Here is a 55,792-nt window from a genome sequence, read left to right as displayed (position 1 = left end):
ATGGGACAAAAGAAGAATATGATTTCCTCGCTGAAATGGAAAAACCTTATCTTTCTCTTACCGTAGACAGAGTATTAACAGAGTTAAAAAATCAGGGTGAAGATTCGTTAAGTGGATACAAAATAACACGCTTAGAACATGGTTTACAGTCTGCGACCCGAGCCTACAGAGATGGCGCTGATATAGATTGGGTTGTTGGCACTTTGTTACACGATGTCGGGGACGGTTTGGCCCCGCAAAATCATGATCGCTTTTCTGCAGAAGTTATCCGCCCCTTCGTCAGGCAAGAGGTGGCATGGGTAGTTGAGCATCATGGCATTTTTCAAATGTATTTTTATGGCCACCACTATGGTTGGGATAAAAATGCGCGTGAAGAATTCAAAGATCATCCTTGTTATCAATCATGCGCTGATTTCTGTGAACGTTGGGACCAAAGCTCTTTTGATCCTGAATATGACTTCGAAACACTGGACTTCTTTACACCAATGGTTAGGGATGTTTTCTCTCGAAAAGCTTATGATCCGAAAGTCATAAAGGAAAACCAAGTGTTCGGACTCCCCGAGCCTATATTCCACAAGTTATCGTAAAGACATAATATTTTTTGGTCTGGTAGGAGTAAATGACTTGAATATCGATGATTGAGGTCAAAGTATACTAAAAGAACACCATGCCATAGGAGGTGATATATGTCAGATACTTCTCAGACCGAAGAGAATTCATCAACGAAAAACACTCCCCGCATACATATTCCAAGTAAAAGTACTCTGTCACATTTATCAAAGACTTGGCGCGAAATTTCTCAAAATGCTGCCCGCAGCTTGGGGCTCAATCGTATAGAAAAATCAGTTACCCCTAAAAATTTAAAACGTATGATGCGGGACTGCCTAAGTGGTCGAGGCGGAGATGTTTCCGCAAGGATGAGGACCGCGGAATTAGGGCGTACATATCTTGAACTTGATGATGATGGTAAATTTGATTTTTTAACTCTACTTGCAAAAGATTTTTGCGCGAATGAAGATAAAATCCGCCTAGCTATAAATGAATTTATGTCCGCCAAAGACGTATCTGAAAGAGTGATTGCCGCTTATCATTTACGACAGTCTTCGTCTCCTGAAAGGCTACAACTGCTAACACAATTCAACGCCTTACCAAACGGCGTAAAATTTTTAGTAGATATTCGAGCGGATCTCTTAAAAATTAAAGGTAAAGACCCTTACTTTAATGCCTTAGATCGCGATTTTGAACAACTCTTGACCTCTTGGTTCGATGCAGGTTTTCTCGACTTAGTAGAAATGAATTGGAATACCTCTGCTGCATTACTCGAAAAATTAATTGACTATGAAGCAGTTCACCAGATTACATCTTGGGGAGACTTGAGAAATCGCCTTGATTCAGATCGACGATGTTACGCACTTTTTCATCCCCGAATGCCCGATGAGCCCTTAGCATTTGTCGAAGTGGCTTTGGTCAAGGGAATGGCAAGTAATGTTCAGAAAATTTTAGATGAAGAGGCTCCACTTGGCGTATTGAATAATGCCGATACGGCAATTTTTTATTCTATTACCAACACTCAAAAAGGATTGAGGGGCATAAGTTTTGGGGAACACCTCATTAAGCAGGTGGTGCAGCACCTTTCCCAAGAAATGCCATGGGTTAAAGGTTTTGCTACGCTTTCTCCTGTACCCGGTTTCAGGTCTTGGCTTGCAGACCTTGATGCTACCTTATTTCAAGACGGTGTAACCAAGGAAGAGATGGAACATTTAAAAGCTAAAACAGGGGCAAGTGAAGCCAAAACGGCTATTTTTCTTTGTTTTCAAGATAAAGAATGGTTTCAAAACAAAGAACTTGCCGAGCTACTCCGCGGGCCTCTTTGCCGACTTTGTGTAGCATACTTTTTAGAAAAAGATGCTAAAGGTCGTGCACTTGACCCTGTTGCCAGATTTCATTTAAAAAATGGCGCACAGCTTAACCGGATTAACTGGTTAGGAGATATATCGGCAAAAGGAATTTCTCAAGCCTCTGGTATAATGGTGAATTATCGTTATGACCTTTCAGAAATTGAAAAAAATCATGAAGGTTTTATGAATGACGGAAAGATTGCCATGAGTTCACAAGTAAAGGCGTACCTAAAACAACTGGGGGGAACCTTGGGAGAAGAAAGCACTTTACAACGATTACGTCGAACACTTGGCGGGGCTTGATTAAGATACTATTTTATTATGAGGCTCCGAATTATCGAGCCTTTTGAGGCGAGGTAATCGCTAACTTTAGGGCTGTAAAAGTACCGTTTCCCGATTTATGATTTCATGAGATGATTATGATCCCAAGACTTGAAACAGATAGACTTCGTTTAATCGCCCCCAATATAGAATGTTATGCTGTATATGAACGGTTTTATACCGATGGGCTTGCCTCTGCCAAATATGGTGGCCCTATAACCGCTGGCGAGGCGTGGTTCAGGCTAAAAGCAGACTTGGGTTCTTGGTATTTATCAGGCTTTGGTGTGTGGGTAATACAAGAGAAGGAAAGCGACGCATTAATTGGAACATGTGGTTTCTGGCAAGGAAAAGGGTGGCCACGCGAACTTACGTGGTGGTTGTTACCTGATTTCTGCGGAAAGGGTATAGCCAGAGAAGCTTCGTTAGCAGCTATCTCATATGCTTATAGTGTTTTTGGTTGGGATAACGTTCAAACATATATGAATGATGACAACGAACCTGCACGTGCTCTTGTGAGGCGATTGGGAGGACAAAAGGTAAGAAGGGAAAAGTTTCCAGATGGCCTTAAGAGAGATGTATTTACAATTCCACAAGTCACGTAGAATTTTGACTAGGATTTATTTTATATATTAATGAACTAGAGAGAAATTCTATTTAGACTGGGAAGCTGTTACAGCCTGCTGTGCCCAAGATAACAAACATTCTTGATCATCAAGGATATCTGCCGGGACTTCATAATAGCTTTTGACATTGACGCGACCCTTTTTTGTCAAATAGCTAAAGGGGTGACTATCATAGTTTAGGTACGAAGCCAGATTATTTTTGCTAACCCGAAAATACAGTCGGTTTTTCATTATCATACAAAATTGAATTCCATCACATCTTAGGGCTGTACCTCCAAAAAATTTACCCAACTGTATATCCCCTAATGGAGAGAGAAGTTCTTGAATATAGTTAGAAAATTCATTTCTAGAATTCATCAATCTACTTCTTTACTGGTTTGTGAGGCTGGAGAATAAGGGATAAAAGTTCACTTAGACGAACGTACCTTTAATTATGGTTTCAATTTCCTGATCCAACGTCTGTTCAATCTCCTTTATGCGTAATTCGGCACGTACAAATACCAAGATACCTTGATAAAGGAGTAGTAGACGGGTTGCCGTTTGTTGTGGTGCTGAATGTTTTGGGATTTGGCCTGTAGTCGTACATTTTTCAATTTGCCTTCTAAATCCAGATTCCAACAGCGAGAACCCTGTATCAAGATCTTGAGAGACATGACGAAGACGATTATTAAATTCAACCGCTGTATTGGTTAATAAACATCCATTACTTAACCCATCAGGTTCGTTTAAAAGCGAATGGAATAAATTTTTAATACCTTGCAAGGGATTATCTGTTTTATCGAGATAAATACTTATCCGATGCCTTACAACATTGTTATTGTAATGAGCCAACGCTGCTCGGAAGAGGGCATCTTTACCGCCATATGAATTATAGAGACTTCCGGAAGTCAAACCAGTTGCTTTAACCAGGTCCTTTATTGAAGTGCCTTCATAACCTTTTTGACGAAAGGTATTGGTTATTTTGGATAATACTTCTTTTTCATCAAAACCCAGATTTCGGCCCATAATTTTACCCACTTTATTTTAGATTAATCATTTTAAAACAATAATTCTAAAATTGTATGTATGTCAAATTTGACAAATAACGTAACTTTAACAGAGGGGTAGCAAAATGTTACAAAAGTTATCAAAAACAAATTGTGATATTTTCAATTATTCATAAAGAATTATTGTGTGCAGTTTTAGGTATAATTTACGGCTTATTCATCCCTCAATAATAGTTTTAAATAATGGAGTATTAATTTTTTGGTGAGAATTATGATTGGGTTGCTTGCAATAACGTCGATAATTTTTCTTCTTCCAACAGTGATTTATGTAACTAGCGATGAAAAAACTCTTGGTCGTTTAGCGTATTTTTTTCGTTCCGCGCTTCTCGGTTTTATATGTTCGACACTTGTATTTATTAACATCGAAAAAACATCTGATCATGACGATTATTTTAATATCTTCGAAGCCCCGATAAATGATGCTTTTTTAGGGGGGAGTTGGATTATATTCATCGTTATTGTTTTTACTGTCTGTTTTCAATCTTGTTGGATGGTACACAGACTAAATCACATCGGTTGGTCGCGATGGACTGTCTTATTTATGCTTATACCCTTGGTCGGTGGTATATTTGGTTTTCTATTAATGACGGTACCAGGCCGTAAAGTCACACAAAATTATTCTGAACTCTTCACATAGAGCTCAACAACCACAGACTTCGTCAAATAAAAAGATCCCGGTAAATAATTACCGGGATCTTTTTATTTTTAGTCGCAGGCTTGTTACTTATTTGGTTGTGGCGTTACGCGAAGGTAAGGTTTGTGCGCAACCCAACCTTTAGGGAAACGCTCTTTGGCTTCTTCATCGCTTAACGCTGGTACGATGATAACATCTTCGCCGTCTTTCCAGTTCACAGGTGTTGCCACTTTGTAGCCATCTGTGAGTTGCAAAGAATCAATCACCCGCAGGATTTCATCAAAATTACGGCCTGTACTTGCAGGATAGGTGATGATTAAGCGAACCTTTTTGTTGGGATCAATAACGAATACAGACCGCACAGTTAACGTATCACTCGCATTTGGGTGAATCATATCGTAAAGATTGGAAACACTACGATCAGCATCTGCAAGCAATGGAAAATTGAATTGATGACCTTGAGTTTCTTCTATGTCACCCACCCATTTTGTGTGATCGGATAGTGGATCAACACTCAGGCCAAGGACTTTTACGTTACGTTTTACAAATTCAGGTTTGAGCTTTCCAACGTATCCCAATTCAGTGGTGCAAACGGGCGTAAAGTCTTTTGGGTGCGAAAATAATACAGCCCAGCTGTCCCCAATAAATTCATAAAAATTGATCGGACCTTCGGTAGATTCTTGTGTAAAGTTCGGTGCAACATCACCCAGACGAATTGTCATAACGGCCTCCCAGAGGGTAAAATAAAAACGGAAACGCGATCCGTTTGTGTGGTAGGTAAAGAAATATAAATTTCTAAAATTTGTACGCGTACCTTATCGTGATTTGGTTTGATTGCTCAATAGAAAAGGACACAGAACCTTCCAAGACTTAAATGTTAAGTGCCCTTTATAATTTGAACGATATTTCTATTATGATTTAATAATTTTAGCCGCTTCAAGAGCGAAATATGTGAGAATAGCATCTGTTCCAGCCCGTTTAAAGGCCATAAGGCTTTCCATCATGACCGCATCATGGTCCAACCATCCGTTTGCGGACGCAGCTTTGATCATCGCATATTCACCGCTTACCTGATAGGCCATGGTAGGGACACCAAAGGTACTTTTTATGCGATGAATAATGTCGAGATAAGCAATACCTGGCTTAACCATCACCATATCAGCACCTTGTTGGATGTCATTTTCCACCATGCGAAGGGCTTCTTCGCTATTACCAGGATCCATCTGATAAGTTTTTTTATCGCCTTTAAGTGCGCCAGTTGCACCGACAGCATCTCTAAAGGGGCCGTAAAAAGCACTCGCATATTTGGCACTGTAAGACATAATTTTTGCGTAAGTGTGACCGGCATCATCCAAGGTATCGCGAATAGCACCAATTCTGCCATCCATCATGTCAGATGGCCCGACATAGTCACAACCTGCTTCTACTTGAACCAATGCCTGTTTGCATAATATTTCAACCGACTGATCGTTAAGAATTACACCATCCTTTACAATACCGTCGTGCCCCAAAGAATTATAAGGATCGAGCGCTACGTCACCTATCAGAGCAATGTTTTGGTAATGTTGTCGAATGGACCGAGCTGCAGTGCAGATGAGATTATCTGGATTATAAGCTTCCCGACAATCAGCTGTTTTTGTATCCGGATTGTTATACGGAAATAACGCAATCGCAGGAATGTTCAGTTCCACAGCTTGCCCAATTGCTTCAATCAGGCAATCAGGCCCGTAACGCTTGACTCCAGGCATCGATGGAACATCTGATGTACCATCATCTTCTTGTAAGAATATTGGCCAAATTAGGTCATCAACAGAAAGGCGGTTCTCGGCAACTAATCGGCGTGTCCAGGCATCCGTACGAATACGGCGCGGACGGACGGCGAGATCCTGCCTAAAGCTATTACTCAATGATCTACTCCTGATGAGATTCGTTTTTTGCTACTCTCTCTCGAAGATCAAATAATTGCAAGTACAGGACGCAGGGGTGATTGAGGCAGATCGTCGCAAATAAATACTTATAGGAAGGAAAAAGAATTCCCCCACAAGGACATACAAAGTGTATACCCTAGCCTTGATTGAGGGTCTTTCACTTATTTAAGGCTCATTATATATATTGTGAAATTAGGTAGTCCCTTAATGAAGTACCGCAACAGTCGTTGGTTTTTGGTTTTAATATCGATCGTTATCGCCTTTTTACTCTCTCCTGATTTATGGATATATATGGTTCAGGGCCATGAGGGTGATAGCTTTTATACTCTTATTGGTTTTCAACGAGCTGGACTCATTTTGATAACAATTATCTTTTCATACCTGCTGTTGTTTTTAGGTACCAGCAAGTCACACTTTTTGTACAACCTCAAAACTGAAATTATTTTTCAAAAATACACATTACCACTTATTGATCTCTTTGGTGCCTTCGGGCTTTTATATCTATTCGTTTGGTTATCACCTCAAGTTTATTATTTTTATTACTATTTCATATTTAATGATCTGCCTTTACAAATTATTATCAAAGATGGCCCAAGCATTGACGAGATTTGGGCGTTATTTGCTCTTGATGAGAGCCAGACATTATCTCAGCACGGGCAAGGATTTTGGGGGCGAACATTGGTTACTCAGATTGCCTTATATAGGTTGGTTATTTATACGACCTTTCAGGAAGTTAAATAGTTAAACTCAACTAAAAATGTCATCCAAATTTCAATAAGTTGTTACAGATATCCTCTTGGCTGGCGAGCGAACTCGTGGGTAGACTGTGTATAGTCTCGTATACACAAACAGGTTGCACATAATGAAAAAACTCTTATTCACAAGTGCCGGCATTATTGCACTCGGTTTGAGCCCGGTTTCTGCTTCGGAAGTTCAACTTCGTATTCTTGAAACAACAGACATCCACGTTAATGTCATGGATTATGATTATTACGCTGACACGCCATCTGTTGCTGTTGGCTTGGCGCGTACTGCCACCCTGATTAAACAGGCCCGAAGTGAAGTAAAAAATTCTCTTCTGATAGACAACGGTGATCTTCTACAGGGTAATCCACTTGGTGACTACATGGCCAAAGAGCGTGGATTGAAAAGTGGTGAAGTACACCCTATTTTCAAGGCAATGAACCTACTAAAATACGACGTGGGTAACTTGGGAAATCATGAGTTCAATTATGGCCTGGACTTTTTAAAAGAAAGCCTCAATGACGCTAACTTTCCCTATGTTTCATCTAATATATATTTAGATGATGGTGATACGAATTCAGCAAACGATATGCCAATGTTTGATCCTTATATTATCCTCGATCGTATCGTCGTTGATAACAAAGGACAAAAGCATCCAATTAAAATCGGTGTAATTGGTTTCGTGCCTCCACAAATAACGCAGTGGGATGAAGTTAATCTCAAGGGGAAGGCCGTCACACATGATATTGTGGAAACTGCTAAGCGCTATGTTCCTGAAATGAGAGAGCAGGGAGCTAACGTTATTATCGCTGTTCCTCACTCGGGATTAAGCACTGAAACAGCCAGAGGCCGAGACGAAAACGCAACCTATTACCTCTCTAATGTTGAAGGCCTAGATGCAATTTTATTTGGGCATGCTCATAAAGTTTTCCCCTCTGATGCTTATGCTGATCTTGATGGTGTAGATATTACTAAAGGCACTATTAATGGTGTTGCCGCAACAATGCCGGGTTTCTGGGGCAGCCATCTGGGGCTTGTTGATTTAAAACTAGACGTTGATGATAATGGTAAATGGACAGTGTTGGAGGGAACAGGATCAACCCGTGGTATCTACGAACGTGATGGTCGTAAGAAACTTCCGCTTGTTGAGGCGGATCAGAAAATTGTTGATGCCGTAAGTGAAGAACACACAGAAACAATTTCTTTTATGCGTAAAGCAGTGGGGCAAACGGGTGCACCAATCAACTCTTTCTTTGCTTTGGTTCAAGATGATCCATCTATCCAGATCGTCACCAACGCACAAAAGTGGTATGTCGAAAAGCTGATCAAAGGAACCGAGTACGACGGTATCCCTGTTCTTTCTGCTGGCGCACCTTTCAAGGCCGGTGGTCGTGGTGGAGCTGATTACTACACAAACATACCAGCAGGTGAAATTGCTCTTAAAAACGTAGCCGATCTTTATATCTATCCTAATACGCTTCGAGCGGTGCTTCTGAATGGCGCACAGGTGCGTGAGTGGCTAGAGATGTCAGCAGGCGCTTTCAATCAAATCGACAAAAACACTTCAGACGAGCAGGCTTTACTGAATATAGATTTCCCGTCCTACAACTTTGATGTCATTGATGGGGTTGTTTACACTGTCGATCTAACACAAGCGGCACGTTACAATAAACAAGGTGATATCATCAATCCAAATAGCCATCGCATTATCGATATGGCTTTTCAGGGAGAACCTTTGGACACATCAGCAAAATTCATCGTAGCCACCAATAATTATCGTGCTCATGGCGGAGGAAATTTTCCAGACCTTGATGGGTCGACCGTTATAATCCAAGCCCCTGATGAAAACAGGACTGTTTTAGCAAACTACATTTTTGACCAAAATAAGATTGATCCAAGTGCCGACAACAACTGGCACTTCGCTCCGATAGAGGGGCATCTCAACGTTACTTTTGAAACCACACCAACAGCAAAAGATATTCTGGATGAAAATGATATCATTCAATATCTTGGTGAAGGTAAAGACGGGTTTGGTAAGTATCAGATACATTTTAAGTGACCTAAAATAGCTTTGATGTGACGCCCTTAATTGAAGGAGGAAGGGAGCTAATGGACTCCCTATTTCTTTGGTTGGTCACACACATTTCACCGATCAACAAATTACGCAAAAAGTGTAGTAACGGGTTAACACCCGGTCCTGATCTTTTTGCTTTATCTTTCTCCCGTCAAAAATGGGAGACAAATAATGACCAAAAAAATTCTTATGATAACCGGGGATTATACCGAAGATTATGAAACTATGGTTCCTTTTCAGACACTTTTAGCTTGTGGTTATCAGGTAGATGCTGTGTGTCCGGATAAAAAAGAAGGTGAGAGTATTGCTACCTCCATCCATGATTTCGAAGGAGATCAAACCTATAGTGAAAAACGTGGGCATAACTTTGTTTTGAATGCTACTTTCGATCAGGTTGAACTCCACTCATATGATGCTTTAGTCGTTCCCGGAGGACGGGCACCGGAATATCTTCGTTTAAATCCGACCGTTATTGAAATGGTACAACACTTCTTTAAAACGGATAAACCTGTCGCGGCCATTTGTCATGGTGCGCAATTGCTTGCAGCTGCGAATGTTTTAAAGGGACGAAATTGCTCTGCTTATCCAGCATGTGCACCCGAAGTCACACTTGCGGGAGGCAATTTTATTGATCTGGAGGTGACAGACGCGACAACAGATGGCAATCTTGTGACAGCCCCGGCATGGCCAGCACATCCTAGTTGGCTTGCTCAGTTCATGGTTCTTTTGAACAAATAACAATAAAGGGAGTTTTCCATGTGCCAACTCTTTATCAATGCGGATAGTGATCTTTGGGGAAATCAGTCAAAATCTCTAAGGATTGATGGCGTGGTCACAAGCATACGCATGGAAAACTTTTTTTGGAGTACTCTGGCAGAAATATCTGCAAGAGATAACATGAGCGTTAACCAGCTGATCACAAAGTTATATCATGAAGCCATTGATGCTGAACATGATATGGGAAATTTTACTTCTTTTTTAAGGGTCTGTTGCGGTCGATATCTTGCGTTAGTTGCGAGCAACGATATACCAAAGGCAGACGATATAATGATTAGAAGTTTGCCAGTAAATGAAATACTGAAAAAAGAAAAATCGCGTCATTCTGTGCGACGCTTTCATTAATCAAATCTCTTAAAAGACAGGGACAGAGATTTAAAACTCTGTCCCTGTTTTACCTAGCTATTTGAAGCTTCAAGTGCCTGACTTAGATCCGCAAGAATATCGTCAATATGTTCAATGCCGATTGAGAGACGTACATAACTATCTGATATGCCGGTTAAAGCCTGCTCTTTTGCGTTAAGCTGAGAGTGTGTTGTAGACCCTGGATGAATTGCCAAGCTTCTTGCATCCCCAATATTTGCAACGTGAAAGAACATTTTCAAGCTGTCTATAAATTTGATGCCAGCCTCTTTACCACCTTTAAGTTCAAAGCCAAGTAATCCACCATATCCGCCTTTGAGGTAAGTATCAGCAATATCCCGCTCTTTACCTTGAGCCTGGCTTGGGTGAGTAACAGTATCAACTAAAGGATGTTTGCTTAAGAATTCTGCGACCGCAATGGCATTGCGACAGTGTTCACGCATGCGCAGAGGCAGAGTTTCCATGCCTTGAATGAATTGAAATGCGTTCATTGGAGACATCGCTGAGCCAAGATCACGTAACAGGACCACACGTGCGCGGATTATATAGGCAATCGGACCCAGAGGTTTAACGGCTTCAGTCCAAACTGCGCCGTGATAACTTGGGTCAGGTTGAGTGAGAAGAGGGAAGCGATCAGAATTGGTCTCCCAATCAAAATTACCCGCGTCAATAATCATACCGCCAATCGAAGTTCCGTGCCCACCAATATATTTTGTCGTTGAATAAACAACGATATGTGCGCCATGTTCGATCGGACGACATATAATAGGTGCAGCGGTATTATCCATAATTAAAGGAACACCGACCTCATTACCGATCGTCGCGACGTCCTTGATTGGAAAAACACGTAGTCGTGGATTTGGGAGAGTTTCAGCGTAATAGGCTTTTGTATTTTCATCCGTTGCTCGACGGAAATTTTCTGGATCGGAAGGGTCAACAAACCGAACTTCAATGCCCATGTTCGGCAAGGTATTCGCAAAAAGATTATAAGTTCCACCATAAAGCTCAGTAGAACTAACGATATTATCACCTGCTTTTGCCACATTCTGTATGGCAAGCGTACTGGCCGCCTGTCCGGAGCTTACAGCAAGAGAAGCTGCACCACCTTCTAAGGCGGTCATCCGTTCTTCCAAAACAGCAGTCGTTGGATTCATGATACGGGTGTAAATATTGCCAAATTGTTTTAGAGCAAAAAGGTTTGCTGCATGCTCGGCACTATCAAACTGATAAGATGTTGTCTGGTATATAGGAACCGCCACGGCACCGGTCTCTGGATCGCTGCGATAACCCGCGTGCAGGACGAGGGTTTCCGGATTTTTTGTCTCTATTGTCATTGCTTCACCCGTTAATATGTTTTTCCTGCTAGGAAATTTTTAATATTGTTAGGCTGAAATGTACGGGCACATAGAAAGCGACGCATTATAGTCGGGCGCTTTTCCCTCTATTTAGCTGCACTTTTAAAGCGCCCGCAATTTGAGTGTCAAATCAGCGCTGAATACAAGTACATTAGGATTGTCATACAATCTGGGCAAGTAAAATAAGGGGTTCTTTCCCCTTTTACCCTGAAATATCTTATAATATCAGACATATTTGTTGGATAAATTATCGTAATTAGATTCTCGGTTAATCCAGTGTTAACGCCTCTTGCATAAAATAAGGTCGAATTTACTTAAAAGTTTTTGTTTTTGTGAGGACATCGTGAAGGCTGCATATCTGCAAACTATTTCTCTCGTGGAGCGCTTGCATCGGCAGTGTTTAGAGGTCGTTAAGGCTGAACTAGACCGTCGCGGCATTCGTGACCTGAATAATATTCAGGCTCTTATCTTGTACAATATTGGTGATGAAGAGCTCTCTGTGGGTGAGTTGACGCATCGTGGATATTATTTGGGGTCTAACGTTTCCTATAATGTTAAAAAAATGGTTGAGAACGGTTATCTCAAACAAGAACGCTCCCCTCATGATCGGAGATCTTTTCATGTCCGAGCATCTGAAAGTGGTCTAGAGATTTTTAACGCGATCTCCAGATTGTTTGATGCACATGCAGAACAGATCAGTAGTGGTGTTGTTACGGATGAAGATCTAAAAGTAACAACAGCAACTTTACATAGGCTACAACTTTTCTGGGCGTCGCCCATGCCAATGGGAGGCATGACCCCCGCTGCTGAATAGTATTTATTTTGCATAAATATATATTGAGATAATAAAGACCTCTGCTATTTTGCAGGGGTCTTCTTGTTCAATCGGTATAAAGTAATGAAAAACGTAGAGAAAAGGGTTATCATCGAATTTGCTCAAGTTGGGGTTTACGTGAAAGTCAGCGCTTTTCATGAGCCAACGATGACCGAGGTTTCAATCGTTGGGGATCCCCGTGAAACAGAAGCAAGACTGAAACAGACGGTACTTAACAAATTAAAGTATGTGCTAGAAAAATCGCAAAAACAGGACTCAAAAACTTCTCTTGCGGATAAGTCAAATAAACGAGGCATTATCGTTTAATAAAAAAATCAAATTCGAATCTCATAATCGAAAGAAACTAAAATTTAAGGACGCTCTATAGAGATGTCATAAATTGTTCTTCAAATATCTCACTTTGCTTCAAAACATTGTCTTAATAGCCGTTTTAATATTTATCTATTAAAAAATGACACTTAAAAGATCATATGTTTCGCTAAAAAAAATATTGCTAATAAATGATGTTTTTCCATCTTGAATTTTACATTTTGAAGCGCAAAATAATTTAGCGAAAATGAAATTGAGAGTTGACTTATTTATTTTCTGCCCTATATCTCCTTGTCAGAAGCGTAGCATTTGTTTTGTGTTACTGGAATAACCGGTATCCCTGTTAAGTTAGTTATCCCCTGACAGTGTGAGCTCTATAAACCGTATATTGCACCGTGTAATATACGAAATCTATAACTCCTGTGAGAGGAATGTTATTATGCCTAATGGTACAGTTAAGTGGTTCAATCCAACAAAAGGTTTTGGTTTTATCGAGCCTGATAATGGCGCGGACGATGCTTTCGTTCACATTTCTGCTGTTGAACGTGCTGGTCTCAGCACTCTAAACGAAGGCCAAAAAGTTTCTTACGAACTTCAGGCTGGCAAGAACGGAAAATCTTCTGCTGAGGACCTCACTATTATCGATTAATAGTGTTTGGTGCCGGCCTCTAGCGATAGTTAGAGGCCGGCATTTTCTATTGCTTACAGGGAAATGGTATCACCCTGTCCATAAAGCTAATCGAAAGCAAAATGCTTTTTGATTTATACCAATATTCAAAATTGACTTCCAAAAATATTTTTAATGACCTCACCAACTCAGAAGAGGTCAAATAGTTACAAAGCCTGTCATCTTCGTTCGCCATTTATTGGCAAATAAAATGAATTTGATTAAAATCAGCTCGAAGTTTTGCAACTTCTTGAGCAAGTTTTTTCGGCTCTTCCATACGTAATGCTTGTGCGATAAGTTTAGCAAGTTGAGGCGTATCTTTAATGCCGACGCCCCAGCGGACAAGTTCAGGTGTACCAATCCTCAGCCCATTTAAATCACCGTCAACAGGTGTAATTGGGAGACCAATTCCGCATGCAAGAAAACCAGCCTCTCGTAATTTTTTTGATGCTGTTTGGCCACCACCAAATATTTTTGCTTCAATCGCGAATTGATGGGAGCGTGTATAACCTTTTTCCTTGGCGAAAACTGGAATCCTCTCACGATCCAACGCCTCAGCAAAAGCAGCAGCGACATCAACCATGGATCGAGCGTAGCCTGCACCGTGCTCTCTCCAATCCAACATGGTAAGGGCGAGAGCCGCAGATTTTGCTGCATCGAAATTAGCGGTCAGACCAGGAAAGGCAATAGAATCAAGCTTCTCAACCAGTTCAGAGTCGTTTGAAACAATCAAACCTCCTGCAGGACCTGCTAAGCTTTTATAAGTACTCATGGTCATGAAGTGCGCTCCTTCTTTCAAAGGGTTTTCCCACGCACCACCTGCTATAATGCCGCATTGATGAGCAGCATCAAACATGACTTTAGCTCCGACTTCATCGGCGATTTCTCGTATCTTACTTACGGGATGCTGGAAGAGGTTGAGGCTACCGCCAATCGTAATCAGCTTTGGCTTCACCTTATGGGCCAACTTTCTCAACTCATCGACATCAACTGTATAATTATTGGCATCGATAGGTGCTTCGTGGACCTCCAGATTATATAGACCCGCACATCCTGCATTTAAATGAGTGACATGCCCTCCAATTGTTGCTGGGGGAACAATTATCGCATCCCCAGGATCACAGGTCGCCATAAATCCATATAAATTTGATAACGCCCCCGAGGCCACTCTTATTTCGGCATATTTTGCCTGAAATATCTCAGCACAGAGTTCTGCTGCGATAACTTCTATTTCTTCAATTGCTTCCAGACCCATTTCATATTTATCCCCAGGATAACCCAATGAGGGGCGGGACCCCAACCCTGCAGAGAGAATAGCCTCAGCACGTGGGTTCATAATGTTCGTCGCGGGGTTAAGATTGAAACACTCATGTTCGTGAATAGTTTTATTACGATCCACAAGTTTTTGGAGACGGTTTGCAATACTTGTGGTTGTTGCTTCAGAAGTTTTGTGAGCAATCTGTTGTATGTAATGCTCGCAGTTACCAGGAACCCATGGCCTTGGACTTAATGCAGTCATAAATAACTCCTATTCATCGTAATAGAGGGGGGTGATCAACTATTTATGAGAATGGCAAATAGCGGTTGGTATACGCAAACCAGATTTGCTAATATTTAGCCCTAGAAAAACTATGCCATAAAATAAAAACTTTAATTTGTGGCTCAAATTTATGGCTTATTTCATGACGATAAAACCTCCACACCCAAAGGGACCGCCGCTTAACTCTCTTCGTGCTTTCGAGGCTGCCGCCCGGCACTCAAGTTTCTCTTTGGCTGCTGAAGAATTAAGCGTAACACCAGGTGCAATAGCTCAACACATAAAGGCTCTGGAATCTTGGACCAATGCGGATTTATTTGAGAGGCAATCTCAAGGTGTAAAATTAACGCCTCTTGGTCTTAGTATTAGAGTGGATTTTACGACGGCCTTTGATCAACTAGGAGGTGCTGTTCAAAAGTTGAGATCTCAAGCTGCGCCAAAAGATATCCGGATTGCTGCTTTACCTTCTATCGCTCAGCTCTGGGTATCCCCAAGGCTGCCGGCCATTCGGCGGGAAACGCCAGAAGTTTCTATATCATTGACGGCAATGGAGAAGTCGCCAAACTTAAAACGCGCCTCTTTTGATTTGAGTATATTTTTTGAAAAATCAGGCAAGGTATCAACACCAGAACAGAAAATCATTTCAATTTGTGAGGATTTTATCTTTCCGGTTTGTGCTCCCTCTGTTGCAAAGAATTTAAGTACTTTAGCAGATTTGGCTAATGAAACACTTCTGCATGACACTACTTGGTCAGATGATTGGGTAAAATGGCTCAGTTATGCGCGCTTAAAACTTGAACCAGTTTTAAATATTGATGAAGGCGTTGCTAAAATAGAAACGAGCGGCCCCGTTTTCTCTCTCTATAGTCTTGCTCTCGAAGAAGTCAAAAACGGGGCAGGGGTTCTTATTGGGCACGAACCATTAGTTCGTGATGCTTTGAAAAGAGGAGAGTTAGTGCAACCATTTAAGCTAAAACTGAAAACCAATCAAACCTTGTCCATATCGATGGCTTCATCAACAAAAACAAAAAACATCATTCCGGATATGATAAAAATATTGACCATATAGGAAATCTTTTTAAATTCAGTTATATAGACCTAAAACGTGATTGATTTCCTTATGAGCGACCTGCGACAAAATAGCACACACTTATTGTCGGGTTAAAAATATAAATAACAATATTTTATTGTACATAACGTGAGAAGTTTGAATTTCTAGTGTATATTCAAACAAATAGCCTTAACTTATGATATTTCACCACAACTTGTAAGTTAGATTGACAAGTTGTCTCGGTACAATAATGCCGCAGATGTTCTATAAAATGTACGTAAATTGTCTAGCATCAAACAAAAGAATCACATTATAACAAACAACAAATAGGAACTTATCAAATTTAGTTAGTGAAACGATAATAAAAATAACTTGATAGCCAATCAATTCCTTAGGGGAAAGAGCTTTATGCCATGCATTCTCATTTCTTCTCAAAGTCTCTTGTGCTATTCATACAGCTAACTTTTTTGAGATAACAGTAAGCGCGGAAACATGAGTAAAAAAACCATTGTTTTAGCGGCAGATCACGCCGGTTATGAACTAAAAAATTTGTTAAAAGAAGATGTCATCGCCTTGGGATATGATGTTCTCGATTTAGGCACTAATGGACCTGATCGTGTTGATTATCCCGATTTTGGTGCTGCTTTAGCAAAGGCAATTCAAAACGGTGATGCAGAAACTGGTATCCTTGTTTGTGGATCGGGTATTGGTATATCTATTGCCGCAAACAGACACGCAGGTATTCGCGCAGCACTTTGTCACGATGAGACTTTGGCCCGTTTAGCAAGAGAGCATAACGATGCCAATGTTTTGGTTCTTGGAGCCAGAACAACAGGTATTGAGGTCGCAAAGGCTTCTCTCAAAACCTTCCTTAACACTGAGTTTGCAGGTGGCCGACACACCGGACGCATCGAAAAACTTAAATAATAATCACCTTACCGAGAGTGACGTTGTCATGAGCTTAGATACAACCACCTTCTTTAATGCGCCTTTGGCACAAACTGACCCAGAAGTTGCTGCAGCAATTAATCAAGAGCTGCACCGTCAACAGAATCAGATTGAACTGATTGCTTCTGAAAATATTGTATCCCTGTCTACTATGCAGGCCCTGGGTACAGTTTTGACCAACAAATATGCTGAGGGGTACCCCGGCCGTCGTTATTATGGTGGTTGTGAGCATGTTGATGTCATTGAACAACTCGCAATTGATCGTGCGAAAAAACTCTTTGATTGTGCTTACGTTAACGTACAGCCTCACTCCGGTGCTCAGGCAAACCAGTGCGTAACACTTGCCCTGATCAAGCCTGGTGACACTATTATGGGTCTTGACCTGGCTTCAGGTGGACACCTGACCCATGGTTCACGTCCAAACCTTTCTGGTAAATGGTTCAACGCTGTTTGTTACGGTGTTGATAAAGAAACCAGTCAGATTAACTATGATGAAGTTCGCGCTCTTGCTGTTGAACATCAGCCAAAGTTGATTATTGCTGGTGGATCTGCTTATCCGCGCATTTTGGATTTTGCTAAATTCCGTGAAATTGCAGATGAAGTAGGTGCATATCTCCATGTTGATATGGCTCACTTTGCAGGATTGGTTGCTGCTGGTCTTCACCCAAGCCCGATGAAGCATGCGCATGTTGTTACAACAACAACGCATAAAACTCTACGTGCTGGTCGCGGCGGTATGGTTCTCTCCAACGACCTTGATATCGGCAAAAAAATTAATTCTGCTGCATTTCCTGGTCTTCAGGGTGGCCCATTGATGCATTGTATTGCATCTAAGGCTGTTGCTCTTAAAGAAGCCCTAGATCCAGATTTTAAAGTTTACGCCAAACAAGTTGTAAGCAATGCAAAAACGTTGGCTGCTACACTTATTGAAAATGGGTTTGCCATTACAACGGGTGGTACAGATACACATCTTATGCTTGTTGATCTGCGTCCAAAAGGACTGACTGGTAACATTGCAGAGGAAAGCCTAGATCGTGCTGGTCTTACGTGTAACAAAAACGGCATTCCATTTGATCCCGAGAAGCCAATGGTTACTTCTGGCATTCGACTTGGTACTCCTGCGGGTACGACACGAGGCTTTAAAGATGCTGAATTTAAGAAAATTGGTGAACTAATCACTAAAGTCCTTGATGGACTGGCAGCAAACCGCGAAGATAACTCCAAAATCGAAGCGGAAGTTCGCGACGAAGTTCAGGCACTTTGTGGTAAATTCCCGATTTATCAAGGTTTGGAAATCTAACTAAGATCCGGGTTATGATTTCCAAATAGTCATAGCCCGGACCGCCCTCCGGGGTGAACCAGTGAGGGAATATGCGCTGCCCGTTCTGTAGTAGTGAAGATACGCAAGTCAAAGACTCGCGACCAACTGAAGACCACACGGCTATTCGCCGTCGGCGTCAATGTGCCAGCTGTGGAGCTCGTTTCACCACTTTTGAACGCGTTCAACTTCGCGAACTCACTGTCGTCAAAGGTAACGGCCAACGTGAACCCTTTGACCGGGAAAAAATCTCCCGTTCCATGAACATCGCTCTCCAGAAAAGAGATGTTGACCGTGATCGTATTGAGCGCGTTGTCAGTGGAATCGTTAGGCGGTTAGAATCATCTGGCGAGAGCGAAATTGCCTCCGATCTTATTGGGGAACTGGTTATGGACGCTCTTGCGACCATAGATCAGATCGGATACGTACGCTTTGCCTCTGTTTACAGAGACTTCAAAGAAGTAAGAGATTTTGAGGAATTTGTTGGTAAACTTGGTGATGATCTCGATATTCTGGATCCTGATCCGTCTTAAATACACAGCATAATTATATAGAATTTTTGATATGCCTAGCGAGTTTCGCAAAGAGGACCTTCAACATATGGATGCGGCTCTGGCGTTGGCTGAGCGTGGCCTTGGTTCAACGTCTCCCAATCCGGCTGTAGGATGTGTTCTTGTCAAAGATGGTACTGTGGTCGGACGTGGATATACACAATCCGGCGGACGCCCTCATGCCGAAACAGAAGCTTTAGCCCAAGCAGGAGATCATGCCCGAGGTGCGACAGCTTATGTGACGCTTGAGCCTTGTTCTCACCATGGTAAAACACCTCCCTGTGCTGAAGCCTTAATCCATGCCGGCATAAGTCGTTGTGTTGTCGCGATGGAAGATATCGATGCACGGGTCCAAGGACGTGGACTGGAATTAATGCGTGCGGCAGGCATCGAAGTTGAAATTGGCATTCGACAGCATGAAGCTGTAGAAATCAACTTAGGTTTTTTCACTAAAATACGCCAAGGTAGGCCCTTAATAACTCTGAAAGTCGCCACGACTTTGGATGGAAGGATTGCAACCAAATCTGGACAAAGTAAGTGGGTGACAGGAGAGCCTGCCCGTCGAGCTGGGCACATGTTACGGGTTCGACATGATGCTATTCTCGTCGGCAGTGGAACTGCTGTAATTGATAATCCACGATTAGATGTTCGCTTACCCGGACTTGAACATCATTCCCCGCTGCGGGTTGTGATGGATGGGCGCCTCAGACTACCTTTAACTCACGACTTGGTTACCAGAGCAAAAGAATGTCAGACTATACTGATGACTTTTGTTGATAATGATCCCGCTCGTTTAACGGCTTACAAAGAAGCGGGGGTGGATGTTGTTTCCTTGCATAAAGACGAGTCCGGATATATTAATCCCGCCGCGGCTATGAAAGAACTGGGTGAGCGAGGTATTACAAGACTTTTGATTGAGGGTGGTAGTCATATCATTGGCTCGTTATTGAAAGCCAATTTGATAGACAGAATTGTGTGGTTTCGCGCTGCAAAAATCATTGGTGGTGATGGCCTGGCTGCTTCAGTTGGTTTTGGTTTGGAGCAACTAAACTTGGCCCCAAAATTTCATTTGACCAGTGTTTCAAAGCTTGGGGATGACATTATGGAAACCTATCGCAGAGAACTATGAGAGAACAGTAAGTGAGCTGCCAATTCTCCTAACAAAATTACTCAGCAACAATAGTAATAAAAAGCTTAGCAAAAGAATTAAACCATAGGGAAAAGCCTAAAGGCACAAAAGAATGTTTACAGGAATTATTACTGACTTAGGCTCCGTTAAAGAGATCGAAGACCGTGGCGACAAACGTTTCATCTTTAATTGCTCTTACGACATGGAGAGCGTAGATATCGGTGCATCCATTTCTTGCTCCGGCGCTTGCCTTACCGTTGTTGATAAGGGGCAGGGATGGTTTAGTGCCGATGTATCTGCTGAAACGCTTTCAAAAACCACTCTTGGGAATTGGCTTGTTGGAACAGCGGTAAACTTTGAGCGCGCCCTACGCTTGGGAGAAGAGCTCGGTGGTCACATGGTTTCTGGACACATCGATGGTGTTGCTTCCGTTGTCAGGATTGTACCCGAGGGGGGCTCTCTTCGCTTTACATTTAAAGCCCCAAAAGAATTATCTAAATACATCGCTCCTAAAGGTTCTATTGTCCTTGATGGAGCTTCACTGACCGTAAATGAAGTAGATGGCGATTTATTTGGGGTTAATATCATCCCTCATACGGCTGAAATGACCACTTTTGGTCAATGGCAACCTGGAATTTATGAACCTGGTGCCTGTCTTGTAAATTTAGAAATTGACCTACTGGCCCGTTACGTCGGGCAACTGCTTGAAAGGCAACAAAATGGCTGAGAGTAGAAATGAAAAATCTGTGACGTTCAGTGACATCCTTTCTTCGCCAGAAGAGATTATCGAAGCAGCTCGCAATGGCCACATGTTTATCTTGGTTGACGATGAGAACAGGGAAAACGAGGGTGATCTTGTTATTCCTGCTCAAATGGCGACCCCTGAAGCAATTAATTTCATGGCCAAATACGGCAGGGGATTGATTTGCCTGGCTCTTTCTCGGAAAAGAGTTGAAGAACTCGATCTCCCCTTAATGGCGCAAAAAAATGAAACTCGTCATGAAACAGCGTTTACAGTATCAATTGAAGCCAAAGATGGTGTGACAACGGGGATATCTGCACCTGATAGAGCGCGGACAATCTCGGTTGCAATAGACCCGACTTCCGCAGTCGGTGACATTGTTACACCGGGACATGTTTTCCCTTTGGTCGCACGGGATGGAGGTGTTCTTGTCCGTACGGGGCATACGGAAGCCGCTGTCGACATATCACGGCTTGCCGGATTAAACCCTTCCGGGGTTATATGCGAAATCATGAATGATGACGGCACAATGGCACGCAGAGATGATCTGATCAGTTTTGCCCAGACGCATAGTTTAAAAATATCAACCATCGCTGATCTTATCGCTTATCGCAGAAAACACGATCATCTCATAGAGCGGACGCTTGAAAGCACACTAAACACAAAAATAGCTGGTAAGTTCAATATGGCTGTTTTTGTAAATAATACGACCTATGCAGAACATGTTGCTATTTGGCGTGGTGAAATATCGCCCACTAAACCTGTTATGGTTCGCATGCACGCTTTGAATGTTATCGATGATGTTCTTGGTGATGATCATAGCGGCAAGGCTGGGGATCTTCATAACTCCATGAAAATGATCGATCAAAACGGTGAAGGTGTCGTGGTTTTGATTAGAGAACCATCTCCGCGAAGCCTTTCCGATACAATCAGAGCCCGAATTGGAGAGCCTGTGGAAATAAATCATGATCTAAGAGATTATGGTGTTGGGGCTCAGATCTTGCTCGATCTTGGAGTTCAGCAGATGATTCTTCTTACAAATTCAGAGAAAAACATCGTAGGGCTTGACGGATACGGGCTTTCTGTTGTTGAACAGCGGCCAATCGTAGAGTAAATCATCCCACAGATCTTTTACGATGACGATGGCTAAAGCACCAATTTTATTGCAAGGTAACTGCGAATGACTGACAAATCTCACGTTCTAATCGTCGAAGCTCGTTTTTATAATGAAATTGCTGATGAAATGAAAAATGCAGCAATTGTAGAGCTTGAAAAAGACGACTGCACTTATGAAGTTGTTCAGGTTGCTGGCGCATTTGAACTCCCCGCCGCGATCAAGTTTGCTTCTTTACGAAAAGAAGGCCCTAAATTTGACGGCTATGTCGCCCTTGGGTGTGTTATTAGAGGCGAAACCAGCCACTATGACTATGTCTGCATAGAAAGTGCGCGGAAACTTCAAGATTTGGCAGTCGATTCAAACCTGGCAATCGGCTATGGTGTGTTAACCGTGGAAAATGAAGCTCAAGCTTGGGCGAGAGCGCGTAAGTCAGAAAAGAACAAAGGCGGCGCTGTTACACGTGCGTGCCTTGATATGATTGCTTTAAAACGCCAATACGGCGTTGCATAAGGACTGTTATACCGTGACTGAAGATAAACAAAAACCTGCGAATGACAGCCTGAAAAAAAGCAAGGCACGCCTTGCCTTGGTTCAAATACTTTTTCAGATTGAATTTAACCAAGCCAGTGCAAAAACAGCTCTCAATGAGTTTTTGAGTGAACGTTTGGATGAAGAGATTGATGGTTTGGCAATTGCTGACCTCGATCAAAAACTTTTACTAGAACTCTATAAGGGGATCACCGAAGATCGTGAACTCCTTAATGATATGTTGATTTCTGTTTTAGATAAATCTTGGCCACTACACCGTCTTGACCCTGTCTTACGACTGGTAATGGTTGCAGGAGCGTATGAAATACAACAGCGTGTGGATACCCCAGTAAAAGTCATCATCTCAGAATATGTTGATGTTGCCCACGCATTCCTTGGTGACAAAGAAACGGCTATGGTAAACGGTTGCCTAGATCGTTTGGCCCACGGCTTGCGTAAGGATGAATTTAGTAAATAATCCGGGTAAAAAAAGAGGGACATTTTTGTGGACGTAAGTGAATTTGATCTTATTGATAGCTGCTTCGCCCCACTTTCCAAAGATTATGAAGAAGCCTATGGCTTAAAAAACGATGCTGCTCTAATTTCTGAGCACCCCGATAGCTCGACTGTCGTGACAATGGACACCCTCATCGCGGGTGTCCATTTTTTTAATTCTGATCCTGCTGATGATATTGCCCGTAAATGTCTAAGGGTCAATTTATCAGATCTCGCTGCAATGGGAGCTAAACCGACAGCCTACACACTCTCAATGGCCTATTCTGATGATTTAAATGCACCGTGGGTCAAATCTTTCGTACGTGGGCTAGACGCAGATCAACAAGAGTTTTCCATACGCTTGATTGGTGGTGACACGGTTAAAACACATGGTCCGCTTACGATCACCATTACTTGTTTTGGCTCTGTGCCGCGCCATCGTTGCCTTAAAAGGAATACGGCGACCCCGGGTCAGGATATTTGGGTTAGTGGTACATTGGGAGACTCTGCTGCTGGATTACAAATCTTGAAGGGCGAGGTTAGTTTTGATAACCAAGAATTACGCGACGTTTTAGTTCATCGGTATCAGGTTCCTATGCCCCGGATTGGGCTTGGGATATGTCTTTTGAATGATAATATTTCAAACACGGCTATGGACGTGTCCGATGGCTTGCTTGCCGATTTATCCCACATCACCAAAGCTTCAAAAGTCGGAGCTACTGTATTGGAACAAAAGCTTCCTTACTCAAACGCTTTGAAGGCGTTGTTCAGTAAGAACGAAACCTTAAAAATGGTCGAGTTAGCCGTAACTGGAGGAGATGACTACGAGCTTCTTTTTACAGCTGATAAGCTTTATAGAAAAAAAATAAATGACCTTGCACGCAAACTGTCACTAAAAATTTCATGTATTGGATCTATTAATAGTGACAAAGGTGTTTCTTTGATTGAAGAAAATGGAAACCATATCCACTTAAGTAAAATGGGCTGGAAGCATTTTTAAATGAAAAATAAATTATAGCTTTCGTTTAATGACTGTACATAAAATGGTATCAGAAAATGTATTTTACCAAAAATAAACCATATTCATCTTAATAAAGTACATTAAGTTTGAAGTAATTAACCGGTGCCTTTATGAAAAAACTCATCATCACTATTTTAATTCTCCTCTTTTTAGGAGGAGGTGGTTTTGCTGGTTGGTGGTTTTTTCTAAAGCCAGCAGATAGTGAAGAAGAAGTTGTCGAGGCCCCTCCAGAAATCCCTTCCGCTTTTCTCGAATTTCCGCCAACAGTCATCCCTCTGATTAAAGAAGGTGTTGTTACACACCATATAACCGTCAAAATCACTTTAGAAGTCGCTGAAGGCCCTGACTTGATTAATACTGAACGTTGGCAAATCAGGTTACGTAACGATTTTATAGCTGAGTTACATGCGCTCTATAACTACCGTTTTTTTACAGCAGATGGTTATGCGAATGAAAAAATTAGTAATCGCCTGCAGATCGCTGCTGATAAAGTTATGGGGAAAGGTATCATCCGTGATGTCGAGATTATTGTTGAAGGCATCTCTAAGCCATCGAACAGTTAGAATATTATTTTTATAATTCAATAACTTTCCCTCTTGGAATCCCTTAACAGTCCTGTGTATGGTTCATTTCAATAACGTGAGATCCTCTACACATGTCTGACCACGATCCAACAAAGAAAAATGTATTATTTTTAGCCATTTGCCAGGCCTTAGGTATGAGCTGTGGCTCAATGCTTATATCAATGAGTTCTCTTGTTGGAACCACGCTTGCTGAAGATAAATCATATGGCACACTGCCTCTGTCACTCCAGTTCTTAGGGATGATGTTCTGCGCCTTACCGATCTCCTATTTTATGAAGCATTACGGAAGACGTGCTGGTTTTAGCCTTGGGTCTATTTGCGGGGCCTTATCTGGATTTTTTTCGGCCCAGGCTGTTCTCGACAATAACTTTGAACTCTTTTGTCTGAGTTCGTTTCTCTTTGGCGCCTTTATGTCAACTGTTGCCTATTACCGTTTTGCTGCAGCAGATACCGCAACAGATGTCTTTAAGAGTAAAGCAATATCTCTGGTAATGGCTGGGGGTGTTATTTCTGCTTTTGCAGGACCAGAACTGGCAAAGTGGTCCAAAGATTTAGAATATTTCGGGCCGATCCTTTTTGTCGGTAGCTTTTATGCCATTACAGCCCTTTGTTTGGTGAACTTGTTAATGATTCAATTCATCAACATTCCAAGACTCGCTGTACAGGAAATAAAATCAGGTGGACGATCTATCATTGAGATTGCCAAACAGCCCGTATTTTTTGTTGCAGTACTTTGTGGAATAGTAAGCTACGCTTGTATGAATCTCATTATGAGCATTACTCCTGCAGCAATGATTGCCTGTGCCCACCCCTTTGAATCTGCAGCTTTTGTTATTCAATGGCATGTTTTTGGTATGTACGCACCGTCTTTTTTTACAGGTTCGTTAATCAATCGATTTGGTTTAGTAAAGATACAGTTGATAGGGGTCCTTCTTATTGCCTCAGCAGCAATCATCAATTTATCCGGTGTAGAAATTTTTCAATTTTGGGCTGGTTTAGTTACTCTTGGACTAGGTTGGAACTTTCTTTATGTCGGAGGCAGTGCAATGCTTACCGAATCCTATCGTCCAGAAGAAAAGGCAAAGGTTCAGGCCTTTAACGAGCTCTTGGTGTTTGGGGTAGTTGCGACAACAGCGTTTAGTTCAGGCTTTGTCTTTGATAAGTTCGGGTGGGCAGCTGTAAATAGTTTGGCATTCATACCCGTTGGTATTTTTCTCGTTGTTCAGCTGGTGTATAGAGACCAGCTGAACAAAACTAGTGAAGCTTGATCCTAACTAAAGGAACAAGCTTATTCACCAGCACTCGGGTTAAATTTACCCAAGTTCCCAAGTAACTGTTGAACGATTGTTAAATCTTGCCCCTCAGTCGGGGTTTCTCTTGTTACGGGATCTATAACGCGACCATCTTCCAGTGCGTATGAACGAGACTCTGTCAGCTTTCCTTCTGGTGAGAATGAGATGACAAGAACTTTGCGATCCAGAACTACGGGGTCATAAAAAGCAGTTTTTTCAACTTTTTCCCCGATATAGTACCAAACCTGATCTTTAAAAGTTGAGAGTGTGGATGGGGAGCCAAGTAATTCGGCAACATCACGTCGACTAGAAACGCCTGTCTCTAACTGACTGACATCATCTGGGTCAGGGAAATTTCCACGAACGTTAACCCTGCTTTCGCATGCTGTGATCGCAAAAGGAAGCAGTACAGCTGCTAAAATCGTCTTTGTTCGTAGAGATAATCTAAAAGACATAACCAAACTCTGATTCTAAGTTAAAATAATTCGACGCATGGTTCTTTAGCATAAAAGATCTTCGTGCTAAACCTGTCGCGTTACACCAATCACGTTACACTGGCACTATACTCGTCTACATAAGTTTTTCGAGTCATAATTCAAAGTTCAAGAAAACAAGGGGTCTGGTATATTGTTTCGTAAGCTCTTTGGTCGCAATAGCGACTCTGATGCCGTCCACGACCTCTATGGTTGCATTATAAATCAGGCACGAGAAAAAGATTTTTATAACAGACTTTCTGTTCCTGATAGTTTGGATGGTCGCTTTGATATGATTACCTTACATATGTTTTTAGTTTTAAGGCGGTTAAAGACAGAAGGTGATGTAACTGCTGAGTTTTCACAAAAACTTTTCGATTTGATGTTTACTGATATGGATCTAAGTTTACGTGAAATGGGAGTAGGTGATGTAGGTGTTGGTAAGCGTGTGAAAGCAATGGTTCAGGGGTTTTATGGCAGGGTTTCTGCTTATGAGGATGCTGTGACTAAAGAGGGGGCCGATCTGGGGAGTGCTCTTGAAAGAAATCTCTATGGCACCGTAGAAGTTTCACAAAAAACCTTAGCTGAAATGAAAGACTACGTCTTGAAACAAGATCAGCACCTGCAAAAGCAAGATGTATTCGATATTATGTCAGGGCGTGTAAATTTCATTATATAGTCTAGATATGACAGGTTTGCGATAATCTTACTTGACCCTCACCATGCAGACTCTTATTGTGCGCGATCTTGGCTTATATGTTATGATTACCGTTCTCTAGGGAGCTGTTTGCCCAAGAAAGTTATTACATATTTAGTCAACAAGATATCAGGAGATCAGCAATGGAAACGCAGTGCGAAAATGAATTTTCGCGTCGTTATCCTGTTGATAAAATACAGGCGCGTACTCAAGTTCTAAAACTTAAAGCAAAGCCCGAAGAGTGTGAAGCTATCGCCAAGCGGTTTAATTTAATTGAACTTCATGACCTTAACGCCACTTTACAGCTTGAACCCAAAGGAAAAGGTTCTCTTTTGGAAGTTCTTGGGAATTTAAAGGCTAAAGTCGTACAACCCTGTACAATAACTGCTGAACCAGTTTCATCTTCGCTTGATGAAACGTTTGAGATTCTTTATAGCTTTGACCCAGTTGATGATGCTGGTAATGAAGTCCTTATAGACATGGATGCTGAGGAACCACCTGAACTGGTAGATCCACAGGGTATTGATTTTGGTGAAGCTGTTGTTCAACAGCTTGCAGTAATGTTAGACCCGTATCCTCGGGCGCCTGATGTAAATTGGGTGGGCGAATCTGTTGATGAGGCACCTGATGAAGAAGAAATGCAGAAATCGGAAAAAAATAACCCCTTTTCTGTACTAAAAGACCTTCAAATCAAAAAGTAAGGCATCATTTTTGTGTTAGGGCTTGCCGTCGTGGTATTTATTAGCTTATAAGCGGCGAGTTTTTTTTATTGAAGCTAAATGCGAGAGTTGAGCAATGGCTGTTCCAAAGAGTAAGATTAGTAATTCCCGTCGCGGCATGCGTCGGTCCCATGATTCGCTTCCTGCAAGCATTTCACAAGAGTGTTCAAACTGTGGTGAGCTAAAACGCCCACACCATGTTTGTGCATCTTGTGGTACATATGACGGACGCGAAGTAGCAGAAGCTGAAGCCTAAGGCTTGTCTAAATAGTCTTTTTTGATAGGCCGATCATTTTGGTCGGCCTTTCTTTCATAGATCAATACGACAAGACAGGAATTCAGTGAGCGCTCACATAACTATAGCCTTAGATGCAATGGGAGGTGATGACGCACCAGATATTGTTGTGCATGGAGCTGAAATTGCTTCTCAACGATATCCAGACGTCAGGTTTCTCATGTTCGGTCGCGAGCAGGATGTTATGCCCTTGCTCAATAAAACGACCCGCCTAAAAGATGTTGTTGAATTTATTCATACCGACGACATGGTCCTTAGCGATGACAAACCAGCCATAGCTCTTCGCTCTGGCCGAAAGTCCTCCATGCGACTTGCTATAAATGCCGTACATGATGGCAGAGCTGATGGCATCGTTTCCGCTGGAAACACAGGTGCTCTCATGGCCATGTCAAAATTTGTTCTAAAAACCCTTCCTGGTGTTGACCGACCGGCGATTGCATCATTCTTCCCGACCTTACGTGGAGAATCATTAATGATGGATCTCGGTGCTAATTTGACGTGTGATGCTGATAACCTTGTAGATTTCGCTGTTATGGGAAATGCTTTTGCACGTTGTGTACTTGGTGTTCAAGAACCCTCCGTAGGTATCTTGAATGTCGGTTCAGAAGATGTGAAGGGACATGAATACCTGCAGGTTGCAAGCTCGATGCTACGCCAAGCCAATTTACCCGGTGAGTTTGTTGGTTTTGTTGAAGGCGATGATATTGGCAAAGGCACTGTAGATGTTATTGTTACTGACGGATTTACAGGTAATGTTGCTCTAAAAACCGCTGAAGGTACGGCTAAATTAATAACCGAATTTTTCCGGCAAACCTTTAAAAGCAGTTTCTTAGCCAGTCTTGGTTATATTTTAGCAAGTTCGGCACTAAATAAATTGAAAAAACGTGTTGACCCACGATTATATAACGGCGCAATTTTTCTAGGTTTAAATGGAATTGCCGTTAAAAGTCACGGCGGTACAGACGCCATTGGTTTTGCAAACGCTATTGGTGTTGCTATTGATATGCGTGATCAGGATATTGTGCGGAAGATTCGCGAAGATTTCGATTCGCTTACCCGTGACCCCATTAATGAGCAGGCTGCGTTCGAATGATGATACGTGCAAATATCAAGGGCTGTGGCTCTTATCTTCCAGAACGTATCGTTACCAATGATCAGCTTGCTGAGCGTGTCGAGACTTCCGACGAGTGGATTCGCCAACGTACAGGCATACGTCATCGATATATTGCTGGTGAGAACGAATTAACATCAGATCTTGCGACCAAAGCAGCACTTGCAGCGCTTGAACACGCAGGCATTGACGCTTCTGAAGTTGATTTGATTGTCTGTGCAACGGCAACACCTGATGAAACCTTTCCTGCGACCGCAACGGTTGTTCAGAAAAATTTAGGGGTTATCAAAGGGGCTGCCTTTGATATTCAAGCCGTATGTAGCGGCTTTGTATACGGCCTTGCTGTAGTCGACAGCCTAATGAAAACCGGACAGGCTAAAACAGCCTTATTGATTGGCGCAGAAACTTTTTCCCGTATCCTGGATTGGAAAGATCGCTCAACATGCGTTCTATTTGGCGACGGAGCTGGTGCGATTGTCCTTAAAGCAGAAGAAGGTAAGGGCGATACTTCGGATAGTGGAATATTAAACACCCATATATATTCAGATGGCCGTTATCACGACGCTCTTTATGTCGATGGTGGGCCGTCTTCAACCGGCACAGCTGGCTTTTTACGTATGGAAGGAAAAGAGGTTTTTCGCCAAGCGGTTTCAAGAATGCCAGAGGCAATTGATACAGCATTAAAAACTTCAGGTTTAAATGCTGAAGATATTGACTGGCTTGTTCCTCACCAAGCAAACATTCGCATCATTGAAGCCATGGGAAAAAAACTTAAACTTCCTAAAGAGCGCGTTGTTGTGACTGTTGATAAACACGCAAATACATCTGCAGCGTCTATTCCACTAGCCTTAACTGAAGCTGTTTATGATGGCAGAATTAAACGCGGTGATATGGTGATGATGGCGGCTATGGGTGGTGGATTTACATGGGGTTCAGCTCTATTGCGCTGGTAATGGGATTTATGTCTTAGTACATTTTTACGAGATTAAACTTGTAATTTCCTGTTAAATCTAGCAAAATTGCCTTGTGTATCATATGGGTTAGCGAAGATAACGTATAATCCGGATAAAGATAACAAGGGGAGTGGAACTTCATTATGGGCACTACAGTAACCCGTGCTGATCTCAGTGAAGCAGTATATCAAGAAGTTGGTCTATCCAGAAATGAGTCTGCGGATCTGGTCGAATCAGTTTTAAATGAAATTTCCGATACCCTGATTAAGGGTGATGCGGTCAAGATTTCATCTTTTGGCAGTTTTGCTGTTAGGGAAAAAGGCGAACGTATTGGACGCAACCCCAAAACAGGTGAAGAAGTTCCAATCTTACCTCGACGGGTTCTTGTTTTTCGCGCCTCACATGTTTTGAAAAATAAGATCAATACATCTTTGTCGTAACCAAGAATTTTATCGGAACGTGTCGGCTCTTTAAGTTCGACTAACTTGAAATAAGCAGGAGTTAAATCTGCATAATGTCTGCTGCAGAATCGACAACAAAATCTGCATCTGCGTTCCGGACTATTAGTGAAGTTTCTGGTGATCTAGAAGTTCCGCAACATGTCTTGCGGTTCTGGGAAACAAAATTTCCCCAGGTCAAACCACTGAAACGTGCTGGACGTAGACGCTATTACCGACCTGAGGATTTAGTCATTCTACGGCAAATCAAAGATTTGCTGTACAAAGACGGCTACACAATCAAAGGCGTTCAAAAACTGTTCAAAGAAGGATCTTTCAAATCAAGTGAAAGGAAACCTTCAGCAAAAATCATTAAAAATAATGATGAGACTGCTGCTCAATCCACCGAGGAGGCAACAGCTAATCCTTTGGACGCATTTGATGGTTTATCTCAACTCAATCAGAAGAAGCTTTTGATTGAGTTGAAGAAAATACGATCACTTTTAAGTTAATTTCCTTAATTTATTTTGGATTTCTACATTGCCTTGAACAAAAGGCAAATGTATACAGAACGGACGGACGGTATTGCTGTCCAACTTAGCGGAGTATAGCGCAGTCTGGTAGCGCACTTGGCTGGGGGCCAAGGGGTCGCAGGTTCGAATCCTGCTACTCCGACCAATAGAAAAAACCTCTGACCATTTTGGATCAGAGGTTTTTTTCTATACAAGCACATACACAAAGATTATCCTTACGAAGACTGGCTTTCTATTCATTCTATGATAATCTTGCGCGGTTTAAATGATCACAAGGATTGTCGGAATGAGTGCTGAATTAAAAATTGCTGAACCGGTGCTCGAAATTCAAAATTTATCAAAGAGTTTCGGAGCATTAAAAGCTCTTCGTAATATCAGTTTTTCCCTTGAGCTCGGCAGTACATTAGTCATCATCGGTCCTTCCGGTAGTGGTAAAACGCTTCTCCTCAAAACAATCCTAGGTATTGTTCAGCCAGATTCAGGGCGCGTTATCGTGGGAGGCGTAGACACGTCTGATTATTCAGGAAATAATCAAAAATTATTAGATCGTTTCGGTATGTTATTTCAACAATCTGCACTTTTTGATTCATTACCTGTGTGGCAAAATATTGCTTTTAAAGCACTTAAAAATCGTCAAGCGGACCAGACAAATATTAAAAATGAAGCAATAAAAGTCTTGGATCAGGTTGGGCTTCGACCTGATGTTGCTGATCTCTATCCGGCTGAACTGTCTGGCGGCATGCAAAAACGTGTCGGTTTGGCCCGTGCCTTTGCCGGAGATCCCGAGTTTTTATTTCTGGATGAACCAACAGCTGGCCTTGATCCAATTATGAGTAACTCCATCAGCAAGTTGATTACTGCCCAATCAAAGAATGATCGAATAACTTCTATTGTTATAAGTAGTGATCTGAAATCAGCCCGTAAAATTTCTGATCACATGATCATGTTGCATGAAGGTGAAATTGTTTGGAGTGGTTTAACCAAAAAATTGGATACAACGGACAACCCTTACGTAAATCAGTTTATCCATAAATCTGCTGAGGGACCAATAGCTGTTTTAACTGAATAATCAAATGGTTATCGTTGAAAAAGAAATCTTTTCTCAAGTCGAGGTAAAGAAATCCCTTTTTATTTCTCATCTTGTTCCGACCAATGAGTTTGAACAACGTCTAAATGATCTTCGTGAAACGCACAAAAAAGCTAATCATCACGTTTGGGCCTTTCGGAGGCTAAACGATAATGGACAGATTGAAGAAGGGGCTTCAGATGATGGAGAGCCTTCAGGAACTTCCGGGCCGCCAACCTTACGGATATTACAAGGTAATGAATTAATCAACTGTGCGATTATAACCATCCGTTACTTTGGTGGAACAAAACTTGGAACTGGCGGATTGGTTCGGGCTTATGGTGAAAGTGCCAAATCTGTTATAAAAGACGCCTGCTTTAAGCCCTATAAAAAATTGCAAACGACAGAGATCTCCATCATCTTCAAGAAAATTCCTCATGTAGAATACTTGTGCGAACAAAAAAACGTACAAATTATAAAAAGAAAATTTAATGAGGCAGGCGCAATAATAACTCTTGAAGGCGTAGAAAAAGATCTTGAGAAAATTTGCGCGGCTATAGTTCTTCGTTAAGCACTTCTTCTATAGCTGTAACAGCTTTTAGTGATTTTGCCAGACAGAGGATTTCATTACGTGCGAGCATGAGATCTTCTTTATCTTTTGAGGATAAATTATGCTGTGTAATACGGTAATGATATATCCGGCTAGCTTGCTTTTGAAGTATATCCCATTTGCTATTAGATGAATTTACAAGAGTCAAACGTTCATGCGGCTCACGCATCAGCGCCGCCTCTAAGTTAGTTGCCTGTTGTATAGCCCCCTGATGCATTAAGCTTGCCTTTGATGTACTCGCTTTTCATCTTCACCAATTTAGTTAATAAACTATTACCTTAAATTAATGACAATTTCCAGCTTTAAGGTGAAGAGACAACATAAAATTTTAAAAACTAAAGCGATTACTCAAAAGCTGAAGTATAACGAACTTCCTCTTCGCTTACAGCATGTTCAATAACATATTGATTTATTGCACCAAAAATGCTTTCTCCCTCATCGGAAAACATCTCAATACGTACGTGATCACCAAATTTCATAAATTCGGTTATTGCGTATCCACGGGCAAGTATTTCCAACATCCTCCGCTCGACTATACAAGACGAGCCGACAGAACTGTCTTGATTAGAAACGGTACCAGAACCAATAATCGTCCCAGCCGTCAACTGACGGGTCTTCGCTGCGTGCTCAATAAGTTGTGAAAAATCAAAGGACATATCAGCACCAGCGTTTGGTCGACCAAACAGCTTGTCATTGTACGTCGTAACAAGTGAGAGGTTAACCTTATTATCCCGCCAGGCATCTCCCAATTCATCTGGTGTCACCACTACGGGCGCAAAAGAGGTTGAAGGTTTGCTGTGAACAAATCCATAACCTTTGGCTAGTTCATTAGGGATCAAGTTACGTAATGTAACATCATTGGCGAGGGCGATTAGACGAATATGATGTGGTGCCTGTTCAAGAGAAACATGCATAGGAACGTCATCGGTGATAATTGCAATTTCTGATTCAAAATCAACACCTGCATTTTCTTCGATAATTTCAATCGTAGCATGAGCACCAACTAGCCGATCAGATCCCCCTTGATACATATAAGGAGTGGTCCAAAATGTTTCAGGTAGCACACTCCCCCTAACTTTATGAACAAGTTCGAGATAATGGAGATAAGCTGTACTATCAAGCCACTGATATGCACGAGGAAGAGGAGCTAGGCATTGATTTGGCATGAAGGCTTTGCTGTTTTTTTCGTCCCCTTGGTTTAACCGCTGGTACACCCCCTCAAGTGAAGGAGCTAATAATTTCCAGTCATCCAAAGCCGCTTGCAAAGTTAAGGCAATCGTTGGAACATCAACATATTGGGTAAGGGCCTTGTTAACGACAACCAGTTTACCATCTCTTCTTGTTTTACCACCGCGACCGTGACTGTTGAGAGTTGCAAGTTTCATTTAAGCCTCCTGATTAACTCTTTAACCCCCAATTAATATTTCATATAAATTCCATATAATTATTTTTAATAATCAATGGCTTAATTCTTTTCTACAGAAGATGCTACCGGCGCCGGATTTATATTCCCCAAAGCCTTGGCTTCCTCAATGATCGGTAACAAATCGGAAGTAATCGTATCAAAAAGCTGTTCAAAGCTGTTAATCACATAATAAATCGGCTGATATATATCTATACGATAATTAGTTCTAAATATTGTTAACGGATCAAAGGTAAGTTTTGTCGCTTCAAGACTATCTGTACAATAAACCGCTTCGCCTGATGATGAGGCCAATCCTGCCCCGTATAACCTTTCCCCCTTCGGTGTTTGAATGAGACCAAATTCTACGGTAAACCAGAACAAGCGTTGTAATGACCAGATGTATTTTTTGTCGACAGAGAGCGCCAATTTACCATACTCTTGAACATAATCAGCAAAAGATGCATTCGTCAGCATTGGGCAGTGCCCATATATTTCATGGAAGACATCCGGTTCTTTGATGTAGTCAAAATCCTCGCGGAGCCGAATAAAGGTCGCGGCAGGAAAGCGCCTGTTAGCAAGTATCTTAAAAAAATCTTTTGGTGGAATAACTGCAGGAACCGATTGAACAGCAAAACCTGTTGCCTCTCTCAAACGTTCACTGATATCCAACAATTGAGGGACCTGGGAAGATGATAATCCCAAAATATCCCGTCCCTTGATAAATTCATCACATGCCCTGTTCTCAAGAATTTTATTCTGACGGTTGATGAGGTCACCCCACACTTTATCCTCTTCCGAGCTATAATGGTAAAAACCCTCGGAATCAGGAATTTTAGATTCATATACAGAGCCCAGATGACCCATTTTATCTCTCTCCAATAAACAAAATTGATTATAATGCTTATTTTATGTGACAAATAAGGGTATATTATTTTTTAGTCGCAGGAATTTACACAAAATGCGCATAATATATCCAAGTTATAAGGATAAACAGAATTGATTGACCTAGATCCACTGGATGTAAAAATACTAAGCTTACTCCAAAAAGATGCGACGATACCGACAGCAGAAATCGCCGATAAAGTCGGCCTCTCACAATCTCCCTGTTGGCGACGCATTAAGCGTTTTCGAGATGAGGGCCTGATACGTAAAGAGGTCTGTCTTCTTGATCCGAAAGAGGTTGGACTTGGTGTGACAGTTTTTGCTACGGTAACCTTAGTTCAACACCATGAAGAGCATGTCAGGCAGTTTGAGGATATCGTTGAACGGCGTCCTGAAATCATGGAGTGTTATACCATTACTGGTGACAGGGATTATCTCTTGAGGATCGTTGCCAAGGATATCGAGGCCTATGATCATATGTTGACCGAACAGTTTTTACACCTTCCGATCATCAACTCGGTAAATTCCCGTTTTGCCCTGCGGAGTGTTAAGTACTCCACAGAACTGCCTATATAACGACAATAACTGTATTTATAAGGACCCACTTTGGTAGAGATCAGAAAAGAAGAAGTAAAAGACAGAGCCCAGGTTTTACAGTTGATCCACGATGTTTTTGGTCGTTGGGATGAAAGTGATCTGGTTAAACAACTTTACCTTGATGATGATGTCATTTTCGGACTTGTCGCAGAAGAAGAGGGCAGAATAGTTGGTCATGTGCTCTTTAGTAAGCTTGAAATATCAACAGACCAATTGGTTTTGGAGACAGCAGCTTTAGCCCCGATTGCGGTTCACCCCGATCAGCAAAAGCAGGGCATTGGTGCAGCATTAATAAACGAAAGTCTTCTAATTTGCCGTAACAACGAAGAACTAAGCGGTATAATTGTTCTTGGAAATCCGGATTATTATCAACGTTTCGGTTTTTCATCCAAGCTTGGTGCTCGGCTTGATACTCCTTTTAAAACAGAAAGCTTTATGGCTTTGGAATTCCGATCTGGGATATTGCCAAAACAAGCAAAAGTTAAATACCCATCCGCTTTTGGGCTGTGAATACATGCTAGAGTACTGTTTATATTCATTACTTCATGTTGAAAATTAAAATGAAAAATAACAAAAAGTCCAAAATTAATGCATGTATCACCAGAGAAGTATGGATACAAAGGTTTCGGGATTTACGTTGGAATGCTCTATTTGTCATTTTATTAATAGCCGCACTTGTTATCTATACCGCCGATGCAAGAGAAGCTGGTCCAAACGTTCGGGGAAATGTAATAAGTCTGCATAGTGGTTCTTCTGAAAAACCAAAGCCTTCAAGGCTAGTTGTTCGTCTGGATAGTGGTCATGAAGTTCTTGTTTCTGGAAGTAGTAATATTCCTGTTTATATAGGGAAACGTGTTCTTCTAAGCCAGACTGTAACTAAGCTGTTTGGTGTTCATCGCTATTATTTTGTGAGATATATACCGGCCTCAAATTAACAGCACTTGGGAAAAATCTTGATGATGACGCTACTTTTATCTTCCTGTTCTGCGAATTTCTGATCATTCAAAATCACATAGGGATTTGCTTTTAGGACTTTTTTCCCTTTTCTTTTGTAACCTCATCAACGTCACCATCGTCGTCATCAAAAACAGCTCTATAAGCTGCCCCTTCGAGGTCATCATACTGTCCAGTACGCAATGACCATAGAAATGCGGCAAGGCCCAACAAGCCCAATAACAAGGCGATTGGAATAAGGATGGCTAGTGCAGACATTTTAAACTTCCTTATCGCTTAAGCGAAGTCGCAGCGCATTTAAGGTAACGATTATTGATGACGCAGACATTGCAACTGCTGCAAATAAAGGGGTCACCTGTCCAGCCATGGCAAGAGGAACTGCAATCATATTGTAAAGAATAGCCAATCCAAAATTTTGAAAGATTAAAGCCTTTGCTTTGCGTGCGATACCAATGGCTTCAATTATGGGTTTTAACCGATTCCCCTGAAAGACAAAGTCGGCGGTTATCTGACTGATATCTGCAGCTGTTGCCGGAGAGGCCGAGACGAAAGCCGTTGCTAGAGCCGGAGCATCGTTGAGGCCATCCCCCACCATCAGAACTTTTTTATTTTGTTTTATTAGCTCTTCCAGACGATTGATTTTATCTTTGGGGTTTGCTTCGGCTTTCCAATTGATTAATTTGAGTTCTTCAGCAACCAATTTGACGGCAGCTTGTCGATCTCCAGACAAGAGTTCAACGCCATCTAAATACTCTTTTGACAGTTTAATCGCAGCCTTTGCATCCGGGCGTAATGTATCTCTGAAAGTAAATCGAACAGGGTCTTTATCTCCCTGAGTTAACCAGAGTTCACTGACTGGCTCATTTGCAATTTTTTGCGTTACATTATTAGATTGATTATTAACACCACACCAAGCCCTGTTGCCAATTCGAACCCGTTGACCATCAACGTAACACTCTATGCCTTGGCCTGGCTCTTCGTGGACATCTGGTAATGCTGCAACTTTATATCCTGCTGCTTTAACTAATGCTTTTGACAAGGGATGACTGCTCGACAGTGCCAAAGAAGCAGCAAGTTCCAAATCCTTATCTGTGATTTCGCTTCGATTAAATAACTCAGGCTTTCCCTCCGTTAACGTTCCTGTCTTATCGAAAACCACAGTGTCAGCATCAGCCAATCGTTCGAGGCCATCTGCTGATTTTACCAATATGCCTCTTTTAAGCAGGAGGCCACTGGCAACAACCTGTACTGTTGGAACAGCAAGGCCCAGGGCACAAGGGCATGTGATAATCAAAACGGCAACCGCATTCATCAAGGCGAGATGCCAACCACCATCTCCCAAGGTCCACCACGCAACAAAAGTCAGTGCGGATAACAAATGAACTGCTGGGGCATAGATCTTGGCGGCACGATCCGCAAGCTGGACATACTTTGCACGGCCTTGTTCCGCGGTTTCCATTAGACCTACAATTTCAGCAAGTAGGGTTTGATCGTCTCTGGCAGTAACCATAACGTCAAAAGGTGAAGTCAAATTTAAGGTGCCAGCAAACACTGCATCCCCAATTTGAGCAATCTGAGGAATTGTTTCCCCTGTTATAAGAGAGGTATCAATTTCAGAGGTTCCGGAAATTACCATACCATCAACCGGTACTTTTTCACCAACAGAAATAGCCACTCTCATTCCGGGCTCTACAGCTTCAACAGGAAGAGATACCCGCGTACCGTTATCCTGCACAATCGATGCTGCTATGGCTCTGAGAGAGAGTAGGTTCTGTGCAGCCGATTGTGCCCGGCTACGCATGCGCCGGTCCAAGTATCTGCCAATGAGAAGGAAAAATAATAACATAACCGACGCATCAAAATAAGCATGATCAGCGCTTTGAAGGGTTTCTGCTACACTCATGCCAACTGCCAGTAATACTGCCAGAGAAATCGGTACATCCATATTTAAACTACGAGCTTTTAAGGCTCCGATAGCTGAACGAAAAAAGGGTTGTCCTGAATAAGCAACTGTGGGGAGAGCAATTAATGCTGATACCCAGTGCATCAAGTCACGTGTTGCAGGCCCCATATCATTGGTACCCGACCATACGGCGACAGAAAGCAACATAACATTTGCTGCGGCGAACCCAGCAACGCCAACAGCGCGTAATAACGCCTTGTCTTCCTTTTCCCCTACATTATTTATGAGATCAGGGTTAAAAGGGGTCGGCGGAAAATTTAGATCATCCAATATTTTGACGATAGACGTGGCCGAAGTCAGGGTTTCATCCCATAAAACAAAAAGACGTTTTGTTGATAGGTTGACCCTTGCGGTCTCTATACCCGGCAGTTTGGTTAAGTTACCTTCGATTAAGCGAATGCAGGATGGGCAATGGATTGTATCAACAATGAGACTGAGTTGAGATAATCCTTTGTCTGCCTTTTGTATATAGGCAGAAGGATCGATACTCGCCTGTACGACCGGAAGCACTTCCGGTGTAGCTTTTTGTTTGGTCTTAGAACAACAGTCGGACATCAGAAACCTACTTCATAAAAAAACGTTGTTCGATCTGATAAGGAATACCATCCGGGGAGATAGCATTTAAACTAACCTGCCATTGGCCATTCAAAGGTAAATCAAAGGTTGTCTCATAATTACCAGCTTGGCTTTCGGCAAGAATGAGCGTTTGGTCATAGTCCTGAAGAGTTGGGCGGCCAATTTTAGCGGTTACAGTAAACCCAGAAAGGGCTTGTATGTCCTTATCTTCAAGAACAAAAACTAAGAGATATTGATCTCCAACAGGCGTCAGTGAAAGCTGGCTTTGCCATTTTAAAGCTTCCTGTGCTTGAGCTGCTTCAATTGTTTTATTGTAGTTCAAACCATCAATATAAGCATTGTCCTTCGATAACCCCGTCCAAGTGTTCGTTGCAAAATAAACGAAGACAAGATTCATACCAATTATGACGCCAAAGAAAGACAGGATGTAGAGAAGAAAATGCTTACCTGTAAGTTTTTTTTCTTTCTTGCCATTCTTTAAATTGCTCATAGAGGGAAAGCTTTCAATTTTAATCATAATATTATGGGCAGACTTCTCTGAAATTTACTTATCGGGGCCAATGAAAACAGTTTCGTTGGAGACACTATATCCGCTTTCCCTGTCCGTTATAACGATTGTTATAGGCTCCGAATTGGATTTTAAAGTTGCATCATCTACAGAAAGAAAAAGGTGTGTAGAACGAAGACTGTCACCTTTAACTTCAATGATAGGTACAATGCCATCACTTTTGACGTCGTTGACTTTCAGTTCATTAAATTGAAGGCCAGTAACGGTTACTTCAAATTGACGCTCATTGCGGTGCTTATTGAGTATCTTAATTGTGTATCCATTACGAATACTACCATCCGATAACTGCACAAATATTGGATTACGATCCCGTAAGACGTTGAGGTCTAATGGAGATCTGTTCGCGAGAATATAGGCCATGAAACCACAAACGGCGAGGATCGCGAATGCGTACATAATAGTTCTCATACGCAGTAAATGAAATTTTTGAGATTTACCTTCTAAACGCCGGGCTAAATTTGCATCGGTATCATAGCCAATCAAGCCTCTGGGGGTCCCCATTTTATCCATAATACCATTACAAGCATCAATACAAAGCGCACAGTTGATACACTCCAATTGAGACCCGTCACGTATATCAATCCCCATAGGGCAAACGACGACACACTGTTTACAATCAATACAGTCGCCAACAACATTTTTGCCCTGATCATCAGGGTCTTTTCTGGCATGACCTCTGGGTTCACCTCGATCGGTACGATACGTTACTTGTAACGAATCTTCATCCATCATGGCAGCCTGTATTCTTGGCCAAGGACACATGTAGATACAGACTTGTTCCCTTGAAAGTCCGCCAAGAAGGTAGGTAGTTCCAGTAAACATAGCGACAAAAACATAGGCTGTTATGTCTGCTTGGAGAGTAAACAGTTCAACAAAAAGCGTAGGCGCATCAGCAAAGTAAAAGACCCATGCGCCACCTGTTGCGATACCAATTAAAATCCAAAGCGTATGTTTAAGGGTATATTTCCAAACTTTTTCAAAACTCCATTTTGCACGATGGAGTTTGATCCGGGCATTGCGATCTCCTTCGATCCATCTCTCAACAGCAATAAACAAATCGGTCCAAACCGTTTGTGGGCATGTATAACCACACCAAACACGCCCAAAGAGGGATGTAAAGAAGAAGAGAGCCAACGCAGCAACGATAAGAATACCCGTAATGTAATAAACTTCTTGAGGCCACAATTCGATAAAGAAGAAATAAAATCGGTTACCCGGAAAATCGATAAGAACGGCCTGATCAGGTGCACCAGGCCCACGATCCCACCTAATAAAAGGTACTAAATAATATATTGAGAGCGTGGTGATCATAATCAACCACTTGAGGCGTCGAAACTCACCGACGGCTCTTTTAGGGAAAATCGGAACACGTTTTTGATAAAGAGGGCGGTTCTCTTTTTTGTTTACGGCTTCCACCTCAATGGTGGCTTCCCTAACGATCTGTTCTAGCTTTGTGCTCATACTACAGACGTTCTTTTCTGACGGTGTTGGGTTATTTTTTTATGTTTTTTGAGTACGGGGAGTGAAATACCCACCCCCCGTGAACTCATAGCCATACATTGATGGCCAAGTGTTCAGGCTTATTCGCCACCACCTAGGGAGTGAACATAAATACTAAGTGCTTTAATTGTCACTGGATCCAGTCGTGCTTCCCAGGTCGGCATTACACCTTTACGTCCATAGGAAATGGACTGAACGACAGTCTTTTTATCCCCCCCAAAAAGCCAAAGCTTATCTGACAGATTCGGTGCGCCCAATTCACGGTTTCCGATACCACCATCGGCATGACATGCCACACAGTTATCCTCAAATATGCTTTCTCCTCGGCTCGCGGCCTCTGCATCTGAAGATGTTCCGGAAAGTGACAGAACATATTCGGCGACATCAGATATTTCACCTTTTTCAAGGATCTCATCTCTAAGGAAGGCCGTCATGTCATTAAAACGGGTATCATCGTGGGTCGAACGAATACCATAAGAAATGGTATAGTGAATATCATCAAGCGAGCCCCCCCATAGCCAATGGTCATCATTCAGGTTCGGATAACCTTTTGCGCCTTGTGCGCCACTGCCGTGACACGCGGAACAGTTATCCCCAAATGCAGCCTTACCGGCAGCAAGCGCATACTGATTTAGGTTCGTATCCTTGGTTATATCTTCAAGCGAAGAGCTAAGAATTTTTTCGTCTAAACCTGCACGACTGGCTTTTACTTCGGCCAGTTCCATTTTAACTTCGTCACGCTGAGAGTAACCAAGCGTACCTCTGGTATAGTCGGATATTCCAGGCCAAGCCGGCATAAATATCCAGTACACTACTGACCAAATAATTGATGCGTAAAGAACCCAAAGCCACCAACGAGGAAGCGGGTTGTTTAGTTCTTCGATGCCGTCCCACTCATGACCGGTGGTATCAACGCCGGAGACCTCATCTTTTCTTGGATTTCCTGCCATGATTAGTCATCCTCTAGTGGAATTTGAGCTGCTTGATCGAATTTGGCTTTGTTCCGTGGCCAGAATGCATAAACAATTCCAGCTAAGAACATAGCCACGAGGTACACAAGCCCCCAAGTTCGCGAAAATTCTGAAATGTCGTTGTATTCCATGACAATCTCCTTAACGCTGGTTGGGGCCATCAGCCTTATAGGCTGAGAAGTCCACAAGAGTTCCAAGCATTTGCAAGTAAGCAATAAGGGCATCCATTTCTGACAAAACAGCTGGATTACCATCAAAATCACGAACCTGTGCTTTTGGATAACGGGCAAGAAGGCCGTCTGTATCTGCATCAGGATCAACCTGTGTCCTAACGTCTTCAATAGCCGTTTCAATCATCTCATCGGTATAAGGGACACCGACCATTCTGTTGGAAATCAGATGATCTTTCATATCTTTGTACCGCAAAGGTGTTTCTAAAAGGAACGGATACCCAGGCATAATGGATTCAGGAACGATCCCACGCGGGTTATAAAGATGCTCCTTATGCCATTCATCAGAGTACTTACCTCCAACCCGGGCGAGATCCGGCCCCGTCCGTTTTGATCCCCAGACAAAAGGATGATCATACATAGATTCAGCTGCAAGTGAGTAGGGGCCGTAGCGCTCAACTTCATCCCGTAATGATCTAATCATCTGCGAATGGCAAGAAGTACAGCCTTCACGGATATAAATATTACGTCCAGCAAGCTCTAGAGGAGAATAAGGGCGCATGCCTTTAACCTTCTCAATTGTGCTTTCCAGATAAAACAGAGGCGCAATTTCTATCAAGCCTCCAATGGAAACGACGATAAGAATACCGATCAGGAGAACGATAGAGTTTTTTTCGAATATTTCGTGTTTAATCATGATTATTCCCTCCTTATTCAGCAGCAACAGGGCTTGGGACACTTTCAGGAGCAAGAAGGCGATCTTCCTCCCTCACATCACCGCGCGCTGTACGCCAGAGGTTGTAAGCCATAATCAAAGAGCCAACCAAGAAGAAGGCACCACCGATAGCACGGATCCAGTAGAAAGGATTCATTGCTTCAACAGTTTCCACAAAAGAATATTCCAAGAAGCCAAGATCATCATAAGCACGCCACATCAGGCCTTGAAGGATGCCTGATACCCACATTGAAGTGATGTAGAGAAGGATACCAAAAGTTGCGATCCAGAAGTGATAACTCACCAGTTTCAAGGAATAGAGTTGGGTGCGATTCCAAAGCCAGGGAACCATACAGTAAAGAGCACCAAAACTAACAAAAGCAACCCATCCCAAAGCACCAGAGTGAACATGCCCAATTGTCCAGTCAGTATAGTGGCTAAGCGAATTCACTGCTTTAATCGCCATAACAGGACCTTCGAAAGTACTCATGCCATAGAAGGCAATTGATACCACCAACATACGTAAAACTGGGTCTGTTCGAAGCTTATCCCAAGCACCAGAAAGGGTCATTAAACCATTGATCATGCCGCCCCAAGAAGGCATCCAAAGCATAATAGAAAAAGTCATGCCTAAAGTCTGTGCCCAGTCAGGTAGGGCCGTATAATGTAAATGGTGCGGACCTGCCCAAATATACATAAATATCAAAGACCAGAAGTGAACAATGGAAAGTCGATAAGAATAAACCGGACGTCCTGCTCGTTTGGGAACAAAATAGTACATGATACCAAGGAAGCCCGCTGTCAGGAAGAAGCCAACAGCGTTGTGACCATACCACCATTGAACAAGCGCATCCTGAACACCAGCAAAAAGGATATAACTTTTTGTACTTGTCCAAGAAACAGGAACGGTGAGGTTATTGATAATATGAAGCATCGCGATAGTTGCTATAAAGGCGAGATAGAACCAGTTTGCCACATAGATGTGTGGTTCACGTCTTTTCCATAGGGTACCCAAAAAGACAAACAAATACACCACCCAAACGATTGTCAGCCATATATCGGCGTACCATTCTGGCTCGGCATATTCTTTACTCTGAGTAATGCCCATCAGATAGCCTGTTGCAGCGATTACGATGAAAAGCTGGTATCCCCAGAATACAAACCAAGGGGCAAAATCTCCTGGCATACGAGCTTTGCAGGTCCGCTGCACAACATAAAAAGATGTTGCAATCAGTACGTTACCGCCAAATGCAAAAATAACAGCTGAAGTATGAAGAGGGCGTAATCGACCAAAGTTGAAAAATGAAACATCAAAATTCAAATCTGGATAAGCCAATTGGAAGGCAAGAGTATCACCCGCTAAGAAGCCCGCAACTCCCCAAAAAACGGAAGCGATTACACCTGCCTTAATAACATCTAAGTTGTATTGAACAGGGGCATCAGCAGGTTCTTTTGCCTGACGTTCTGAGCTGTCGTAAAATGCTTTAATAATACCAAAGATACCGAGGATGAATGCGCCTGCAAAGATATATGCATGTACAGTCATCAAAGGGTCTTCGGTGCGCGCGGCAGTTAACAAGGCGTAAAAAACACCGATTGTTAATGCCCCAGCTGTTATCCATCCGTCGATGGATAACCTTGCCTTAGCGGTAGTTTCCCGAGTCATTCCTGAAGTCGCCTTTTGTTTAAAAAACGTGGTAAACCTGTCAGATAATTGTCCAACAGGTTATTAAACCTACTCTTCAGGTACATTTTAGCATTGATCTAGGTCAATGGTACGGGTTGACGCACCCAGGCAAGGAGCTCTTATTTTCTAGTTTTTAATTTTAAGCTGTTTACACAATCGGATTGCGTCACAAACGTATCCCTTATCAGCAAGTTGGTTAGATATTGATTTAGTATAACCACTTTCTGGGATAATTGTATGCTGAATATCTATTGTCAGATGTATAGCCTGACACATTCTTGAAATTGCCTGGCCTTCTAGCCAATCCAACAGAGTTCTTGAAATATTGTTTCGGCCCAAAAAATCGGCAGTTACATAATTTGTTACATCCATAACCATTTGATGTGAAACATCTTCTACTACTTTATAGCATAAAATTCCTAAATAATATCCCGCAGTGTTCTTGACTGTAATAATGCCACATTCACGACTGTCTCGCCCCGTAAAACTATGAACATAATCCTGCCACTCATCAGTTGTTATGTCCTGCTTCAATGTCTGAATTAAGGGCAAAAGCTGAAGGCAGTTATTTTGATCAAGAGAATTTATTGCAAATTGCACTTTAGGTTACTCACATAAGGGGTTATATTCTCATTGAAGTGCATTTAATAAATTTGGTCTTTGATGTAGGTCAATTTGACGCATAGTTAATGATAGTTATCAGTTTTTCGTCATCGGGTGTGGTAGTATCACTTTCGTAAATAAAAAAAAGACCAAGTCAGAAAGAGACATTAAATGAGAAGTCGCTCTCAAGTTGCATCAACAGTCGCTTCTCATGCTCCAGTAAATTCGCCTTGTGAAAAATGTAACATCTCTGCGATGAGCCTTTGTCATGCGCTTTCATGTGACGACCTACAGCAACTCTCTGAAATCTCATCAAGTCTTGAAATCAGTAAAGGTGTTACAATCATCAATGAGCAGGACCCGGCAAATTATCTTTTTAATGTAACTGCCGGATCCGTAAAACTGTATAAGCTTCTCCCAGATGGGCGACGCCAAATGACAGGTTTTCTTTTTCCCGGAGACTTTCTTGGGATTGCCATGAATGATTGTTACGCTTACTCAGCCGAATCTCTTGAAGATACTAAATTATGTCGCTTCTCAAGGGCTAAACTTGAAGAGCTGCTTAAAATACTACCCCACTTGGAAAACCGTCTACTAAATATGGTCTCCAACGAACTCGTTCTTGCTCAGGATCAAATGCTACTCCTTGGACGCAAAACAGCAAAAGAGAAAGTCTGTAGTTTTCTACTTTCCCTATCGAAAAGAGCTAAATCAGAGACTGGCCCTGTTACTAAAATATCTCTTCCCATGGGGCGCTCTGATATAGGTGACTATTTAGGACTTACAACAGAAACGGTTAGTCGTACTTTGACCAACTTAAAGAAAATGAACATTATCGCCATTCCAACCAACGGCATGCTCGAAATAACTAATTTACAAGAACTCATTGATCTTGCTGAAGGGCTAGACTAGGTCTTCGTCGTTTATTTTTTAGAAAAAAATTATTCCTTTTAGACGACGGCTTGAGCTTTACCTGCTTAGTTGTTACATAACATATGCCTAGACCTGATACTTTCAGGTCATACAGCTTTGGGAAAAGGGATCTTTACGCTGCCTCACGGCGCGATTGGATGCACTTCCCAAGGCGAGCCGCTTATCGTGCTACTTTGTAAGTCACGATCCGGAACCTATTCATTTAGTCGTTCCGGGAGGATGTGCGTCTCGTACATCCTCGGCAGGCTTGCAATATTACTTTACCCAATCTAAAAATTTTAATCTTCTTGTTTTAATACTGGTTTTCTTCAATTAGCATCATCTTTGGTATTATTTCTTTTACAAATTTCACACTCGAAACAAATATAACCGGATTAAAAAATCATGTCTGAAATTACATCTCGTGAAAAATTGCGTTATAAACTGGGAAAACATCACCCTGCTTTTGGGTGTTGGATTGATATGTTCAGTCCTATGGCAACTGAAATAATTGCCCAAGCTGGTAATGATTGTTTGATGATTGATTTAGAACATGGTCCGGGATCAGTTCTTGATGCAATCGCTCAGATGCAAGCAGCGCGTGCCTATTCCTCGAAAAACTTTGTTCGAGTGTCCCATAACTCGTACGCCCAAATCAAAAGAGCCCTTGATGCCGGTGCGGATGGCGTTATGGTTCCCTCGATATCGACAGCACAAGAAGCAAAATCCGTCGTTGAAGCTGCGCTGTATGCCCCAAAGGGGAAGAGGGGCGTTGCATCAACCATTATCCGTGGCGCGGATTACGGCGTTAAAGCCATAGAGTATCTAGAGACCTTTAACGATGAAATTATGGTTATTTGCCAGATTGAAGATTCAGAAGGTGTTAAAAATGTTGCTGAAATTGCAGCCACTGACGGGGTCGATATGATCTTTATTGGACCATCTGATCTATCTGCAGATTTGGGTTATCCTGGGGAAACAGACCATCCTGTCGTTCTATCTGCGATTCAAGAAGTTGAAAAAGCTGTTAAAAAAGCAGGGAAATTACTGGGTATTATTCCAACACCAAACCGTAAAGCAGCAGCTCTATATGAGGCAGGTTATGATCTTGTCCTAGACGGCGGCGATATAGGTTTTGTTGTTAAGGGGGCGAGATCCAAAGCGGATGAGCTCAGATCGATACTTGGCAGGTAAAGTGATGGATCGCATTGATTGTCCTAATATCAGTTCGACAGTGCATAAACTGATATAGGGCAGTCACTAGCTAATTAATGTTATAATTTAACGGGCATACAATACTGTTTTTTGGATTTGAACTTTTTGCACGCCTCATCTGCCAAGGATTTATTCGGATAAGCAGAACCAAGTACCCTGTAAAAAGTTCCTTTACCAGTTATTTTGACAGATTTTACTCGAAGTTGAAGGGCTTGCGTTTCTTTAGGGAAAGCATTTTTTAACTCATTCCATTCTTGCTCAGCACTCTTTTTACTTTTATTCGAAGATAGATGAACAGCGTAAGATCCCTTTGTGCTTACTGGTACAGGTGGTTGTGCAGCTTTTTCTGGTGCCTTTAAAGGAACTGGGGTGCTCGTCTTACCATTTGGCGCGGTTACTATTTCGGTTTTTACGGGTGAGGGCTCTATTTTCGACGTTGCTATTTCAGGTGATTTGTCATCGTTTGCATCTGAGATACTTTCTTCAAGAGATTTTGTTGCAGAACTCAAAGCCTCTTTTGTCGATGTTGCAGCTTGTTTTGATCCCTTTTTGATATCAGCCCAAAGGTCGTTACCCCACCCTTTAGTATCTTCATAAACAGGGCTTCCGCTACAGCCGCCCAAGACGATTAAAGTTGTATAAAGAAGAGCTTTGAAAGTGAAGGGCCGTAATTTAGGCATGGGCGAACACCAATATCGTCAGGTTGTTAATTGCCTTATCAACCTAAGGAAATTATCTTTATAAAAGAATAATTATTTTATAAAGAAAGACAATTAATTCTGTGGCTTGCCTTGATGTTTTTCAATAAAATTATTTATTACTTTTGAAACGCTTTCGCGCCATTTTCTGCCATTAAAAATACCGTAATGACCGACATCTTTTTCGACATGATTCTGGTGCTTATTTTTGGCAAGAGAAGAACACATCTTGTGGGCGGCTTCAGTCTGACCCGGCGCAGATATATCGTCAAGTTCTCCCTCAACTGTCAATAACGCCGTTTTTGTTATCTTTGAAGGGTCGACCTTTTGTCCCTTCCAGACCATCGTACCGGAAGGCAAGCTTCGTTCTTGAAAAATATGTTCAATCGTATCAAGGTAAAATTCGGCGGTAATATCCATGACTGATAGATATTCATCATAAAATTTGTCGTGGCTTTCAGCTGAATCCCCATCACCCTTTACTAAGTTATCAAAATGCTGCATGTGCGCATTGACATGACGCGCTGAATTCATCGAAATAAATGCAGCAAGTTGTAAAAATCCAGGATAAACACGTCGACCAGAACCTTCATAGTGAAGAGGGACAGAGGCCGTTAAATTACTCTTAAACCATGATAAAGACTTACTGTCAGCAAGTTTTGTTACCCCTGTTTCTGCAGCTCCGGCATCAACAGGGCCGCCCATTAAGGTCATCGTCCGTGGTTGAGATGGATCATCATTTGCCGCAAGAATGGAAACTGCAGCCAAAACCAAAGGAGCAGGTTGGCAGACAGCCATAACATGCAGATCGGGACCCAACAATTGCATATAATCTATAAGGTACTGAATATAATCATCTAATCCGAAATCACCCTCAGAATTAGGTACTTTACTCGCATCTTTCCAATCAGTGACATAAACTTCATGATCTTGAACAAGGGTTTGTACTGTGCCGCGTAAGAGGGTGGCAAAGTGACCTGACATCGGGGCGACAAGAAGAATTTTCTTAGGATTTTTGGCTAAGTCGCATTTAAATCGAATTAGATCAGCAAAGGGCTTATGATCAATTAGAGCAAGATCGATGGGGTGAATACCATCGTCTTTTTTAATAGCCTGAAAACCCCACTCTGGTTTACCACGATGACGAATGACACCTTCGACAACGTCAGCTCCAGCAGCCATGATTTTTCCCATATATGTTTGAGATATGGGAAAAAGGGGATTGTTAAAATAAGTTTTGGTAAGTTCACTCATCGCACGCATAGGTCCGAGAGCAGCACTTTGCATATCAAAAAACGTATATAACACGGTATATTCCCCTGACCAATTGGCCAATCATTGTTGTTTTCAAACAGAAAAATCGTATTAATTTGTATTCTGTTTTAATTTTATCTGTGCTGGCAGCATTTAATTGTGCGCTGCAGCATAATATTGAGGCTATGCGCCTTTAAGAGAACAGTCAACGATTGTATAAAATTTAACCAGAATGACTTGCTACTGTCATTAGATCAAAATTATTAGCATATGGGATTTAGCGGTGAAATTCTTCGATCATTGTCTTAACGAACACATCCATATACGACAGGTACTATGATTTTATTTATGAACTACGCGCTATGAGTTAAACAAGGAATTTCTGGAGGTCACGAAGGATCAGATAACCATAGAAATTGAGCTGCCACCCTTGGGTTCCAGAATTCTTTTTACCAACTCACGATACTCGACGTCCCATACCAGGCGGTCAATATCGATATTATCGTTCTCTTCGCTGTAAGAACAATTGAGTGGTTTTTCCTGCTTATCCAAGCGGTATGTTTTATCAAAATTTCCCATGCCATTATCTTAAGCAGAAAAATCGGCGCGGTGGTGGGGCAAAAAAGTGGTAAGAATGTGATCACAGGCAGGTTCTGTAACCAATTCAAGGTTGGAAACGGTTAAACTCTATATTTTACAACGCTTTGAATTGGTTAACTAAAATTAAGAATTAGATTACATTTAATTCTTTAACAGGCGTATTTTTAAGAATCCTTGAAAACTCAAAGACCGACAAATCAAGACTCCGATAGTTCCCATGCAGAACAAGTTCAGATAATGCACGTCCAACGGCAGGGGCTTGTTGTAAACCGTGTCCGCTAAATCCATTAGCAAAATAGAGATTATCTATTTGTGGGTGCGTTCCTAAGATAACATTCTGATCCAACAGATTGTAAGCATAGTGTCCGGCCCAAGAATTTATTTGTTTGATACTCTCAAAAGCAGGGACCCGGTGAGCCAGTGTTGGCCAAATTGCTTCATCAAACAGATTATAATCGACTTGATAGTCAAAATTTTCAGGATCGTTGTTTTCATGCGGAGAAACTCCGCATATAAAATGCTCCCCTTCAGGGCGAAAATATACTCCGCTGTTATCGACGACTAACGGACAGTTTGTAATCTGATTCCTACAGTGAAAGACAAAGACGCAACGTTTTCGACTTTCAACGGGAAGATTGATTTTAACCATTGACGCAATGTTGGATGCTGCAGGACCCGCAGCATTGATAAATGCTGTCCCTTGGATTGTTTGCCCCGTTTTTAATGTGACAGTTGAAATTTTATTATGATTGTATTTAAGCTCCACAACCTCGTCATATATATATTCAACACCCAGCTCTTTATTTTTTGCTCTAAAAAGCTGCAATAAACTATAAGCATCAAACCATCCTTCCCCTTGATTACCCAAAGATCCAAGAGAGAGATCATCACAGTTCATCCAGGGGAAACGCTCACCGAGTTGTTTAGGCGACAGCAAGCCTATATCAGCCCCTAATTCTTTTTGAACAGCATTATTGTTTCTCAGAACCTCTTGACCGTCACCGCCAGCAAGTAAGAGGTAGCCTTTTTCCTGTAACCCAATATCAAGATCAGAAGCTGATTGGATGCCATCTCTTAGGGCGAGGTGTTCACTAATGTTTCTTAAAAACTCTATACCGAACAAAGATATTTTAATATTCTCTGGCGTGGAAAATTGCTGCCTGATTGAAGCTGCAGAAAGAGTTGTTGATGAGCTTTTATAGCTGCGGTCTTTTTCTAATACTGTTACTTTACCGTCAAAGGTTGGATCGCTTGCAATAAAGAAAGCCGCTGCGCTTCCAATAATACCACCACCGATAACGACAACATCCGATGTAAGATGCATAAACACTCCGTTAGTTTATATTTTATACAAAAATACATTTAACGTATTTAAATACAGGATCAACAGAATTTGGTTTTAATTTTATAAAATAAGAACAAAAAAGATAATAATTTTGAGGTAATATAATACCTATTTTTTAAGATATTGTTTTTATTGATTTATTTAGATTCAGTAAAAGTTAAACTGTTTGACAGCACTATATCTTTGTAATAGAACCCAACCACGCAAGAGCACTATGTGTGTCTTGCTCCCTATTACAACAGTATGCAGTGGCTCTGTTATATGAAAACTTATTCTGCTAAACCCGCAGATATTGAAAAAAAGTGGTTCGTGATCGACGCTGAAGGCGTTGTTCTCGGTCGCTTGGCTGTAGAAGTCGCAAATATCTTACGCGGAAAAAACAAAGTGACTTATACTCCACATATGGATTGTGGTGATAACGTCGTAATTATTAATGCCGAGAAAATTGCCCTTACAGGCAACAAACTCGCTGACAAAAAGTACTACTGGCACACCGGCCACCCGGGCGGTATCAAAGAACGTACAGCTGGTCAGATTCTCGAGGGTCGTTTCCCTGAGCGTGTGGTTAAAAAAGCTATTGAGCGTATGGTACCAAAAGGTCCACTCGGTCGTCAGCAAATGAGTAACCTTCGTGTCGTTGTTGGTCCTGACCACAACCACGAAGCTCAGCAGCCTGAAGTTCTGGACATTGCGTCTAGAAACATCAAGAACAAGAGGAGCCAGTAATCAATGGCTGAAGAAATTCTCAACTCTTTGAGTGATCTTGGTGATGTAACTCCTGTTGCTGAAGAAAGCGCGATTGTTGCTGAACCTAAACTCGACGCACAAGGTCGTGCTTACGCAACTGGTAAACGTAAAGGTGCTATTGCACGCGTTTGGCTCAAGCCTGGTACTGGTGTTATTACGGTTAACGGTCGTGAAGAAGCAGTTTACTTCGCACGTCCAGTTCTTCGTATGATGCTTGCTCAACCATTTGAGACAGTTGAACGTTCAGGTCAATTTGACATCGTTTGCACTGTAAAAGGTGGTGGTCTTTCTGGTCAGGCTGGTGCTGTTCGTCACGGTATCTCAAAAGCTTTGACTTATTTTGAGCCAGGCCTTCGTCCTGCTCTGAAAGCTCGCGGCTTCCTTACACGTGATGCACGTGTTGTTGAGCGTAAAAAATACGGTAAGGCGAAAGCCCGTCGTAGCTTCCAGTTCTCAAAGCGTTAAGCTTCGAAAACAGAAGTGCAGAATTTTTGGAAAAGGGCTGCCGTTTGGCGACCCTTTTTCTTTGTCGGAAATAAACTTATCACTATTAATGAAAGAGGAGGGGGGAAGGATCGTTAGAAAAGGGTCGATAACTCGGCGAACCGGCGTCCACACCCGGCATCAACACAATGATCAAGGAAGAATTCATAATGGTATGAATTTCCGGCTTAAGCCAACTTACTATGGTGCCGTTCGCGAACAGACTTTAAGATTATAATCGTGTCTTCTTCCAAAAATCCCTGTTCAATTAAGCCGTGAATCGCTTCTTGTGGAATGACGGGAGCTTTGGGATCAGTTACTTCCCATTCCCAGTGGTTATGTTGAAATACAAGGCGGCCTTTACCAGACCAGTAATATTCTAGGATAGCTTTCTCAGCTTGCTCCATTTTTCGCCAGTCAAAACCATAGATCTGATGTCGAATATCAATTCCTGCATTCGAAGATTCCCTTAGCATACAGCTTGCTCCGGGACTTTTACCATCCCACAACAGAATCAATCCGTCGGCATACTCAGCCATGTCTCGATTTCTAAGTTCACCAGCTTCGCGGCCATATTTCACCCAATCAGCATACAGAACTTTTTTAGGGATATTCTTACCCTTGGCCCAACGCTCACCAAGTTCGTCAACACCACGACAACCACCAGACACAACTTCTTCAATTGGCCAGTCAATGCTTTCAACAAAAGTTTCCAAAGCGTCGTAATCATCAATTGTACGCGAACCTGCAATGATAACTTTCATAGAACACATCCTTGGCTTTTGAACGAGAATACTAAAGTCAGGACAATATCCTTTTAAACTTTAAAAAGCACTGAGAGTTATTGTCGCAAGCGTTGATATTTTCCATAATATAGATTATGCGAATCAGTGGTGATAACAATAATCCGCATAACAAAGCCCCTTTAAGTTTTTTATTGAGATTTTAAAGTCTGATCAAGGTTCCCACAAAAGCCAACGTCTGATGCACTGCCGCCGTGTGTTACTGACGCAACAGGTCCAAGCGCACTCCCATTGCGTTCTATTTCTTTCCGGTAATCTTCTGCATTTGATTGTGGTTCGTAGCCAAGCCATTCCACATGAGAGTTATCGACCCGTGCCCTCGTATTGTTTGAAACACCAAACACACGGAAAAAGTGGAAATCAGGCGCATCGATACATTTATCAAATAAATGCACACCATCCTCATGACTAAGCCAGGTTGATAACATTCTTGTATCAACGGGTTTGCTTTCAAATGATGCAACACGTAGACACGCAACAGATAGGCCAAATTTGTCCGCATACAAGCTTGCAAGCGATTCACCAAAACCCTTTGATACTCCATAAAACCCACTTGGACGAAGTCTTGCCGTATCAGAAATTGTGGTTTCAATAGGATGAAAACCAACGGCCTGAATAGAGCTAGCAAAAATTACACGTTTAACACCAGAAATGCGCGCTGCCTCAAACACATTATAAGTCAGATTATAATTTAACGGAAAGATCTGTGACCAGTCCGCTTCATCGGGGTAGGCTGCAAGGTGGACAATAATATCTATGTTTTCCATTGCCTTAACCACGGCATTCAAATCCGTTGCATCAACTTTCAAGTGACATTCATTGTCTTGTTCATCCCCTAATGGGGCAATATCCAACAAGTGAAGACACCGATCGTTTCTTTTTAAACCTTGTCGCAAAACTCGACCAAGACGACCAGCAGCACCCGTAATCAATATGTTTTTCAATTTAATCTCCAATTTGTAGGCTTTTTTTAGCCTTGCAGTCTTCAACCGTTAAAGCGGTTCATTTTGAGTCCGGAAACACCCGGTTTAATTGCGAAAAGGCCACCCGCGGAAGGTTGTTCTTCAAGTTCTTGTGGCGTAAGATCTTCACGTGCGGTTGTGATGTAAAGCGTTGAGAGATCTCCTCCCCCGAAGATACAGGACGTCACATTCCTGACCGGCAAATGAATGACCTGGAGAATGTCTCCCTCAGGAGAGTATCGTGTCACTTGACCACCAGCAAAATGTGCACTCCACAAACAGCCTTCAGCATCAACAGTTGCCCCGTCCGGGCGTCCGTTTTCTTTGGGAACCGTAGCAAAGGTTCTTCCCCATGAAATTCTCCCTGTTTCCAAGCAGTAATCATAGGCACTGATGGTTTGTGTTGGCGTATCGGCGAAGTACATGGTCTTACCATCCGGGCTCCACGCAAATCCATTACTGGTTTTAATACCATTGAGCATTTTTCTGACCTGTCGATCCGGGGTAACCCTGTATACTGATGCAATTGGTTTACGTAGTGCCGGATCAGAGACTTCATGAATAGTCCCACACCAAAAACGCCCAACAGGATCACATTTCCCATCGTTCATCCTGTTTTCAATCAACTCATCCTCGACAGATGATATTTGCTCTTCTATCCCTGTTTGAAGGTCATAAAGCACAATTCCGTTTTTCGTGGCAATGATCATACCAGATGTATTCTGTCTCAGAGCAAACGAGCCAAATTTAGATGGGGTTTTCCAAACGTCTATTTTCCTCGTTGAGGGGGCATATCTGAAAAGCTTTTGCTCTGTTATGTCGACCCAATAGAGTGTATTTTCCACTTCATCCCAAACAGGCCCCTCCCCAAGTGTATTTTTGACATCAGCAACGCAAATTAATTCGTTGGACATTATATCTTACCTTGCCGTTTTGCTACGAGTGAAGATATCTGTGCTAAGGCCATATCAATATCATTCTCAGATACATCAGCATGGGTCACGAACCTAAGACGATTTTTCTTGGGTGGCAGGACAAAAACGCCAACATCCCTCAGATCATTGTAAAAATCATTCGGATCTCCTAATTCAGGAGGAATAAAGCACATGACAATATTGGTATCTACGGCGCTCAGATTTACGGATAAGCCCATTTCACTTATACCCTTTGCCAACTTTTGAGCAACGTGATGATCCTCACGAAGACGATCAACGTTATATCGCAGTGCAAATAGGCCCGAAGCCGCGAAAATACCCGCTTGACGCATCCCTCCTCCAACCATTTGCCGCCAATGTCTGGCTTCTTCAATAAAATCTGCGCGTCCCGCTATAAGCGCACCACCTGGTGCGGCCAGACCTTTGGACAGACAAAAAGAAACACTATCCACATCCTGAACCAAAT

Annotated in this window: 66 protein-coding genes and 1 tRNA gene (2 of these 67 only partly in view); 40 read left to right on the top strand and 27 right to left on the bottom strand. The window is 42.1% G+C overall.

Going from position 1 to position 55,792, the window contains the following annotated elements; all coding sequences use genetic code 11:
* The 3 genes from ACFSKO_RS18520 to ACFSKO_RS18510 all read left to right on the top strand — a co-directional run.
* A protein-coding gene (locus ACFSKO_RS18520) for an HD domain-containing protein (protein WP_380254410.1) crosses the window boundary here: on the top strand, positions 1-587 show its 3' portion. The gene continues 31 nt to the left of window position 1, outside the view; 587 of the gene's 618 nt are visible here — the last part of the coding sequence; its start codon lies beyond the left edge, outside the window; its stop codon occupies positions 585-587.
* A gap of 99 nt (positions 588-686) precedes the next feature.
* Positions 687-2,201 (top strand): malonyl-CoA decarboxylase, encoded by a 1,515-nt coding sequence (locus ACFSKO_RS18515; protein ID WP_380254408.1) that lies wholly within the window; start codon positions 687-689, stop codon positions 2,199-2,201.
* 116 nt (positions 2,202-2,317) lie between these two features.
* Positions 2,318-2,821 (top strand): GNAT family N-acetyltransferase, encoded by a 504-nt coding sequence (locus tag ACFSKO_RS18510; RefSeq protein ID WP_380254406.1) that lies wholly within the window; start codon positions 2,318-2,320, stop codon positions 2,819-2,821.
* Between the two features lie 48 nt (positions 2,822-2,869).
* Here ACFSKO_RS18510 and ACFSKO_RS18505 read toward each other — a convergent pair whose 3' ends face one another.
* Positions 2,870-3,199 carry a TfoX/Sxy family protein gene (locus ACFSKO_RS18505; RefSeq protein ID WP_380254404.1) on the bottom strand — a complete coding sequence of 110 codons (330 nt, stop codon included), beginning with the start codon at positions 3,197-3,199 and terminating at the stop codon, positions 2,870-2,872.
* A 54-nt stretch (positions 3,200-3,253) separates the two neighbouring features.
* A complete protein-coding gene (locus tag ACFSKO_RS18500; protein ID WP_380254402.1) occupies positions 3,254-3,847 on the bottom strand; it encodes a TetR/AcrR family transcriptional regulator in 594 nt (197 codons plus the stop codon).
* 252 nt (positions 3,848-4,099) lie between these two features.
* On the opposite strand from ACFSKO_RS18500, the gene ACFSKO_RS18495 reads away from it, so the two are divergent.
* Positions 4,100-4,525 carry a DUF805 domain-containing protein gene (locus ACFSKO_RS18495; protein ID WP_380254400.1) on the top strand — a complete coding sequence of 142 codons (426 nt, stop codon included), beginning with the start codon at positions 4,100-4,102 and terminating at the stop codon, positions 4,523-4,525.
* 83 nt (positions 4,526-4,608) lie between these two features.
* Here ACFSKO_RS18495 and ACFSKO_RS18490 read toward each other — a convergent pair whose 3' ends face one another.
* Positions 4,609-5,244: a peroxiredoxin gene (locus ACFSKO_RS18490; RefSeq protein WP_380254398.1), complete on the bottom strand. Its 636-nt coding sequence runs from the start codon at positions 5,242-5,244 to the stop codon at positions 4,609-4,611.
* A gap of 189 nt (positions 5,245-5,433) precedes the next feature.
* The gene (gene hemB / locus ACFSKO_RS18485; protein WP_380254396.1) at positions 5,434-6,429 is read right to left on the bottom strand and encodes a porphobilinogen synthase; all 996 of its coding nucleotides are present in this window, start codon (positions 6,427-6,429) and stop codon (positions 5,434-5,436) included.
* 228 nt (positions 6,430-6,657) lie between these two features.
* On the opposite strand from hemB, the gene ACFSKO_RS18480 reads away from it, so the two are divergent.
* The 4 genes from ACFSKO_RS18480 to ACFSKO_RS18465 all read left to right on the top strand — a co-directional run bounded on the left by ACFSKO_RS18480 (position 6,658) and on the right by ACFSKO_RS18465 (position 10,390).
* Positions 6,658-7,191 (top strand): hypothetical protein, encoded by a 534-nt coding sequence (locus tag ACFSKO_RS18480; RefSeq protein WP_380254394.1) that lies wholly within the window; start codon positions 6,658-6,660, stop codon positions 7,189-7,191.
* 121 nt (positions 7,192-7,312) lie between these two features.
* Entirely contained in the window at positions 7,313-9,253 is a 1,941-nt protein-coding gene (locus ACFSKO_RS18475; protein ID WP_380254392.1) for a bifunctional 2',3'-cyclic-nucleotide 2'-phosphodiesterase/3'-nucleotidase, read from the top strand.
* A 186-nt stretch (positions 9,254-9,439) separates the two neighbouring features.
* Positions 9,440-10,006, top strand: a complete 567-nt coding sequence (locus ACFSKO_RS18470; RefSeq protein ID WP_380254390.1) for a DJ-1/PfpI family protein — start codon at positions 9,440-9,442, stop codon at positions 10,004-10,006.
* A gap of 18 nt (positions 10,007-10,024) precedes the next feature.
* Positions 10,025-10,390: a ribbon-helix-helix domain-containing protein gene (locus ACFSKO_RS18465; RefSeq protein ID WP_380254388.1), complete on the top strand. Its 366-nt coding sequence runs from the start codon at positions 10,025-10,027 to the stop codon at positions 10,388-10,390.
* 53 nt (positions 10,391-10,443) lie between these two features.
* Here ACFSKO_RS18465 and ACFSKO_RS18460 read toward each other — a convergent pair whose 3' ends face one another.
* Positions 10,444-11,742, bottom strand: a complete 1,299-nt coding sequence (locus ACFSKO_RS18460) for an O-acetylhomoserine aminocarboxypropyltransferase/cysteine synthase family protein (RefSeq protein WP_380254386.1) — start codon at positions 11,740-11,742, stop codon at positions 10,444-10,446.
* 364 nt (positions 11,743-12,106) lie between these two features.
* On the opposite strand from ACFSKO_RS18460, the gene ACFSKO_RS18455 reads away from it, so the two are divergent.
* From ACFSKO_RS18455 to ACFSKO_RS18445, 3 genes are all read left to right on the top strand, one after another.
* Positions 12,107-12,577 (top strand): MarR family winged helix-turn-helix transcriptional regulator, encoded by a 471-nt coding sequence (locus tag ACFSKO_RS18455; RefSeq protein WP_380254384.1) that lies wholly within the window; start codon positions 12,107-12,109, stop codon positions 12,575-12,577.
* An 84-nt stretch (positions 12,578-12,661) separates the two neighbouring features.
* Positions 12,662-12,904, top strand: a complete 243-nt coding sequence (locus ACFSKO_RS18450) for a DUF6898 family protein (protein ID WP_380254382.1) — start codon at positions 12,662-12,664, stop codon at positions 12,902-12,904.
* A 442-nt stretch (positions 12,905-13,346) separates the two neighbouring features.
* The gene (locus ACFSKO_RS18445) at positions 13,347-13,556 is read left to right on the top strand and encodes a cold-shock protein (RefSeq protein WP_380254380.1); all 210 of its coding nucleotides are present in this window, start codon (positions 13,347-13,349) and stop codon (positions 13,554-13,556) included.
* A gap of 214 nt (positions 13,557-13,770) precedes the next feature.
* On the opposite strand, the gene ACFSKO_RS18440 is transcribed toward ACFSKO_RS18445, so the two are convergent.
* The gene (locus tag ACFSKO_RS18440; protein ID WP_380254378.1) at positions 13,771-15,093 is read right to left on the bottom strand and encodes a serine hydroxymethyltransferase; all 1,323 of its coding nucleotides are present in this window, start codon (positions 15,091-15,093) and stop codon (positions 13,771-13,773) included.
* Between the two features lie 163 nt (positions 15,094-15,256).
* Here ACFSKO_RS18440 and ACFSKO_RS18435 point away from each other — a divergent pair, with 163 nt between their 5' ends.
* The 12 genes from ACFSKO_RS18435 to ACFSKO_RS18380 all read left to right on the top strand — a co-directional run bounded on the left by ACFSKO_RS18435 (position 15,257) and on the right by ACFSKO_RS18380 (position 25,863).
* On the top strand, positions 15,257-16,180 hold the full coding sequence (locus tag ACFSKO_RS18435) for a LysR family transcriptional regulator (RefSeq protein ID WP_380254376.1): 924 nt from the start codon (positions 15,257-15,259) through the stop codon (positions 16,178-16,180).
* Positions 16,181-16,654: 474 nt separating this feature from the next.
* The gene (gene rpiB / locus ACFSKO_RS18430) at positions 16,655-17,089 is read left to right on the top strand and encodes a ribose 5-phosphate isomerase B (RefSeq protein WP_380254374.1); all 435 of its coding nucleotides are present in this window, start codon (positions 16,655-16,657) and stop codon (positions 17,087-17,089) included.
* Positions 17,090-17,117: 28 nt separating this feature from the next.
* Positions 17,118-18,410, top strand: a complete 1,293-nt coding sequence (gene glyA / locus ACFSKO_RS18425) for a serine hydroxymethyltransferase (protein WP_380254372.1) — start codon at positions 17,118-17,120, stop codon at positions 18,408-18,410.
* A 71-nt stretch (positions 18,411-18,481) separates the two neighbouring features.
* Positions 18,482-18,961: a transcriptional regulator NrdR gene (gene nrdR / locus ACFSKO_RS18420; protein WP_380254370.1), complete on the top strand. Its 480-nt coding sequence runs from the start codon at positions 18,482-18,484 to the stop codon at positions 18,959-18,961.
* A gap of 31 nt (positions 18,962-18,992) precedes the next feature.
* The gene (gene ribD / locus ACFSKO_RS18415) at positions 18,993-20,108 is read left to right on the top strand and encodes a bifunctional diaminohydroxyphosphoribosylaminopyrimidine deaminase/5-amino-6-(5-phosphoribosylamino)uracil reductase RibD (RefSeq protein ID WP_380254368.1); all 1,116 of its coding nucleotides are present in this window, start codon (positions 18,993-18,995) and stop codon (positions 20,106-20,108) included.
* Positions 20,109-20,220: 112 nt separating this feature from the next.
* Positions 20,221-20,835: a riboflavin synthase gene (locus ACFSKO_RS18410; RefSeq protein WP_380254366.1), complete on the top strand. Its 615-nt coding sequence runs from the start codon at positions 20,221-20,223 to the stop codon at positions 20,833-20,835.
* Positions 20,828-21,964: a 3,4-dihydroxy-2-butanone-4-phosphate synthase gene (gene ribB / locus ACFSKO_RS18405; RefSeq protein WP_380254364.1), complete on the top strand. Its 1,137-nt coding sequence runs from the start codon at positions 20,828-20,830 to the stop codon at positions 21,962-21,964. Before ACFSKO_RS18410 ends, ribB begins: the two co-directional genes overlap by 8 nt.
* 66 nt (positions 21,965-22,030) lie before the next feature.
* On the top strand, positions 22,031-22,477 hold the full coding sequence (ribH, locus tag ACFSKO_RS18400) for a 6,7-dimethyl-8-ribityllumazine synthase (protein ID WP_380254362.1): 447 nt from the start codon (positions 22,031-22,033) through the stop codon (positions 22,475-22,477).
* Between the two features lie 13 nt (positions 22,478-22,490).
* Complete coding sequence (gene nusB, locus ACFSKO_RS18395; RefSeq protein WP_380254360.1) at positions 22,491-22,973, top strand: transcription antitermination factor NusB; 483 nt, start codon at positions 22,491-22,493, stop codon at positions 22,971-22,973.
* A gap of 27 nt (positions 22,974-23,000) precedes the next feature.
* Positions 23,001-23,990 (top strand): thiamine-phosphate kinase, encoded by a 990-nt coding sequence (gene thiL, locus ACFSKO_RS18390; protein WP_380254358.1) that lies wholly within the window; start codon positions 23,001-23,003, stop codon positions 23,988-23,990.
* A 131-nt stretch (positions 23,991-24,121) separates the two neighbouring features.
* Positions 24,122-24,574 carry a hypothetical protein gene (locus tag ACFSKO_RS18385; RefSeq protein ID WP_380254356.1) on the top strand — a complete coding sequence of 151 codons (453 nt, stop codon included), beginning with the start codon at positions 24,122-24,124 and terminating at the stop codon, positions 24,572-24,574.
* Positions 24,575-24,666: 92 nt separating this feature from the next.
* On the top strand, positions 24,667-25,863 hold the full coding sequence (locus tag ACFSKO_RS18380) for an MFS transporter (RefSeq protein WP_380254354.1): 1,197 nt from the start codon (positions 24,667-24,669) through the stop codon (positions 25,861-25,863).
* 20 nt (positions 25,864-25,883) lie between these two features.
* Here the strand turns inward: ACFSKO_RS18380 and ACFSKO_RS18375 are convergent, their stop codons facing one another.
* Complete coding sequence (locus ACFSKO_RS18375; protein ID WP_380254352.1) at positions 25,884-26,342, bottom strand: outer membrane protein assembly factor BamE; 459 nt, start codon at positions 26,340-26,342, stop codon at positions 25,884-25,886.
* A 172-nt stretch (positions 26,343-26,514) separates the two neighbouring features.
* On the opposite strand from ACFSKO_RS18375, the gene ACFSKO_RS18370 reads away from it, so the two are divergent.
* The 10 genes from ACFSKO_RS18370 to ACFSKO_RS18325 all read left to right on the top strand — a co-directional run bounded on the left by ACFSKO_RS18370 (position 26,515) and on the right by ACFSKO_RS18325 (position 32,742).
* A complete protein-coding gene (locus ACFSKO_RS18370; RefSeq protein ID WP_380254350.1) occupies positions 26,515-27,039 on the top strand; it encodes a ubiquinol-cytochrome C chaperone family protein in 525 nt (174 codons plus the stop codon).
* A gap of 161 nt (positions 27,040-27,200) precedes the next feature.
* Complete coding sequence (locus ACFSKO_RS18365) at positions 27,201-27,758, top strand: YceD family protein (RefSeq protein ID WP_380254348.1); 558 nt, start codon at positions 27,201-27,203, stop codon at positions 27,756-27,758.
* Between the two features lie 94 nt (positions 27,759-27,852).
* Positions 27,853-28,032, top strand: coding sequence for a 50S ribosomal protein L32 (gene rpmF, locus ACFSKO_RS18360; protein WP_380254346.1), 180 nt, complete (start codon positions 27,853-27,855; stop codon positions 28,030-28,032).
* Positions 28,033-28,117: 85 nt separating this feature from the next.
* Positions 28,118-29,164 (top strand): phosphate acyltransferase PlsX, encoded by a 1,047-nt coding sequence (plsX, locus tag ACFSKO_RS18355; protein WP_380254344.1) that lies wholly within the window; start codon positions 28,118-28,120, stop codon positions 29,162-29,164.
* Positions 29,161-30,135, top strand: a complete 975-nt coding sequence (locus ACFSKO_RS18350) for a beta-ketoacyl-ACP synthase III (protein ID WP_380254342.1) — start codon at positions 29,161-29,163, stop codon at positions 30,133-30,135. The genes plsX and ACFSKO_RS18350 overlap by 4 nt, the downstream gene beginning before the upstream one ends.
* Positions 30,136-30,275: 140 nt before the next feature.
* On the top strand, positions 30,276-30,575 hold the full coding sequence (locus tag ACFSKO_RS18345) for an integration host factor subunit alpha (protein ID WP_380254462.1): 300 nt from the start codon (positions 30,276-30,278) through the stop codon (positions 30,573-30,575).
* 74 nt (positions 30,576-30,649) lie between these two features.
* Entirely contained in the window at positions 30,650-31,084 is a 435-nt protein-coding gene (locus ACFSKO_RS18340) for a MerR family transcriptional regulator (RefSeq protein WP_380254340.1), read from the top strand.
* An 89-nt stretch (positions 31,085-31,173) separates the two neighbouring features.
* Positions 31,174-31,250 (top strand) — tRNA-Pro (locus ACFSKO_RS18335).
* 141 nt (positions 31,251-31,391) lie between these two features.
* Positions 31,392-32,174, top strand: a complete 783-nt coding sequence (locus ACFSKO_RS18330; protein ID WP_380254338.1) for an ABC transporter ATP-binding protein — start codon at positions 31,392-31,394, stop codon at positions 32,172-32,174.
* A gap of 4 nt (positions 32,175-32,178) precedes the next feature.
* Positions 32,179-32,742: an IMPACT family protein gene (locus ACFSKO_RS18325; RefSeq protein ID WP_380254336.1), complete on the top strand. Its 564-nt coding sequence runs from the start codon at positions 32,179-32,181 to the stop codon at positions 32,740-32,742.
* Here ACFSKO_RS18325 and ACFSKO_RS18320 read toward each other — a convergent pair.
* The 3 genes from ACFSKO_RS18320 to phhA form a co-directional block, all read right to left on the bottom strand.
* The gene (locus ACFSKO_RS18320; RefSeq protein WP_380254334.1) at positions 32,726-32,998 is read right to left on the bottom strand and encodes a hypothetical protein; all 273 of its coding nucleotides are present in this window, start codon (positions 32,996-32,998) and stop codon (positions 32,726-32,728) included. The two genes, ACFSKO_RS18325 and ACFSKO_RS18320, sit on opposite strands and share 17 nt — an antisense overlap.
* Positions 32,999-33,125: 127 nt before the next feature.
* Positions 33,126-34,166 carry a fumarylacetoacetate hydrolase family protein gene (locus ACFSKO_RS18315; protein ID WP_380254332.1) on the bottom strand — a complete coding sequence of 347 codons (1,041 nt, stop codon included), beginning with the start codon at positions 34,164-34,166 and terminating at the stop codon, positions 33,126-33,128.
* Between the two features lie 80 nt (positions 34,167-34,246).
* On the bottom strand, positions 34,247-35,050 hold the full coding sequence (gene phhA / locus ACFSKO_RS18310; RefSeq protein ID WP_380254330.1) for a phenylalanine 4-monooxygenase: 804 nt from the start codon (positions 35,048-35,050) through the stop codon (positions 34,247-34,249).
* A 132-nt stretch (positions 35,051-35,182) separates the two neighbouring features.
* Between phhA and ACFSKO_RS18305 the strand changes: the two genes are divergently transcribed.
* Genes ACFSKO_RS18305 through ACFSKO_RS18295 form a run of 3 tightly spaced genes read left to right on the top strand, consistent with a single transcriptional unit; the run spans position 35,183 to position 36,600 of the window.
* Positions 35,183-35,644, top strand: coding sequence for an Lrp/AsnC family transcriptional regulator (locus tag ACFSKO_RS18305; RefSeq protein ID WP_380254328.1), 462 nt, complete (start codon positions 35,183-35,185; stop codon positions 35,642-35,644).
* Between the two features lie 30 nt (positions 35,645-35,674).
* The gene (locus tag ACFSKO_RS18300) at positions 35,675-36,175 is read left to right on the top strand and encodes a GNAT family N-acetyltransferase (RefSeq protein WP_380254326.1); all 501 of its coding nucleotides are present in this window, start codon (positions 35,675-35,677) and stop codon (positions 36,173-36,175) included.
* Between the two features lie 50 nt (positions 36,176-36,225).
* Positions 36,226-36,600: a hypothetical protein gene (locus ACFSKO_RS18295; protein ID WP_380254324.1), complete on the top strand. Its 375-nt coding sequence runs from the start codon at positions 36,226-36,228 to the stop codon at positions 36,598-36,600.
* A gap of 91 nt (positions 36,601-36,691) precedes the next feature.
* Here the strand turns inward: ACFSKO_RS18295 and ccoS are convergent, their stop codons facing one another.
* The 9 genes from ccoS to ACFSKO_RS18250 all read right to left on the bottom strand — a co-directional run bounded on the left by ccoS (position 36,692) and on the right by ACFSKO_RS18250 (position 45,369).
* Positions 36,692-36,877 (bottom strand): cbb3-type cytochrome oxidase assembly protein CcoS, encoded by a 186-nt coding sequence (ccoS, locus tag ACFSKO_RS18290; protein WP_380254322.1) that lies wholly within the window; start codon positions 36,875-36,877, stop codon positions 36,692-36,694.
* 1 nt (position 36,878) lies between these two features.
* On the bottom strand, positions 36,879-39,137 hold the full coding sequence (locus tag ACFSKO_RS18285; protein ID WP_380254320.1) for a cation-translocating P-type ATPase: 2,259 nt from the start codon (positions 39,135-39,137) through the stop codon (positions 36,879-36,881).
* 7 nt (positions 39,138-39,144) lie between these two features.
* Positions 39,145-39,648: a FixH family protein gene (locus tag ACFSKO_RS18280; protein ID WP_380254318.1), complete on the bottom strand. Its 504-nt coding sequence runs from the start codon at positions 39,646-39,648 to the stop codon at positions 39,145-39,147.
* Between the two features lie 54 nt (positions 39,649-39,702).
* Positions 39,703-41,187, bottom strand: coding sequence for a cytochrome c oxidase accessory protein CcoG (gene ccoG / locus ACFSKO_RS18275; RefSeq protein ID WP_380254316.1), 1,485 nt, complete (start codon positions 41,185-41,187; stop codon positions 39,703-39,705).
* A gap of 119 nt (positions 41,188-41,306) precedes the next feature.
* Positions 41,307-42,176: a cytochrome-c oxidase, cbb3-type subunit III gene (ccoP, locus tag ACFSKO_RS18270; RefSeq protein ID WP_380254313.1), complete on the bottom strand. Its 870-nt coding sequence runs from the start codon at positions 42,174-42,176 to the stop codon at positions 41,307-41,309.
* A 2-nt stretch (positions 42,177-42,178) separates the two neighbouring features.
* Positions 42,179-42,328 carry a cbb3-type cytochrome oxidase subunit 3 gene (locus tag ACFSKO_RS18265; protein ID WP_380254311.1) on the bottom strand — a complete coding sequence of 50 codons (150 nt, stop codon included), beginning with the start codon at positions 42,326-42,328 and terminating at the stop codon, positions 42,179-42,181.
* Between the two features lie 10 nt (positions 42,329-42,338).
* Positions 42,339-43,064: a cytochrome-c oxidase, cbb3-type subunit II gene (gene ccoO / locus ACFSKO_RS18260; RefSeq protein WP_380254309.1), complete on the bottom strand. Its 726-nt coding sequence runs from the start codon at positions 43,062-43,064 to the stop codon at positions 42,339-42,341.
* A 13-nt stretch (positions 43,065-43,077) separates the two neighbouring features.
* Positions 43,078-44,748 (bottom strand): cytochrome-c oxidase, cbb3-type subunit I, encoded by a 1,671-nt coding sequence (gene ccoN, locus ACFSKO_RS18255; protein ID WP_380254307.1) that lies wholly within the window; start codon positions 44,746-44,748, stop codon positions 43,078-43,080.
* A gap of 147 nt (positions 44,749-44,895) precedes the next feature.
* Entirely contained in the window at positions 44,896-45,369 is a 474-nt protein-coding gene (locus tag ACFSKO_RS18250) for a hypothetical protein (protein WP_380254305.1), read from the bottom strand.
* Positions 45,370-45,543: 174 nt separating this feature from the next.
* On the opposite strand from ACFSKO_RS18250, the gene ACFSKO_RS18245 reads away from it, so the two are divergent.
* Both ACFSKO_RS18245 and ACFSKO_RS18240 read left to right on the top strand, forming a co-directional pair.
* Positions 45,544-46,284 (top strand): cyclic nucleotide-binding domain-containing protein, encoded by a 741-nt coding sequence (locus tag ACFSKO_RS18245; RefSeq protein WP_380254303.1) that lies wholly within the window; start codon positions 45,544-45,546, stop codon positions 46,282-46,284.
* Between the two features lie 405 nt (positions 46,285-46,689).
* Positions 46,690-47,478 (top strand): HpcH/HpaI aldolase family protein, encoded by a 789-nt coding sequence (locus tag ACFSKO_RS18240; RefSeq protein ID WP_380254301.1) that lies wholly within the window; start codon positions 46,690-46,692, stop codon positions 47,476-47,478.
* 80 nt (positions 47,479-47,558) lie between these two features.
* Here the strand turns inward: ACFSKO_RS18240 and ACFSKO_RS18235 are convergent, their stop codons facing one another.
* The 4 genes from ACFSKO_RS18235 to ACFSKO_RS18220 all read right to left on the bottom strand — a co-directional run bounded on the left by ACFSKO_RS18235 (position 47,559) and on the right by ACFSKO_RS18220 (position 51,375).
* The gene (locus ACFSKO_RS18235; RefSeq protein ID WP_380254299.1) at positions 47,559-48,179 is read right to left on the bottom strand and encodes an SPOR domain-containing protein; all 621 of its coding nucleotides are present in this window, start codon (positions 48,177-48,179) and stop codon (positions 47,559-47,561) included.
* A 93-nt stretch (positions 48,180-48,272) separates the two neighbouring features.
* Positions 48,273-49,505 carry a polyhydroxyalkanoate depolymerase gene (locus ACFSKO_RS18230; RefSeq protein WP_380254297.1) on the bottom strand — a complete coding sequence of 411 codons (1,233 nt, stop codon included), beginning with the start codon at positions 49,503-49,505 and terminating at the stop codon, positions 48,273-48,275.
* Between the two features lie 345 nt (positions 49,506-49,850).
* Positions 49,851-50,030: a hypothetical protein gene (locus ACFSKO_RS18225; protein ID WP_380254295.1), complete on the bottom strand. Its 180-nt coding sequence runs from the start codon at positions 50,028-50,030 to the stop codon at positions 49,851-49,853.
* Positions 50,031-50,181: 151 nt separating this feature from the next.
* Positions 50,182-51,375 (bottom strand): NAD(P)/FAD-dependent oxidoreductase, encoded by a 1,194-nt coding sequence (locus ACFSKO_RS18220; protein WP_380254293.1) that lies wholly within the window; start codon positions 51,373-51,375, stop codon positions 50,182-50,184.
* A gap of 282 nt (positions 51,376-51,657) precedes the next feature.
* On the opposite strand from ACFSKO_RS18220, the gene rplM reads away from it, so the two are divergent.
* On the top strand, positions 51,658-52,122 hold the full coding sequence (rplM, locus tag ACFSKO_RS18215; RefSeq protein WP_380254291.1) for a 50S ribosomal protein L13: 465 nt from the start codon (positions 51,658-51,660) through the stop codon (positions 52,120-52,122).
* A 3-nt stretch (positions 52,123-52,125) separates the two neighbouring features.
* Positions 52,126-52,608: a 30S ribosomal protein S9 gene (gene rpsI, locus ACFSKO_RS18210; RefSeq protein ID WP_380254289.1), complete on the top strand. Its 483-nt coding sequence runs from the start codon at positions 52,126-52,128 to the stop codon at positions 52,606-52,608.
* A 206-nt stretch (positions 52,609-52,814) separates the two neighbouring features.
* Here the strand turns inward: rpsI and ACFSKO_RS18205 are convergent, their stop codons facing one another.
* The 4 genes from ACFSKO_RS18205 to ACFSKO_RS18190 form a co-directional block, all read right to left on the bottom strand.
* Positions 52,815-53,390 carry an SLOG family protein gene (locus tag ACFSKO_RS18205; RefSeq protein ID WP_380254287.1) on the bottom strand — a complete coding sequence of 192 codons (576 nt, stop codon included), beginning with the start codon at positions 53,388-53,390 and terminating at the stop codon, positions 52,815-52,817.
* 170 nt (positions 53,391-53,560) lie between these two features.
* On the bottom strand, positions 53,561-54,373 hold the full coding sequence (locus ACFSKO_RS18200; protein WP_380254285.1) for an NAD-dependent epimerase/dehydratase family protein: 813 nt from the start codon (positions 54,371-54,373) through the stop codon (positions 53,561-53,563).
* A 41-nt stretch (positions 54,374-54,414) separates the two neighbouring features.
* Entirely contained in the window at positions 54,415-55,305 is an 891-nt protein-coding gene (locus tag ACFSKO_RS18195) for an SMP-30/gluconolactonase/LRE family protein (RefSeq protein WP_380254283.1), read from the bottom strand.
* Positions 55,305-55,792: the final stretch of a threonine aldolase family protein gene (locus ACFSKO_RS18190; RefSeq protein ID WP_380254281.1), read on the bottom strand. 577 nt of this gene lie beyond the right edge of the window; only the last 488 of its 1,065 coding nucleotides appear in the window; its start codon lies off the right edge, out of view — the gene reads right to left on this strand; its stop codon occupies positions 55,305-55,307. Before ACFSKO_RS18190 ends, ACFSKO_RS18195 begins: the two co-directional genes overlap by 1 nt.

The sequence above is a fragment of the Kiloniella antarctica genome, from assembly GCF_042682825.1.
Taxonomy (GTDB): domain Bacteria; phylum Pseudomonadota; class Alphaproteobacteria; order Kiloniellales; family Kiloniellaceae; genus Kiloniella; species Kiloniella antarctica.
This window is presented reverse-complemented; position numbering and strand designations above follow the sequence as displayed.

Bases quoted from the DNA above. Each gene is read 5' to 3' on its own strand.
- ACFSKO_RS18385 (WP_380254356.1), top strand. From the start codon at position 24,122: ATGAAAAAACTCATCATCACTATTTTAATTCTCCTCTTTTTAGGAGGA.
- ACFSKO_RS18410 (WP_380254366.1), top strand. From the start codon at position 20,221: ATGTTTACAGGAATTATTACTGACTTAGGCTCCGTTAAAGAGATCGAA.
- ACFSKO_RS18225 (WP_380254295.1), bottom strand. From the start codon at position 50,030: ATGGGAAATTTTGATAAAACATACCGCTTGGATAAGCAGGAAAAACCA.
- ccoP (WP_380254313.1), bottom strand. From the start codon at position 42,176: ATGGCAGGAAATCCAAGAAAAGATGAGGTCTCCGGCGTTGATACCACC.
- ACFSKO_RS18295 (WP_380254324.1), top strand. From the start codon at position 36,226: ATGAAAAATAACAAAAAGTCCAAAATTAATGCATGTATCACCAGAGAA.
- rpmF (WP_380254346.1), top strand. From the start codon at position 27,853: ATGGCTGTTCCAAAGAGTAAGATTAGTAATTCCCGTCGCGGCATGCGT.
- ACFSKO_RS18205 (WP_380254287.1), bottom strand. From the start codon at position 53,390: ATGAAAGTTATCATTGCAGGTTCGCGTACAATTGATGATTACGACGCT.
- ACFSKO_RS18280 (WP_380254318.1), bottom strand. From the start codon at position 39,648: ATGAGCAATTTAAAGAATGGCAAGAAAGAAAAAAAACTTACAGGTAAG.
- ACFSKO_RS18315 (WP_380254332.1), bottom strand. From the start codon at position 34,166: ATGAAACTTGCAACTCTCAACAGTCACGGTCGCGGTGGTAAAACAAGA.
- ccoN (WP_380254307.1), bottom strand. From the start codon at position 44,748: ATGACTCGGGAAACTACCGCTAAGGCAAGGTTATCCATCGACGGATGG.
- ccoS (WP_380254322.1), bottom strand. From the start codon at position 36,877: ATGTCTGCACTAGCCATCCTTATTCCAATCGCCTTGTTATTGGGCTTG.
- ACFSKO_RS18285 (WP_380254320.1), bottom strand. From the start codon at position 39,137: ATGTCCGACTGTTGTTCTAAGACCAAACAAAAAGCTACACCGGAAGTG.
- ribD (WP_380254368.1), top strand. From the start codon at position 18,993: ATGCCTAGCGAGTTTCGCAAAGAGGACCTTCAACATATGGATGCGGCT.
- ACFSKO_RS18240 (WP_380254301.1), top strand. From the start codon at position 46,690: ATGTCTGAAATTACATCTCGTGAAAAATTGCGTTATAAACTGGGAAAA.
- ACFSKO_RS18330 (WP_380254338.1), top strand. From the start codon at position 31,392: ATGAGTGCTGAATTAAAAATTGCTGAACCGGTGCTCGAAATTCAAAAT.
- ACFSKO_RS18470 (WP_380254390.1), top strand. From the start codon at position 9,440: ATGACCAAAAAAATTCTTATGATAACCGGGGATTATACCGAAGATTAT.
- ACFSKO_RS18245 (WP_380254303.1), top strand. From the start codon at position 45,544: ATGAGAAGTCGCTCTCAAGTTGCATCAACAGTCGCTTCTCATGCTCCA.
- ACFSKO_RS18515 (WP_380254408.1), top strand. From the start codon at position 687: ATGTCAGATACTTCTCAGACCGAAGAGAATTCATCAACGAAAAACACT.
- ribH (WP_380254362.1), top strand. From the start codon at position 22,031: ATGACTGACAAATCTCACGTTCTAATCGTCGAAGCTCGTTTTTATAAT.
- ccoO (WP_380254309.1), bottom strand. From the start codon at position 43,064: ATGATTAAACACGAAATATTCGAAAAAAACTCTATCGTTCTCCTGATC.
- ACFSKO_RS18480 (WP_380254394.1), top strand. From the start codon at position 6,658: ATGAAGTACCGCAACAGTCGTTGGTTTTTGGTTTTAATATCGATCGTT.
- ACFSKO_RS18490 (WP_380254398.1), bottom strand. From the start codon at position 5,244: ATGACAATTCGTCTGGGTGATGTTGCACCGAACTTTACACAAGAATCT.
- nrdR (WP_380254370.1), top strand. From the start codon at position 18,482: ATGCGCTGCCCGTTCTGTAGTAGTGAAGATACGCAAGTCAAAGACTCG.
- ACFSKO_RS18445 (WP_380254380.1), top strand. From the start codon at position 13,347: ATGCCTAATGGTACAGTTAAGTGGTTCAATCCAACAAAAGGTTTTGGT.
- ACFSKO_RS18365 (WP_380254348.1), top strand. From the start codon at position 27,201: ATGGAAACGCAGTGCGAAAATGAATTTTCGCGTCGTTATCCTGTTGAT.
- ACFSKO_RS18505 (WP_380254404.1), bottom strand. From the start codon at position 3,199: ATGAATTCTAGAAATGAATTTTCTAACTATATTCAAGAACTTCTCTCT.
- ribB (WP_380254364.1), top strand. From the start codon at position 20,828: ATGGCTGAGAGTAGAAATGAAAAATCTGTGACGTTCAGTGACATCCTT.
- ACFSKO_RS18500 (WP_380254402.1), bottom strand. From the start codon at position 3,847: ATGGGCCGAAATCTGGGTTTTGATGAAAAAGAAGTATTATCCAAAATA.
- ACFSKO_RS18320 (WP_380254334.1), bottom strand. From the start codon at position 32,998: ATGCATCAGGGGGCTATACAACAGGCAACTAACTTAGAGGCGGCGCTG.
- ACFSKO_RS18465 (WP_380254388.1), top strand. From the start codon at position 10,025: ATGTGCCAACTCTTTATCAATGCGGATAGTGATCTTTGGGGAAATCAG.
- ACFSKO_RS18220 (WP_380254293.1), bottom strand. From the start codon at position 51,375: ATGCATCTTACATCGGATGTTGTCGTTATCGGTGGTGGTATTATTGGA.
- ACFSKO_RS18235 (WP_380254299.1), bottom strand. From the start codon at position 48,179: ATGCCTAAATTACGGCCCTTCACTTTCAAAGCTCTTCTTTATACAACT.
- ACFSKO_RS18475 (WP_380254392.1), top strand. From the start codon at position 7,313: ATGAAAAAACTCTTATTCACAAGTGCCGGCATTATTGCACTCGGTTTG.
- ACFSKO_RS18450 (WP_380254382.1), top strand. From the start codon at position 12,662: ATGAAAAACGTAGAGAAAAGGGTTATCATCGAATTTGCTCAAGTTGGG.
- ACFSKO_RS18380 (WP_380254354.1), top strand. From the start codon at position 24,667: ATGTCTGACCACGATCCAACAAAGAAAAATGTATTATTTTTAGCCATT.
- ACFSKO_RS18495 (WP_380254400.1), top strand. From the start codon at position 4,100: ATGATTGGGTTGCTTGCAATAACGTCGATAATTTTTCTTCTTCCAACA.
- rpsI (WP_380254289.1), top strand. From the start codon at position 52,126: ATGGCTGAAGAAATTCTCAACTCTTTGAGTGATCTTGGTGATGTAACT.
- ACFSKO_RS18265 (WP_380254311.1), bottom strand. From the start codon at position 42,328: ATGGAATACAACGACATTTCAGAATTTTCGCGAACTTGGGGGCTTGTG.
- phhA (WP_380254330.1), bottom strand. From the start codon at position 35,050: ATGGGTCATCTGGGCTCTGTATATGAATCTAAAATTCCTGATTCCGAG.
- ACFSKO_RS18325 (WP_380254336.1), top strand. From the start codon at position 32,179: ATGGTTATCGTTGAAAAAGAAATCTTTTCTCAAGTCGAGGTAAAGAAA.
- glyA (WP_380254372.1), top strand. From the start codon at position 17,118: ATGAGCTTAGATACAACCACCTTCTTTAATGCGCCTTTGGCACAAACT.
- ACFSKO_RS18340 (WP_380254340.1), top strand. From the start codon at position 30,650: ATGTCTGCTGCAGAATCGACAACAAAATCTGCATCTGCGTTCCGGACT.
- ACFSKO_RS18460 (WP_380254386.1), bottom strand. From the start codon at position 11,742: ATGACAATAGAGACAAAAAATCCGGAAACCCTCGTCCTGCACGCGGGT.
- ACFSKO_RS18350 (WP_380254342.1), top strand. From the start codon at position 29,161: ATGATGATACGTGCAAATATCAAGGGCTGTGGCTCTTATCTTCCAGAA.
- ccoG (WP_380254316.1), bottom strand. From the start codon at position 41,187: ATGAGCACAAAGCTAGAACAGATCGTTAGGGAAGCCACCATTGAGGTG.
- rplM (WP_380254291.1), top strand. From the start codon at position 51,658: ATGAAAACTTATTCTGCTAAACCCGCAGATATTGAAAAAAAGTGGTTC.
- ACFSKO_RS18510 (WP_380254406.1), top strand. From the start codon at position 2,318: ATGATCCCAAGACTTGAAACAGATAGACTTCGTTTAATCGCCCCCAAT.
- ACFSKO_RS18435 (WP_380254376.1), top strand. From the start codon at position 15,257: ATGACGATAAAACCTCCACACCCAAAGGGACCGCCGCTTAACTCTCTT.
- ACFSKO_RS18195 (WP_380254283.1), bottom strand. From the start codon at position 55,305: ATGTCCAACGAATTAATTTGCGTTGCTGATGTCAAAAATACACTTGGG.
- ACFSKO_RS18375 (WP_380254352.1), bottom strand. From the start codon at position 26,342: ATGTCTTTTAGATTATCTCTACGAACAAAGACGATTTTAGCAGCTGTA.
- ACFSKO_RS18440 (WP_380254378.1), bottom strand. From the start codon at position 15,093: ATGACTGCATTAAGTCCAAGGCCATGGGTTCCTGGTAACTGCGAGCAT.
- rpiB (WP_380254374.1), top strand. From the start codon at position 16,655: ATGAGTAAAAAAACCATTGTTTTAGCGGCAGATCACGCCGGTTATGAA.